Raw genomic sequence first — 52,839 nt, forward strand, 5'->3', positions numbered from 1 at the left:
AAGTTCCGCGTGGCCTCGACCCCGCGGTTCCTGGACCGGCAGAGCGGTGAGTGGAAGGACGGCGAAGCCCTCTTCCTCACCTGCAACGTCTGGCGGCAGATGGCGGAGAACGTCGCCGAATCCCTCACCAAGGGGATGCGGGTGCTCATCCAGGGCCGGCTGCGGCAGCGGTCCTACGAGACCCAGCAGGGCGAGAAGCGCACGGTCTACGAGATCGAGGTCGACGAAGTCGGCCCCTCGCTGCGCAGCGCGACCGCGAAGGTGACGAAGGCGCAGCGGTCCGGTGGCCAGCAGGGCGGCTACCAGCAGGCTCAGCGCAGCCCCTCCGGCGATGACGCGTGGGCGAGCGACCAGCCCCCGTTCTGATCCATCTGGTGGTCCGCCCCGGGGTAAGCGGGGCGGACCACCTCAACCTTAGGAGAGCTGATGCTTGAGGTGAGGGTGGAGCCCACCCGCTACACCGTGTCCTGCCTACCCGAGGACTTCGAAGGCCGTGATTCGTGGGACCTCACTGTCGAGTTGCGAAGCCCCGGCCAGTGGGCGGTGTGCTGGCGCGGCGAGTGCCTTTCGAAGTCGGGTCGGTGGAGTCGCGAGCGGCAGCCGTCGGCGCGCACTGACCACTGGAAGCGCGTGTACCGCCATGATCTGGACACTGCGCTTGCCCTCGCCCGGAAGTACGCGCCCCGGGTCACCATCAACGGTTACACCCCGGCCGCTGCGCTGGCGCTCGAAGAAGCAGAAGCGGACCAGGAGGTATTCCGTGGTTGAGCGCTGGGACCTCGACAAGCCCCACCGCTGCCCCCGCTGCTGGGCATGCGCGGTCGTCGGCCGACCCAGGTTCCGGTCGCTGCGGGTGTACACCTGCTGCCGCTGCGGTACCCGGTTCGCCCGCTGGCCCCGGCTGGCCCGGGTGCTGATCTGGTCGCCGCTGCTGTGCGGTGAGCACACCGAGGTGGAGACCCCGATGGGGCACCGTCACGCAGCGATCCGGGACATGCTCGCTGGGCGGGTCACCGTCTCAGAACTCGCCGCAGCACAGGGCATCAGGGCGCCGCAGGACGTTGCGGACCTGCAAACGAAGGACCCGCTCACACCCGCCGAGACGGCGGCGTTCTTCACCGAGATTCGACGGGAGCCTGACCATGGACCTACGTGACCGGATCGCGGCGGCGCTGGCCGAGCACTACACCAGCACCCACCGCTACGTCCCCGACCCCCAACGGCCGGGCCGGTCGATCGCGGTCGAGGCCGACATCGAGTACCGCGTCCAGCAGGACGTGATGAAGGTCTACGACGACCCCGACGGCGGCCGGAGCATCGCCGCGCCTACCTGCCTGGAGGTCGCCGACGTTGTGATGGGGGTCCTGGGGGATTTCACGGAGGAGCACAGGGCTCTCCGTGGGCGTGCCGTGGGCTCGGTCGCCGCCCTGTGGGCTCGTATCCGTGAACTGGAGGCCCAGGTGCGGGCCCGTGACGAGCACATTGCCGCGAAGAGCCTGGAACTGTCGTCGTCGGTGTGGGTGTCCCCGGACCGGCTCGCCGGCCAGCCGTGTGTGGGCGGTACCCGAGTCCCGACCGGGACCGTGTCGGGGCTCGTCCCGGATGTGGGGGAGGAGGGTGTCGCGGAGTTCTACCCGTCGGTGACCCCGGCGGGTGCTCGCGCCGCCGTTTGGTTCGAGGAGACCTTCACCGCTCGGGTGGTGATGCCCGATCCGGACCGTGAGCCGATCCCGATCGCGGAGATCGCTGGGATTGCGTCGTGGTGGACCGATGGTGAGGACCCCACCGAGTGGGTGCGCAAGCAGCGCACCCGAGGCGCCGAGGGAGGCTCAGATGTGTGACCAGGCTCGTTGTCCGGACTGTTTCAAGGTCATCAAGCTCAAGAACAGTGAGATCGGACGTCATGGCCCACGCCCACGGGGCTGCCCAGGGACCGGGTTTCAGGTTTCGGCATGGACTGTTGTGCTCGTTAACGACGTCCCGACCTACATTGATCCGCTTCCGTGGGAGAGGTCCCTGTTGGATATGGCTCGTCAGCTCGGCAGTACCGGTCCGATCCACGACTTGTCAGATCTGCGTGATCGCCACAACCAGGTTGCCGGGTGGTGACGATGACTCCGCAGCGTGTGCAGCGCAAGCGCGTCAAGGGGTGGCGGCTGCCAGCAGGCGCGGTGATCGTGGACCGCACCTCGAAGTGGGGCAACCCCTTCACCGTCGCCGACGCCATCAAGGCCGGCCACACCGACCCGCAGCGTGCCTGCGTCAGCAACTTCGAGGCATGGATCGACGGCGACCCCACCTACCCGGACACCTACACAGTCGGCGCGCGGGTCTTCGATCGGCGATGGATGCGCGCCCATCTCCATGAGTTGCGAGGCAAGGACCTCTGCTGCCCCTGCGGTATCGGGGAGCCTTGCCATGGTGATTCTCTTATCCGGCGCGTTACCTTGCTGATCGCCGCCGGGGGTGCGTCTTGATCGCCATCAGCGCGGCGTTGCTGGGCGCGGTGGTGGTCGGCTACCTCGCCGGCCGCCACCGGCCCGTGCACCGCGCCCGGGAGTGGGTGCGCTTACTGCTTGCCCTGGGGCCGCGTGACGGCCGGTGGACGCACCTGCGCGTGCTGGCGGCGTTCGCGGTCCTGCCCGAGGTGGCGTGGCTGGCGTGGCGGATCCATCGGCGACGGCATCCGACAGGGCGCCGGGTCTCCGCCGAGCCGATTCAGGTCGTGTCGCCGAGGCGACCGGCACCGAAACTCAACCCCGAATGGGTGGAGAAGACCAAGGAGACCGACGATGCCTAACCCCCGCACCACAACCACGATCAGTGTCTACGCCGAAGCCGATGTCGAGCCGAACCGGATGAACCTCATCGGCACTTTCACCCTGAACCTCATCGATAATCCTGACGAGTTCGAGCAGCGGTTCCAGGACGGTCTACGAAGTGTGGTCGAGGGGTATGCGGAGCGATCCAATGGCTGACCAGGACACGGAGCCGTACACCGCGCTCACCTACGCCGATCTGCTGGCCGACCGCGACCACTGGCGGGACCGCGCCCAGACCGCAGAAAAGCGGGTCGCCGACATCTGGCGCGGCATCCAGAGCGAGATCGATGACCTCGACTACGACGGGCGGATGCGGCGCATTCAGGACGACCCCGACGCACAAGGCGACCCCGGGATCGCGGGCAATGCCTATTGGCGGGCGTACTGCAGGCTGAGCGCTTTCCGGATCGCCATGCAGTACATCACCGGGAAGGACGACTGACATGGGCCAGCGGCTCACCGAAGAACAGCGGGACGACCTCATCGACCAGCTCCCCGACGGCATGACCCTCTGGGGGGACGACAGCGAGATCGCCGCTGACTGGTTCACACCCTACGACTACGAGAAGTGGCTGGAAATCCTGGGGCATCCCCGTGCACATCCGGGCTGCTGCAAGACCTGCGGCTGCGCTACCACCTGCGTCCTCGGCACGTTCTATGACGCGGTGGTGTCGTCGGTGGTTCGGGAGTTGGACAAGCTCGGAGCGATCCAGGTGCCGACCGGGAAGGACGACTGAACGAACAACCCAACCCTTCGGGACGCACAACGGCATTGAGGAGCGGCGGCCACACCGGTCGCTGCTCCTTCGCATGTCAGGCGAACAAATTGACGCCACGGACGCAAGACCACTTTGCCGCCACATCATCACCTAGGAGGCTCCACATGTCCCACGTCCACGTGCACCGTCCCATCACCGGCCGCATCCACCTCGACATGCCCTATCACCCAAGGAACCGGGACTGGCTCAAGTCCGTCCTCGGAGCCCACAGCCGACCCGCATGGAACAGGCCAGCGCGTCGGTGGGAGATCGCCCGCCCACACCTCCGCACCCTCGTCGAAGCCCTCGCCCACAAGTTCGGGTCTGTCGACGTCATCGTCGATGTCCGAGCCACCCGCCACTGCGACACCCGCTGCCAGGAAGCGACCGGCGATGAATGCACCTGCCGGTGCCTGGGCGACAACCACGGCGGGGCGGCCTACCGAAAGGCGTGGCTGCTGGTCGGAGACACCACACTGGTCGCGGCCGATGGAAGTGTGCGCCGGCGTTTCCGCGTCGAATCCACCTGACCCGCTGACCGCTGTCACAGGGAGCCTGTAGAACCGGGGGAGGACCCCGTCTTCCCCCGGGAGGCCCTGTGTGTGACCCGCATGCCGAAGAAATCGGCGCGCGCATCTCAGAACTCCTAGACGAGGGCTGGGACCTCAACCTCGAAACCCTCAACGGGCGCCTGACCGTCCACCTCAGGCAGCACCCGCACACGTACACCGTCACCACCGGGCGCCATGACACCCTTCTCACGCAGCTCCGGAACCTTCGTGCATGGGTGAGTGAGCACGAGCGCCAACGCCTCCAGGAGGCGAAAGAGGCGTACCTGAAGGTTCTTGAACGATGGGGCCCGTTCTGATGGCCGCCATCGACAGCCTGATCACCACCGTCTTGATTCCCGCCGCTGTCGCGGTCTGCACCACACTTCTAGTGGAGTACTTCGCGAAGCCCTGGTTGGAGGCACGCAAGGAGCGCATCTTGGAGGCGCACCGCGCCCGGCGGGAAGCCGCCGCCGTAGGCCGCCGCATCTACTTCGACCTCGGCAGGTTGGAGGACCCTGTCCCCGAGGACATGCCAGAGCCGAACCGGACCACGCTCGTAAACGAGGTCAAAGCCAAACGCGAATCGATCCTGGCTGACAGCCGAGAACTCGAACGCATGCTGCCCCGCATCGGCGGCGTCAACGCGCTCACGCTGCTCATCGCGGCGAGAGTGATCGGGACAGTGCAAGGCACAGCGCTTTCCGATGCCTCAGACGCAAAGGTCGCCGAAGTGCGGGGGGCGGTGGGACCCCTGTTCGACTTGCTGGAGTTGGGGTGGTGGCGCCCAGGGTGGTGGCGCGCGTATTTCCGAGTGTGTGAAGCGCTGGGCATCGAGCCGCGGCTTGGTGCGCGCTTGGTCGAATTCCAGCAGGCGTCGAAGCCGCCAAAGCGGTAACGCGGCAACTAGGCGATGCGTTCGACAGCCCAGGGTCCCCTGTGGGGTTCGCCAGCCGTTGGTGCACCTCGGACTGACCGCTTGCGCGCCCCAAGCCGACCTCCAGGGTAGCCTTCGGGGCCACACTTCGAGTAAGGCTGCATGTAGCAACGTCTGCCCAGGTAGAAGACCTGGGCCAGTGAATCACTGGCCCAGATCTACAGACCGACGTTGCGCATGGCATTCTCCCGCCACCGGTCCACCGCCCGGATGTACCCCAACACCACAGGAGACTTCGGGTCCCACCTACCGTGTCGCGCGATCACCGACACCGGGACACCCGCCGCGTAGGCCACCGTGGCGCCACCCGCCCGCAGGCTGTGCGCGGTGTACCGGTCGGCCGACGGCACACCCGCCGCGACAGCGAGGCGCCGCACGGTCCGATTCACCGCCTCACCACCAAGACCGTCACCGATCCGCCCATGCCGGTCCACACTCCGCAGCAACCGCCCCGACGTGATGCCGGCCGCGGCGAGCAGGTTGATCCAGTCCCGCCACGCCTGCACGGGGTCAGTGAGCGGGTGGCTGCCGCGGGGGATGGCGGCGGTCTCGCCCTTGGAGTCCTTGTCCGTCTTCGACGTGCGGATGTGGACATCGAGCCCTTCCGCGGCGAGCGTCACGTCATCGAAGGTGAGCGCGACCAGCTCCGAGCGGCGCCCCATGAGGGCGAGGCCGAGGACGAGTAGGAGCCGGTCGCGGACGCCGATGGTGGTGGTCTGGTCGCAGGCGCCGACCATGGCGCGGAGGGCGTCGATGGTGACGGGCGCGGACTGCTTCTGGTTGCGTTGGCCGTTCTCGGCGCGGGTCCGGCGGTAGCCGCGCAGGACCCTCAATGCGGGTGCGCTGTCGGGGTGGCCTTTGAGTCCGGCGGTGGTGTGGGCGCTGCGGATGGTGGCGATGGCCTGTTCGATGGTGGCAGGGGAGCGGTTGAGGTCGCACAGGTGGCTGGTGTACTCGGCGAGGGTCTGCGCGGTGGCGGGTAGGTCGACGCGTCCCTGCTCGGCGCACCACTTCCCGAAGGCTTCCCACTGGCGGCTGTACGCCTTGCGGGTGTTGTCGCGGACGCCGTCGAAGAGGCGGGCGCGGGTGGACTCGGAGACGACGAAGTCGACTTCGGTGTGCTCGGGGAGCGCGGGGGGTTCGGTCGGGCTGGGTTCGAGGGCGGCTTCGTCGTTCACTGGTCCTCCCACCAGCCACGCCGCTGCCACGCCGCGTCGAGCCGTTCCTGGTCGTCCATCACGCACCCGTGGATGCCGCCCGCACGGAGGGCTTCGAACCGGCCGGCCACCCACACCTGGTCGGGTGCGTGCAAGGCAAGGTCTGCCCACGCTTCGGGGCCCAGACGCATCGGGTCGCGGCGGTCGCCGCAGTCGCACGGGCAGTCGGGGATGGGGTCGCGGAGGATGTCGACGCCGTGGCATCGGTGGTGCCAGTGGCGGGCGCACGCTTCGCAGGCGTCTCGGGGGATGACGAACTTCGTCACCCAGGCGGGGGCCGAGCGGGTGACCGATACGGGTTCGGGGGCCGGTCGTATGGCGGGGGCGCGCTTCGGCCGGGGATTCGCGCTCCGGTGGATGCGGCGTCGGGCCGACAGTTCGTCTTCGGTCATGATCGAACCCCCCGATTCTGGAGTGACATAAGTCAGCTTATCCGACTCCAGGCTTGGTGGGTGACCATAGACGGTCAATAGACAAAACCGCCTCGCCTTGAAGACCGGTGCGGCGTAGCCTGCGAGATCCACAAACGGAGAGACGGAGAGGACGCCCATGCCGAAGCCCGCAACGACCTCCTACGCCGAGGCACTGCTCGCCGAACTAACCACGATTGAGGCGACATACCAGGACATCATCGAAGCTCAAAATTCTCAACATCGATCCCAACCGCGGTCAAGACTTCGCCTTGGTCATCGGCTTCCCGGAGTGGGGTTGGGCGCCAAGCGACGACAAGCTAGAAGCCGACCGGATGAGGCTTCTCGCCCGAGTCCGAGACTGGGAAACCCGGTTCCGACTGCTGTTCCCGCTTGCGACGCCGGCGGTGAGCAAGCGCCTTGACGAACGACTGGACCGCCTGAACAGATGGCTCTTCCGGGAAGGCGGGGACATGAGCATCCCTCCGACCATCGTCGCAGCGGCCTCAGAGATTCGGAAGGACATGGAGGATCTCCGTAGTCTGGTGGGCCTTCTCCCCGACGACGAGTACAGCGTTCGGCTCCTCGTCGACACCAACACCCTGATCGACAAGCCGGACGTGGGCGTCTACACGGGCGAGATCGGCAAGAAGTACATGGTTCACTTCCTGCCTGTGGTGCTGCGTGAGATCGACGACCTCAAGCGTGGTGGCAGGAACCAGGATCTTCGCGATGCGGCCCGGAAGGCTGACCGCTATCTGAAGGGTCTACGAACCAACGGAGACATTCGGGCCGGGGTGAGGGTCGCTGGCGACGTGTATGCGCTGTTCGAGCACATCGAGCCGAAGAGTGATCTGCTGCCGACGTGGCTGGACCTCACGGTGCCAGATGACCGGTTCGTGGCGTCGAGCCTGCTCTTGCAGTCTGGCCACCCGGGGTCGACTGTGTATGTGGCGACGAGCGACATCAATTTGCAGACCAAGTTGGCCGCAGTCGGTCTGCCGTTCGTCGAGCCGTAGGCACATGACGAAGGGCACCCGATCGGGGTGTCCTTCTGTCTGCGAGTGATCCCATATGGCCATCCTCGATTTCGCAAAGTCAACCGACACTGAGCACAGTGGCGTTACGGTGCTCGCCATGAGCCCTGAAGTAGGCCCGCCTGTGCGTCGCACTCGCGAGGAGGTCGTCGCCGCTTTAGCGGCGACCTTGCGAGCAGGTCGTATCCGACGCGACTCGCTGCCACCTGAAGAAGCGGCCCGTGAGGCATGGAGGCCGGGTGGTCCGTCGATTGAGGAGATCACGGCGGTAATCATTCGGCATCGCGAGGAAGCGCGCGCTGAACTTAACCGAGACGGCCAAGACGGTTGACTGTTGGGGCTGGGTTCTCCGCCCCGGGCCGGCTGCGGGGGACCGGCCCGAGACGCAACCTCAGCGAGGACGTGTGGGCGTCAAGGGCGGATCGGGGTGATTCCCATCGCCAACTCGGCGCAGTACAGGGCGTACTTCTTGGTGTAGTCAACATGGCCCGCAGCCATCGACTCCAGCCGCATTACATCCCGGACACTCGCCAGCGGTAGCCCGCGCTCGGTGCGCTCGTTGTTGAGCAGTCGCAGCATGGTCTCCGCTTCGAACCACACCCACCCTGGCTCGGTGCGGCCGTGGCGAGTTTCGAGATCAGGTCGTTCATCGCGGCGCGTCGCGACTTCTGTAAGGGAGCCCTCGAATCCATTGAGAAGGTCCATGAGACGCTGCTGTTGTATACCGGTGATTGTCATCAACTTCTCCTATTCGGTCCTGGTGCGTGCCTGTGAGTAGGCGCCGTGCGGGTATGGCACGGACCTTGAAGTTGTGCGGGACCCGGCCCGAGACGCAACCTCAGCCCTTTCGGGAAAGCACCTCGAAGCCGAGCAGAGCGGTCCGCCAAGGGCGAACCTCGTATCGCTCCCGGAGCACCGCCTCCAGCCGTTCCCGCTTGAACTCGGGGACGCGAGGGCCTACGCGCACCACCACCACGTCGCCGCCCTGCTCAACGCGGAAGTGGTAGAGGAGGTCGCGGTCGTTCTGGGGGCGCCTGAACCCGTTCTCCCGCAGGTATCGGCTGACGGCGGCGGCGGTCGGCTTGCGGGACATGGCGGGTCTCCTGTTCATGTGTCCTGGATGAGGCTGTAGCCGCTGCGGCGAGGCTTCCCATCCGTGTGCAGCTGGGAGAGCGCGACCATGCGGGTGCGCTTCGCTCCGTTGACGTTCTCCACCTCGGCGGACGGCCCACGGGCCGATCCCGGGTACACGGCGAGCACGCGGATCTGGGGTCCGCCGCCCGGGTGGCTGGACTTGTAGGTCTGGCCGGGCTCAATGGTCATCGGTCCTGCCCCTCCCGATCTGCCTTCTCGGCGAGGCGCACCAACATGGCAGCTTCGCCGCCGCCGCAAGGAACCCAGCCGCCCCGGGGGCCGTAGGCGAGAGGGGTGCCCGCTCCCGGCTCGGGATACAGGATCGAACCGAGGAAGCCACCGTCGGACGGTTCGTCGCCCCGGTACAGGAAGGTGCGAAGATTGCCGTGCGGGTCCAGTCCGGTGGCGATGATGCACCCGTCTGGGGTGTTGGAGTCGCGGCCGGACCAGCGGATGTCGATGTCGACGAGTCGGAACATCATTCCTCCACAACCTCCGGCGAGGTCCCGGGCACGTAGGCGTCAGCCCGTCGTCGGAGTTCGGCTGCGCGCTCCAGCATGAGCCGCTCGTGTTCTGTTCGCGGACCAGCTGCAAGAGGGGGCACCCGATCCTCCAGCTCCGTGGCCGCTGCCAGCAGAAGTTCCCGTTCCTGGCTGCTCACAAGGTCACCTCCACATAGTCGTCGGCCTCCACCTCGACACTGATATTGGTCGGGACAGTCAGGTAGACGTGGTACGTCGCCATCTCTACTCCTTGATCGGTGCCTGGTGTTCCGCCCCGCCCCGGGGAGCCCCGAGACGAGACGCAGCATCAGGCCACGTCGAACAACGGCAACTGGGCATGGTGCACCTCGTGGACCTTCCCTGGAGTCGCCTCTCCTGGCACTGACCAGTCGATGACCGAAGGCGGGGCGAGCGGCCACGGCGCGGGCGCCTCGGCGGCGCACCACGCCTCATACACCGCCGCGTACTCCGACGACGCCAGCTGGGCGCGCAGCGCGGTATCCATGCGGGCGATCAGCGTGGCGTTGTCGGTGGCGAACCCCCATACATGGGAGAGCCCGCAGAAATTGCCGTGGTACCGGACCTGCTGGTCTGCGACGAACCGCAGGGTCCCGTAGTGCACGAACCGCGGCTCGATGGTCAGATCCGTAGGGGCGACCTGCTCCATCCACGACGGCGCGGAGGACGGTAGGCGCCGGTCTAAGAGAACGAGCAGGTCGTCAAGATCGCCCCACCCGATCCAGTGGATCGTGGTTCCCACGGTTTCACGCCTCCCGCAACTCGGCGACCGCCACCACGTCCCGGAAGCCGTTGTAGGCGTGGATCTCGGCGTACTGACCGTCATCCAGCACCTCGATCACTCGCGCGTCGAAGTAGATGCCCTGGCGGTTGTTGTGCGGCGTCCAGATGACCTGCTGGCCGGGCTTGATGTCGATCATGTTCGTCTCCTTGCGTCGGTATGGTGTTCCGTTCCGGTCCGGTCTCGCACCGGGCCGGAACGCAGCATCAGGCCGACCCGCGGACGGTGCGCTCAGTGCGGAGAAGCGCCTGCGCCACCTTGTTGTTGCCGATCTCGTGCGCTGCCATGTCTTCGGTGACCTTGATCATCAGCGGTTCTCCTGTTCGGGATGCGGGGTTCTGGTGTTCCGTCCTGGGCCGGTACGAGACCGGCACAGGCGCAACATCAGGACCTAGGGCTGCTCACCGCGCGCAATCCGCGCACCGGCCAGCATCGTCTCCCGGATCGCGAAGTTCTCCACCCGGCTCCGCTTCACATGAGCCTCGATCTCCTGGGCCACCTGCTCACGAACGCGCTGCTCGAAGTCGCCCAGCACCTCCATGACCCTGTCGGCGTCCCGCAACGCACCCTCGGGCAGATCGCCCGACCGGTCACGCGTCGGGGGCAGCGCCTCAGCGATCCGCTTCCGCAAGTCCTTGTCCATATCTCGGTGTCTCCTCTGGCTAGGCCGCGAGCGGCTGGCTGATCATGCTGGTGGGTTCCTGTCCTAGATAGGGTGGGGACAGGAACCCCGCCGAATAGCCCTCGGCGGGGTTCCGCTGTGGGCTCAGTCAAGCGGAAGGCGCATGTCCCAAGCGCGACCCGGAAGCCTGCGGAGCCAGACGGACAGCTGCTGCGCGGCCGCGTCGGAATCAACGTCGCGCAACACTTTTTCCTCCTCGATCGTTTCGGCCCAGAATTCGATCAGGTCGCCTGCCTTGGCAAGCAGCGCTTGCGCCAAGGCGGCCTTCTGTTCGCGGGTGAGGTTCTGCATTTCGTGGCTCCTGGTCCGTGCTGGTGGGGTTCCGTTGTGTGTCAGATGTAGGTGATGCTGTCGGCCAGGTTCATGCGGCGATGGTTTGAGCGGTGACGCTCGGAACGGCGATCGGGGGGCGGACCAGAGTCAGGACTGGACGCGCCCCAGCGGAGGCGACGATCCGCACCGCCGCGATGTGCCAACAACGAACACCGCGCAGACCCGCCGGGCACGAGCAGTGCTCCACAGTCGCGAGGTGGACGTGCGCCCCGTCCGAGGACACGACCTGGTGGACACGGCCCCGCAGAAGCAGCACCGCGCCATCTGCGACCGCCTCACGAGCACTGTCGACCTGGCTGGACTTGAAGCCGTCCAGATCGGCCACCACAGCGGCCCGGCGGATCAGCGAAGCGCACCCCTTGCCGTAGCCCCGGGCGATGCTGGCGGCGCTGGTCAGCGGCCGGCCACAGCGAAGGCACCGGGGGGTGCTTGCCGGGGTGGTTGTCATCGGGGGTCCTCTCGCGGGTTCGGTTCACCAGCCGGTACAACTTGCTGGTGCATATGCACCACTGTAGCATGGTGCATATGCACCGCAACCCTGCGAGCCAAGAAAATGCATATGCACCGCGTACCATGAAGCGTGTGCCCAACAAGCCCAAGACACCCAACCGAGTGATCCGTGTGGACGACGACCTGTGGGAGGACTACGGCCGCGCCTGCGACGACGACGGCGTCATCCGGTCAGACGACCTCCGCGCACACATGCGCCGGAAGGTCCGAGCATGGAAGCGTAAGAACGAGCAGCGGACAGGGCAGGAGTCCAGCGATGGGGCGTGAAGTGCGGCGCGTGCCGCTCGACTTCGACTGGCCGCTCGGCAAGGTATGGGAAGGCTTCCTTCTGCCCGAGCGTCTGCGCGAGGAGCCCTGCCCTGACTGCGAGTCCGGGTACTCTCCGCACGCCGAGCACCTGTTCAACCTCTGGTGGGGCCACCTCCCGTTCACCCCGGAGAGCAACGGGTCCACATCCCTGCGATCCGACACCCCAGCAGTACGAGCGGTCGCCGAACGCAACGTCGCCCACGCACCGGCCTACTACGGCGCTGGCGAGGACGCCATCGCCCGTGAGGCCCAACGGCTGGCGAACCTATGGAATGGCATGTGGTGCTACCACCTGAACCAGGACGACGTCGACGCGCTGGTCGCCGCCGACCGACTGTGGGACCTCACCCGAACCTGCCGCCCAGGTGAGGGCTGGAAGAAGACCGACCCTCCGGTGGTACCGACCGCCGAGCAGGTCAACGAATGGTCCCTGCGCGGCTTCGGTCACGACGCCATCAACTCGGGTGTCGTGATCAGCGCCCGTTGCGAGCGTGAGGGCGTCGACGCCACCTGCGCCACATGTAAGGGGCACGCGACGATCCAGTCCTACCCCGGGCAGCGCGCCGACGCTGAGGCGTGGGAACCTACCGAGCCGCCAAAGGGGGCAGGCTGGCAGCTCTGGGAGACCGTGTCCGAAGGGTCCCCGGTCAGCCCCGTCGCCGCTTCGGCTGATGCGCTCGCCGAGTGGATGTCGAATCCGGAGCGCGGCCGGGACTGGGTGCCTGCCGAAACCGCCCGCCAGTTCGTAGAACGAGGCTGGGCGCCGTCCGGGGTGTTCTCGGCGCAGACCGGGCTCGTCTCCGGCGTCGAATACGTCGGATGGGCCGAGAGCGAGCGACGTGACCGATCCTGATCAACACGTACCAGGGTCCTGTTGGCCAGGGCGTGTCCATTCAACCAAGGAGAGAAGCAGCATGTCTGACAACGAACAGATCAAGACGACGGCTCAGCAGCGTGCCTATGAAGAATCGCTCACCTGCCCTGAGTGTTCGACGTCGAGCCCTCGCGTCGAATGGGTGTCTGTCGATGCGTTCAGGGTCGGCCGCTCCTACGTCCCCGGGTTCGCTAACTGCACCAACCCTGATTGTGGGTACCGGTGGCCCGGCCGGAAGAGTTGATCACTGCCGAGTCGTAACAGAATGAATATGCCCCACCTCGCATAGTGCGAGGTGGGGATTTTTTTGAATCCACTGTCCGTAACTCCCGGTTTCCGCGATTCCGCGACATACCCTGCGATCGAACACACGTTCACACCCGCCCCACCAGGGCGAACGCAGGGGGAACCCGTGACCCAACCACCAGAACAGCGGCCCGACCTCCTGGCCGGCGCCGACGAACTCCCAGACGAACCCAACCCGGACGACGTCGACGAGTTCGACCCCGACCCCATCGACGCAGAGCGGTGGCGCGAGGTCACCGAGGGCGAACTCGACCCCGACGACGACTACGTCGAGGGGGTGGACCGGCGATGAGGCTCGAACGCCGCTCTTCCTTCGGTTGGGGGCCGTCCGGCGGCGGCTACGCCAACCCCCGCAACGGACTCGTAGTCCACTACGACGGCTCGAACCAGGGGCTCGCGGGGCGCAGCCACAGCGCGTGCCGCGCGTACTGGATCAACACTCGGAAGTTTCACGTCAACACCCGCGACTGGTCTGACATCGGGTATTCGTGGGGAGTCTGCCCGCACAACTACGTGCTCGAAGGGCGGGGGCTGAACCGGGCGCAGGCCGCACAGCCCGGCGGCAACACCACCTGGTACAGCGTCACGTTCATGTGCGGCCCCAACGAGCGCCCCACCGATGGCCAGATCACCGCGTTCCGGCAGCTGCGTGCCTACCTGATGGGCCGCGGCGTGGCTGGAGCGGTCTCCTACCACGGCCGGTTCATCCCCACCTCGTGCCCCGGAGCGATCCTCCGCGGCATGGTGACCAGCGGCGACCTCATCAACGGGTCGGCCGGCGGCTCCACTCCCGCGCGCCCGCGTCCCCTCGGCCGGCAGCACGCCTCCGGCACCCTCGTCGGCGGCCCCGCGAACGCCGCGGTCGTGCCCTACGGCAGCCCGGTCCTGAAGCGTGGCGCGGTGGCGGCGAACGTCGCCGCCGCCCAGGACGCCATCGTCCGCGCCTACGGCGCCGAGTCCGCTGACTGCCGCATCGAGGTCGACGGACACTTCGGCACAGCCACCGAACGGGCCGTCACCTACGCCAACCGCAAGCTCAAGACCAAGCATGGCGGGGTGTGGAACCGCGGCACCCACCAGGGGCTCCGGGCAGTCCTCGGTGGACCGATGGTCGCGTGGCACGTCGACGAGGACGTTCCGGTGCCCAGTCTCGTCAAGGGCGATACCGGCGAGCGGGTGCGGAACCTCCAGCGGCTGCTGATGCGCGCCGGGTACGACCTGCCTCGCTACGGCGCCGACGGCGACTTCGGGGAGGAGACCCGCGCGGCGGTCCTCGCCCTGAACCGGGCCTCCGGCACGACCCATGGCGGTGTGTACGGGCTCGGCACCGCCTACGCGTTGCTGCTCGCCCTGAGGTAGGCCGCGATGGAACCCGAACCAACCTGCCCTCACTGTTCCCGGCCGACCCGTTTATGCAGGTGCTGGTCATGATCCGGGCCCGTGGTCGTCACCACTCTGATCATCTCTACGACGAGGAGAACCCCATGAACGTCAAGCCGATCTTCGGTCGCTACCCCGTGTTCTGGGTCGAGTTCGTCGGCGCGCTGCTCGCCGTCGTCACCGTCTACGGCCTCGACATCTCCGGCAACCAGAATGAGGCGATCCTCGCCGCTGTGTCCGCGATCCTCACCGCTGTCGCGTCGGTCGGTGTGGCCCGGGACCGGTTCCTTGTGCTGCTTTCGGCGGCGTTCAAGGCGCTGTTCGCGGTGGCGATCGCGTTCGGTGTGGATCTGTCGGCGGAGCAGGTCGCGAACACGCTGGTGTTCCTGAACGCGGTGTTGGCGCTGTTCTTGCCGCCGCAGGTGACGGCGAAGTACGGCCCTGACGGTGAGCGTCGGCCGACCGCGCATCTGACCACGTCCACGCCGTCGTCGACGCACGGCTGACCCCTTGGGTGGTGTGCCCGCACCACACCACCCACCCCCGGAACCGCACCGCCGCACAGGAGGCATGAGACATGTGCAAGTCGCCCACCGATTCCGAGCGGGAGCAGGCGCGTCACATCCGCGCGCTGCTCGAAGCAAGCACGCCCGTCGAACTCGCGGCGCGCCTCATCCAGGCCGAGGCGCGGTTGGACCGCATGAAGCGGGCACAACGCGATGAGGGAGAGCAGCAGAAGAGCACAGCGACCGAGTACCTGAAGTCCCGAATCCGGGACCTGGAGGCCAAGCTCAAGCACGCCGAAGACCTCTCCCACCAGCGACGCGGCGTGGACCATCAGAGCGCTCGCCACCTGCTCAGTGCTCAGGCCGCCACCGAAGGTGATCGCCCCAAGGCGCAGGCGCCTGCTCCGCAGAGCACGACCGTGCGCCAGCAGCGCTGGACCATCCCCGACTTCGCCGCACGCGGCACCACCCTGTGGACCCTGGCCACGGTGACGGCCGAAGCCCGCCGGGTGTACCAGGAATCCCAGGCCCAGGTGGGGGCCGCCCCGGCAGACGACGCGATCACGCTCACCCTCGACGGCTCGGACCTCGTGGTGAGCTTCGAGTCCCACAGCCATGCCCCGGCGGTGGCCCATGGCTGAACGGATTCCGATCGACCACATCCATGACTCGGCCGTCCTCACAGTCGACCTGAGCGACGCGACGGTCCGCGGCATGGAGGTGCGTCTCACCGACGCCACCCGAGCCTTCCTCGTCCGGCTCGGATGGACACCGCCGAGCGGCGTCGCCCTGGTTGTATCCGACTCACCGAAGATGATCCGGGAGACCCTGTGCGTCGCTCAGACCCGGATTGGCAACAGCCCACTGGACCCTGACCGGCGGCGGGAGCACGTGGAGCGCCTCGGTCGGCTGATCGCCGAGTGCGATCGACACCGGCCGCTCGGCGCGGACGGCGCACACGGTGACCTGCACACGCCCACCTGCGGATGCCAGGAGACCGACCATGTTCGCCCGCGCTGACTGCGTGTTCTGCGCAATCGAGGCTGGCGACGCCCCCGCCAAGATCGTGGCCCGCTGGCTCGACGCCATCGCGTTCACACCCCTCAACCCCGTCACCCCCGGCCACACCCTCGTCATCCCGCGCGTCCACGTGCCCGACGCCGTCACCGACCCCGCCGTCACGGCAGCGACCATGCATCGGGCCGCTGGGTTCGCGCACGAGGCGTTCGACCACTGCAACCTGATCACTAGCGTTGGTGAACCAGCCACCCAGACGGTGTTCCATCTGCACATTCATGTTGTTCCGCGAACGGCGGGCGATGGGTTGCTGCTGCCGTGGACGCCGCAGCACGCTGCTCGCTACCTCACCCAGGACTGACCGTGGCGACCAGGGATGATCTGCGGTGCCTACGGTGGCCCCTCGGCGTCGTCTGCCACCTCGACATGCGCCTCCGCTGCCGCAACCGGGCGGTGTGCTGGCTCCACGACACCCTCCAGCGGCTAGCCGCACACGTGGGGATGTGGCGGATGTGACCGGTACGCTGCGCATCCTCGTGACCGGGTCCCGCACCTGGGGCACCCGCCCCAGCCCGAACGGCCCCGTACCCGACCAGCGGCAGCACGACCGACTCGTGGAAGCGCTCCGCTGCGCCGCGAAAGGCGCCCAACGCCCGGTGTTGGTGGTGGGGGACTGCCCGACCGGGGCCGACGCCATCGCCACCCGATACGCGCGCCGCTGGGGGTGGCGGGTGGAGGTGCACACCGCCCTGTGGGGTGTCTACGGCTCCCATGCTGGGCCGCGCCGCAACGCGGAGATGGTGCGCGCGGGCGCCGACATCTGCCTCGTGTTCCTCAACGAGCTGAACGGCAAGCCGTCGCGCGGAACCCGGAACTGCATGAGGCTCGCCCGCGAAGCCGGGATCAAGACCAAGGCGTGGGAGGCGACGTGACAGCGACGAAAAAGGCGATTGGGATGTCATCAGTTGCGGACCGGATCCGCGCTCGTTTGGGGGTCCGACGTGACCTCCCCGACCCGGCGCAGCGCCGGGCGATCCGCCAAGCGGCCGGACTGTCACAGCAGGAACTTGCTGATGCCATCGGCGTTACCCGCCAGGCCGTCAGCAACTGGGAGTCAGGGATTCGAACGCCTCGTGGGGCTGCCCTGGACCGGTACGTCGATGCCATCCGGACACTCCGAGAACTGGGAAGCGAAGACCTGTGATCATCACAGTTCGCATCCTCGGCACCGAGGTCATGGCCCTGGACCTCACCACCCACCAGGACGACTCGGCGGCACGGGAGCACGCCGAGTTCGGGTTCAGCGGCGGGTCCGGCGGCCAGTACGACATCGACTATCGGGACACCAGCGAAGACGTCCACGCACGGGGGAGGACACAGTGATCCCGCAACCCAAGTACACCCTCCGCGAAGCCCGCCAGGAACTCGCGCGCCGCGAATGCAACGCCAACGGCCACGACTTCACCCCCATCACCCCTGCGTACAGCCCCGACCCGGTGCGGTTCGTCTGCGGAAACTGTGGACGAAGCTGGCAGGTCACGGAGGCTCAGACCACCGGGGGAGGACACAGTGAGTGACGCAGCGGCCGACGCCGCATACCAGCACCTCCAGCAGTTGAGGGAGCGCATCCCACAGCTCCGCGCCTCCACCACCGCCGGCACCGTGCAGCGCCGCCGCAGCGACCTCACACCCACCCAACTCGCACGGCAGGGTGAGGCGCACCTAGACGAGCGGTGGGAGCGGGCCGCGAACGCCGCCCGCGGCGTCAGCGCCCTCGGCGCGTCCCCGGCCCCGGTGGACCTGACGGTGCTGGACACGATCCGGGAGATCGCCCGCAGCCTCAGCCAGATGGTGCAGACGGTCCACGACCGGTTTGGGCTCGGCCACTGGACTCCCGGACGGCCCGAGGGACACGGCGATGAGCGCACCGGGGGCATGTCGGGGGAGATCCCACGCCTGCTCCACCTGCTGAGCAAGGTCGCGTCCGACCCGGATCTCGCTCACTACGTCGCGGACGAGACGAGGCGCCTTAACCGACTCGCAGCCATCGCCCTCGGGGAGGGCGAGCAGGTGAAGCGACTCGACGGCCGCTGCCCCTACTGCGGCGCGAAGAGCTTGAAGGTCTTTGTGGACCGCGAACTCGTGATGTGCGTGAACACCGGATGCCGCTGCACCCGCACAACCTGCCGCTGCCAAGACGAAGATCGGCCCCGGCGCCACACCTGGTCCCGCGCCGAGTGGGATGCGCTCGCCGACACACTCAACGCCACCAACACCGCCGCCTGAACAGGAGCACCCGCATGGACCGTCGCCCGCACACGAACCCGCCGACCTGCCCCATCTGCAACGCCCCAGTTGACGCCAGCACGGAGCGCCCCGGCTACTTCGTCGTTTCGCTCCAGGGAACCCAGGGAACCCACGTCGGCACCCTCGACCAGATCCCCCTTGGCCCGAACGACAAGGTCACCCCGGCCCCTGACCTCACGAGGTACGAACTCGAACCGTGCGGCAACGTCCTCGAAGGACTCAACGCAAGGCGGTTCAGGGAGGCGCTGGCGGTCCACCGCACAGAAAGCCCGCAGCACTAGCACCACCTGAACAGGAGAGGACCGATGAGCGAGACACCCGTGTGGGCTGGAGACGCTGAAAGCGACAACTGGCGGGCCCTCGTCAAGGAAGAAGTCGACGCGTGCCTGAAGTGGGCGCGCAGCGTCGGCATCACCGAACCATCCATAGTCCGTGTCCTCATCACCCAGGACGAGACTGGAGCCCTCACCGCTCTGGTTGAGTCCTACGCCACTGGCGACAACGGAACGTGGTTTCCCGCCGCAAGCTCTACAGGCTCCCAACGTGTCACCCGGAGCCTGCCGGTGAATTCGCTGCCGCCGATCCCGACCGTTGAAGGGCTCGCCCAGTACGCCGACATCCTCCCGGAGCTGTGCACATGACCATCACCGACTTCCTGTATGCGCGGCTGGCCGAGGACGAAGACACGGCCCTCACCGCCGCTGGCGGCTCCATGTACCAGCACGGCCGGTGGTCACTGCGGCCCACCTCGGACGGCGCCGATGTGCTGACCAGGGGCTTCTACGTGATTCTGTCCGACGAGCTGCCGGAGGTGGCCGCCCACGTCGTCCGTCACCACCCCGACCGTGTGCTCGCCGAGGTCAAGGTCAAGCGGCAGATTCTCGCCGAGTACGAAGCGGCCATTCGAGATGACCGAGACATCGTGAACGACGAGTGGGTCAGCGGCCAGAACCAAGGCGCTGTCAACGCCCTCAAACCGGTCATTCACCTTCTCGCCGCCGTCTACCGCGACCACCCCGACTACCAGAAGGACTGGACGCCATGAGCGGCGGCAGCCACAACTACCTGTGCTGGACCTCCGACCTCGAAGAACTCACCCAGAAGCAGACCGCCCTCCGCGAAATGGCCGACGACCTCGCCGCCCTTGGCTACGCAGACGACGCCGCCCGAGAAACCGAAGAACTACTCGTCATGCTCCGCCAATGGCAGAACCGGGCAGAGGTCCGCATCCGGCGACTGTCCGAGGTGTGGCGGGCCCTGGAGTGGTGGCACAGCGACGACATCAACGAAGACGCCTTCCGCGAAGCCCTCACCAAGTACCGAGGCGATGCCCAACGGAGCCCGTCATGACCGTGCACGCCCGCACCATGCTCACCTGGTCCGTACTCATCGCAGCCGCAGCCATCCTGGGGACGGTCATGTCCCGCCTCCCCGAATGGGTGCACACCAGCCTGCTCTGGGCCGTAGTCGCTGGCATCACCCTCGCCATCGCCCTCCGCCTCCCCGGACTCCTGACCGTGCTCAACCTGACCACCGTCATACCGCCACTCGCAGGCTTCGCCATCCTCGCCATGGGGGCGATCAGAGGCGGATACGGCCCCGAACTGGTGCCATTCGCCGGAGTGGCGGCCTACACCGCACTCCTCGCGGCGTACTGGAAAACCAAGGCAACGCAATCGTCCACCCAAACGGACACCGACGCACGAAAAGCTCAAGTCTCCACCGGCAGCGACAAACCGAACGCAGAATCCACTGACAAATCCACGGAGCAACGGTGAGACTCCCACCCCGGCCCGGATGCCGCCTCCACGGACCCACCTGCACCACACCATGGGGCTACGACCCCGCCCACACCGACAGCCGCCGCCCCTACACCATCCACGAACTCGCCAACCGCGAAGCCATGCCCCACCGCTACGCCTACCCGACCGTGGACGACTACCTCGCTGGCTGGAAGCTCTGGCTCGCCCTCCGCCGCGACTGGCAGCTCAACCCCGGCGAAGCGCGGATCCGCTTCGAAGGTGTCGCCGCGCGGCTCGGGTTCACCGGCCGCACCCTGGATGAGATCGCCGAAGAAGCCATCGCGAGGCACACATGACCGAATTGGCCGAGCAGTATCGCATCGTCCTCAACGGCGGCCCACTCGACCAGGCCACCCACACCACCAACCAACTACCCGACGTCCTATACGCCCTGGAATGGCCCGCAAGCCACATGACCAAATTCCGCGCCGACTACAACGAGAACCCAGACTGTGGCATCCAGGGGTGGGGTATCCACCAATACGTTCGGCAGCAGACAGACCAACCAGTCGGTCCAACGACCTACACCTACCGCCGACACGGGGTCAGCAGCCGCTGGATACCGTTCCGCGCGATCCTCGGCGTAGGGCTGTAGATGGCCGACGACTGGGCGCTGACCGCCGCCGAAATCGCCACCGAACTCGACATCAAACGATCCACCGTCGACTCATGGGTTCACCGGGGCCACATCACCGCTATCCCCGGCACCTGGCCGAAGAAGTATCGGATGAGCGAGGTGTACGAGGCCGAGAAGCAGCGCCGCGACAACGAAGCACGGACCCGCCGCAACATCACACGTCGGAATGACATGACAAACGCCACGACATGCTAATATCGGCTGCAAGATCTTGAACAGCAGCGAAGCCATGCCCGGAGAGCCCAACGGCCCCGGGCATTTTTCGTGCCCGCCCCACCTCCACGCGTGCCTCCAGGGGCGGGCACCCAGACCCTCACTGTGGCGGTGAGGCGGGGGAGAAGGCCGCCCGGGAACGCTCACACCCGGGCGGCCACACCCCTACTCTCCCTTGGACGTCGGCGGCTGCTTCCCGCTCGACATCCAACCCCGGCCGCGCCCCTCATCCAGGCTGTAGAACGCGCCCACAACCAGCATCACCCCGACGGCGATAGCCGCCACCGCGTGCTGCAACACACCAGCCCCAGGCCCCGAACACGCGCTCAACAGCGACGTGCTCGGCGCGAACGCCGACCCGCACCCCTCACTCGGCTCACTCGGCACCAACCCCATCACCAACCCGCCGATGATGAGCGCAACCCCCACCACGATCACAACACGACCAGCCAGCGTCACAACGCCCTCCCACACAGCGAACCCGCGCCGCGCCCCCGCCGCGAACCCAACGCACATGAGACGCGCAACCCACCGGACCGGACGACACCCAGGAGGTGAGCCGGTTGTGCCCGCACCACTCCCCGCCCAGAAACGCGCCGCGATCCTCGCAGACATCCAAGCCGGCGAACTCTCCCGCAACGCCATAGCCCGCAAACACAAAGTCAGCGTCGGCACCGTCACCAACATCGCCAACAAGGCCGGTTTGACCACCGCCTTTGACCGATCAGGCGTCGAAAAGGCCACGCGTGCGCGCGTCGCCGACGCTGCTGCGGTGCGGGCTGAGGTGTCGCGGAAGTTCCTGGACCGCGCCAACGAGATGCTTGATCAGATGCACGAGCCGCACCTGGTCTTCAACTTCGGCGGCAAGGACAACGACTACAACGAGCGCATCCTGAGCCGGCCGCCAACGACGGATCTGCGGAACCTGATGACGTCGGCGGCGGTCGCCATCGACAAGCACCTGAAGATCGAGTCGTCTGGTAAGGACCCGAACGCGGACGCCGCAGCTTCGATGCTCGGGACCCTCCGCACGGCTTTGGAGGGTGCGGCGGATCGGCTGCGCGACGACACTGCGACCGAAGATGGATCTTGACCGTGTCACTCGGATCATGTCCCCGGCGCAGATCCGGTCGATCGTGGATTCGCTGTCGACTCCGCAGATCGCATTGTGGTGCGGGGCGGTCAGCTCCGGGAAGACCATCGCTTCGCTGCTGGCATTCCTGATCGCGATTACCCAGGCCCCAGACCGGGGCCTGATCGTCATCGTCGGCCGGACGCTCCAAACGATCGAGCGGAACATTCTTGACCCGCTCCAGAGCGTGGAACTGTTCGGTGTCGTGGCGTTGCAGGTGCACCACACCACCGGGTCCACCACGGCGGTAATCCTTGGCCGGACTGTGCACCTGGTGGGCGCCAGCGACGCCCGTGCGGAGTCCCGCATCCGGGGCGCGACCATCGCGCTCGCCTACTGCGACGAGGCGACCCTCGTCCCGCAGAGCTTCTGGATGATGCTGCTCAGCCGGCTCCGGGTGCCGGGCGCGAAACTGCTGGCGACCACGAACCCGGACAGCCGGTCGCACTGGCTCCGCAAGGAATTCATCCTCCGCGCGGGTGAGGTCGGGCTACGACACTTCCATTTCACCATCGACGACAACCCGAGCCTCGACCCGACCTATGTGGAACTGCTGAATGCCCAGTACACAGGACTCTGGTACAGGCGGTTCATCCTTGGCGAATGGTCCTTGGCGGCCGGCGCGGTCTTCGACATGTGGGACGAACAGCGCCATGTGGTCGATGACTTGCCGGGGATGACGCGGTGGTTGGCGTTGGGTGTCGACTATGGCACCACGAACCCGTTCGCGGCGTTGCTGCTCGGGTTGGGGTCGGATGGGTGCCTGTACCTGGCATCGGAGTGGCGGTGGGACTCCAAGGCCGAGAGCCGTCAGCTCACCGATATGGAGTACTCGCAGCGGGTCCGGGCGTGGCTCCAAACGGTTCCGATCCCGGGGGCGCCGGGGGTGGTTGGGCCAGTACCGGAGTGGTGGGTTGTTGACCCGTCCGCCGCCTCGTTCCGGGTGCAGTTGCACCGGGATGGGATCTCGGCGCGGTTGGGCGACAACGAGGTGATCCCTGGGCTTCGGGTGTTCGCGTCGCTGCTCGCGTCCGGCCAGTTGAAGGTGCACCGGTCGTGTGCAGGGCTGATCGATGAGGTGGCTGGCTACTCGTGGGATACCGCGAAGGCCGAGCGGGGTGAGGATGCCCCGGTGAAGGTTGATGACCATTCGCTGGATGCGGCCCGGTACGCGATCTACACCACTCGGAGTCTTTGGCTTCGTCAACTCCGTGACCCGAAGCTCGCCGCTGCCTGACCGGATGGGGGTGGACTGGTGCCCCTGCCGACCGGGAATCCCGCGTGGCCACCGCCCGCGAGTAGGGCTGCGGAGAGGCACTACCGGGTGTGGAACGCCTGGTTCTCGGGTGATCCGGCGAAGCTGCGTGAGGTGTACGAGGCGACGAACGGCCTTGGCGGACCCGCTGGCGCCGGGCGGGATGACGGCGGCTTCGGGCTGCTGAACCGGGTGTTCCGCTTCTTCTGGGCTGCCCCAACCCCCAAGGGGCAGCAGTCGGACACGAAGCTCCACATCCCGCTCGCCGGGGACATCGCGTCCACCTCGGCGGATCTGCTGTTCGGTGAGCAGCTGTCGATCCACGTCCCCGACCCGACCGTCAACCGGGTAACCCAGGAACGCCTGGAGACCATCATCGGAGACGGTCTGTATCCGACCCTGCTGGAGGGTGCGGAGACCTGTTCGGCCCTCGGCGGCGCCTACCTCCGGATCACCTGGGACCCCGCCGTCGCGGATCATGTGCTGTGGGACGCGATCCCCCCGGACTGCGCGGCACCGGAGTTCCGATCTGGGCGACTGGTTGCGGTGACGTTCTGGCGTGATCTGGCCCGCGAGGACGGCCGGGTGTGGCGGCACCTGGAGCGGCACGAGCCGGGTCGGGTGTACCACGGCCTGTACTACGGCACCTCCGACCAGCTCGGCATGGTGCGCGCCCTCCAGGATCGTCCGGAGACGGAGCCGTTCGCCGCGCTGGTGGACGACCAGAGCGGCATCACCACCGGGGCGCGGGGCCTCGCAGCCGAGTATGTGCCGAACATGCGGCCGAACCGGCTCATGCGCGGCAGCCCGCTCGGCCGCAGCGACTACGCCGGGATCGAGCCGGTGATGGACGCCCTCGACGAGGTATGGACGTCGCTGATGCGTGACGTCCGCCTCGGTAAGGGGCGGCTCGTCATCCCGCAGGAGTACCTGAACTCGCTAGGCCCTGGGAAGGCGGCGTTCTTCGACCTCGACCAGGAACTGTTCACGCCGCTGGGTCAGGTCATTCCTGAGAACGACGGGTTCACCATGGAGCAGGTCCAGTTCCAGATTCGGGTGGCTGAGCACCTGGAGTCCGCTCGTGCCCTCGCCGCCCAAGCTCTGCGGGGGGCCGGCTACTCGGTGCAGTCCTTCGGTGAGGCCCAAGACGCCGCCGCGGTCACCGCGACCGAGGTGAAGACCCGGGAACGCCGCTCGTACACGACCCGTGACCGGAAGATCGGCTACTGGGACCCGGTGTTGCGGCGGCTGTTGACAACCTCGTTGGAGATCGACGTCGCACAGTTCCGGCCCGAGGGTGTGACGCCGATGGTGCCGGAGATCGAGTGGCCTGACGGTGTCGCGATCGACCCCGAAAACCAGGCCCGCACCATCCAACTCCTCGACCAGGCGCGTGCGGTGTCCACCCGCACCAAGGTCACCATGCTGCATCCGCAGTGGGACGAAGAGCAGGTCACCGAAGAGGTCGACCTCATCGACGGCGAGGCCGACGGCGGCTGGTCCGCGTTGGCCGGCGCCGCAGCACAGGCATCCTCCCAGCCGGTTGAGGAGCCCGAGGACGTGGACGACGCCCCGGCGGCCGTCGTCTGACCCACCCGCACACCAAGGCCCGGCCGGGAGTCGGGCCTTTCTCATGTCCGGCGCCCGGCGCGCCGCAGAGAGGACCACCCGTGACCGAGACCACCACCGAGACGACCGAAGCAGTCGAGCCGACCACCGACCCGGCTCCCGAACCCGCCGACACCCAGCCGACCACCGAATCCCCGGAGCCGGCCGAGAAGCCCGCGCCGAAGCCGAAGCCGCCGACGGACGGTGTGCAGGTCAGCGGCCGCGCCAACGAACCCAAGCCCGACACCGACCCCGCGAAGCCCAAGGCGGAGCCGACCAGCATCGACGACTTCCCGCCCGCCGCTCGGAAGATGATCGAGGACCTGCGCAAGGAAAACGCGTCCTCCCGGGTCAACGCCAAGGAAGCCGCCGCGAAGGAAGCCGCTGAGCAGGTCCGTAAGGAACTCGCCCAGTCCCTCGGCAAGGCCCTTGGCTTGGTGGACGACAAGACCGAAGAACCAAAGCCTGTCGACCCGGCCGAACTCGCGCGACTCGTCCAGGAGAAGGACGACAAGATCCGCGACTTCGAGGTCAAGGAAGCGATCCGAGACGTCGCCGGAGACCTATCCGCTGACAGCAAGGCGCTGACCGACTCGATGTCCTTCATGCGAAGCATCAAGGGCATCGACCCCAGCGACACCAAGAAGCTTGCCGCTGCCATCAAGGCGGCGGTGGAGAAGAACCCGAAGCTGAAGGCCGCCCAGGCGGCGGCCCCGGCGCCGAGTGGAGGCGAGTTTGCCGGCGGGCCCGGCGAGAGCCCCGATGCCGAGTCCATGAGCGTCGACGACTTCCGCGCAGCGCGCAGGAAGCGGTAGGCGCATCCCCACCAGGAGATTCCTGTGGCGAACACCTTCCTCACCCCCTCCGTCATCGCCCGCGCGGCGCTGGCGAACCTCTACGAAACCACCGTCATGGCCGCCCTGGTGCACCGGGACTACGAGAACGAGTTCCAGCAGGGCCGCGGCGCGACCATCAACATCCGTCGACCCGCGACGTTCGTCGCCGAAGAGTTCGACCGCTCCCAGGGCATCCACATCCAGAACGCCGAAGAAACCGGCATCCCGATGACCCTGAACCACTTCGCGGACGTGTCCTTCGCTGTGACCAGCGAAGACCTTACGCTCAACATCACGGACTTCAGCGAGCAGCTGCTGAACCCCGCGATGGAAGCCATCGCCCAGAAGATCGACCGTGACCTGCTGGCGCTGCGCAACGACATCGTGCAGGAGGTCGGCGTCGTCGGCTCCACCGTGACCGGGCTGCCGGGCACGAACGAGTGGGCATGGGACAACCCGCGGGTCGCGATCGACGCCCAGCGGGTGCTCAACCAGCGCAACCTGCCGACCTCGCAGCGGCGGATCGCCGTCGGCCCGGACACCCAGTCCAAGTGGCTCGGCGACGACCTGTTCAACCGGGCCGACGCGCGGGGCGACACCGAGGGCCTGCGTGAGGCCAACCTGGGTCGGCGGGTGTTCGGGTTCGACCCGTACATGACGCAGAACATCACCATCCCCGAACAGACCACGGGCAACTCCACCACTGAGGTGGGGGTGGCGTTCCACGAGACCGCGTTCGCCCTCGCGTTCCGCCCGCTGGCGCTGCCGCGGGGCGCGCAGAACGCGGCGATCGCGAACTACCGCGGGTTCGGGCTGCGGGTGGTCTACGACTACGACACCAACCTCAAGCAGGACGTCGTGTCCATCGACTGCCTGTACGGCACCAAGACCCTCGACCCGAACCGGGCCGTCCTCATCAAGGGCGCCGACGTCGCCTAGGAGGCGGAGATGGCTTACCGACAGATCATCACCAAGGAACTCCGCCTCACCGGGTCCCCGGTCGCCTCTGCCGCCCATCTGGTGTGGCGGGCGCCGGCGGACTGCCGGGTGGTCGCGCTGCACGGCCACCGGTCCGGAGGTGCGGCCGCTGCCGTCAACGCCCAGATCGGTAGCACCGACGTGCTCGCCTCGAACCTCACGTGCGGCACCGGCGCGGGCACCTACTCCACCGGCACGCCGTCCGGCGACGCGGGTCGCATGGAGGCGGGGGACGCGCTGTCGCTGGAGGTCGCCTCGGGGGACGCCACCACGGTGATCATCCAGGTGGACATCGCGGTTGACGCCGACGAGATCAACTACGGTGTGGTGAGCTGACCATGTACCGGTACACGAACCGCAACACCAACCAGGTGGTGGAGTTCCCTCAGGCCAACGCCCGCCTGGACCGCCTGTCGAACTGGGAGCGGACCGGATCGGCGGAACCGAAGCGCGCCGCCAAGCAGGAAGAGCCCAGCCGGGACACCGCCCAGGACTCTGGTCCGAAGCGGCCGAGCACGGGCGACCCCAAGGACGCCTGGGTCGAGTACGCGATCACCACCGGGATGCCTGAGGCCGAGGCCCGCGACAAGGACACGACCAAGGCCCAGCTGATCGAGCGGACCGCCCAGGTCAACGCCGACCCTGAGAAGTAGAGGCGGTGGCGTATGCGCGTCTACGCCACCGTCGAAGAGTTCACCGCGTGGCTCGCCCCGGACCCGGCGCCTGCCAACGCCGCACGACTGCTGCGGCAGGCGTCGGGTCGAGTCGATGAGCTGCTGATCGGCGCCTGCTACGACACGGACACTGCCGGGATGCCGACCGCTGCCCCGATTGTCGAGGCGCTGCGAGACGCCACCTGCGCCCAGGCGGAGTTCACCGCTGCGTGGGTGGCGAGCGGTGGCGACTCCACCGGGGCGCGGCGCCGTCCGACGGCGGTGACCGTCGGGCAGGTGTCCTACACCTACGGGGGCCGCAGCAGTAGCGGCTCGACTGGGAGCGGGGCGGCGGCCGCAGACCGGGTGCCCGACGCGCCGGAGGCGGTCACGATCCTGCGGCTCGCTGGCCTGCTGCCAGTCACACCGATCACGTACTGACCGGGGGTGCGGGGTGCTGCCGTTCTACACCCACACGATCCAGTTCGTGCGCGCCCCGATCGTCGCTGACGCCCACGGTAACCGGTCCGCTGACACACGGGACTGGGCGAACGCCGAACCAGTTGGTGGCCCGGTGCGGGGGTGTGTCCAGTTCAATGCCCGCCTCACCGGGCTGGGCACCCGCGAAGACACCACCAACGGGCGGGAGATGGTCGAGGACAGCGTATGGGCGTGGGTAGACCCCGGCCCCACCATCCTGTCCACGGACGGCTTCCAGGTGGATGACACCCTGTACAAGATCGCTGGTGAACCGCGTGAAATGGCGGACCCGTTCGGGGGCGCGGCCCACATGATGCTCGTCGGCACCCGAGTGCGGGGGTGACCTTGTGGCGCGGGTGCGTATCGACCAGGCGGCGATCAACCGGTTCGGCAGCCTCCCGCAGGTCGAGCGGGACATGGACCGGCGGGCGCAGCGGGTCGCGACCACAGCCCGCAGCGACGCCCCGGTCCGCACGGGCGAGTACCGGGCATCGATCCGGGTGGAGGATCTGGGCGGCGGTGCGCGGCGGATCATCGCCGAAGCCGACCACGCGATCTTCGTGGAAGAAGACACCCGCCCCCACACGATTCGGCCCCGATTCCGCCGCGCCCTGTACTGGGCGGGCGCCGACCACCCTGTCGCGGTGGTCCACCACCCCGGCACCCGGGGGCAGCACGTCATGGCGCGGGCCCTGAACGCCGCCTACGGCCTCACACACGCATAGGAGCCATTCATGCCGCACATCGAGGTGTCGTTCCCCCACAGGGGCAGCGACGGGACGAAACGCCAGCCTGGGGACGTGGTGTATGTGTCTAGCGCTGAGGCGCGGCGTCTCACCAGCGACAGCGTCGCGCAGGTCGTCCCCACCCCTAAGCCCGAGAAGGCGCCCACCGCTGAGTCTGAGGGCGCGGAGAAGCCGAAGTCGGCCGCGCGGACCCGCAAGGCCGACCCGGAGCCCACCATATGAGGCGGGACAGTAAACCAGGGGAGCCCGCCCAGGCGATCCGGGTGGAGCGCGCCGGCCCCGAAGTGAGGGTGTTCTTCAACGGTGCGGAGTTCCCGCACGCGATCGACCAGAGCGCTGTGTTCCTGCACGTGTCCGCCGATGAGCGGCCCTCGGTGACCATCACCGTGTTCGCGGAGCGAGTGGACCTCGTTGACTCGGTGGCTCGGCGGGTCGATGAGGACCGGAAGGCGGCGGCCCGCGCCTATCTCGCGTCGAAGGCGCCCGGCGCCCGAGCAGCCAGCTAGAGGGGGCGTTGTGGCTCCGTGGGTGATGTTCGGGGACGCTGAGCTGGTGGCCATCACCTACCTGCGTGACGTCCTCGGCGACGCTGTCGCGCACGTCTGCTCGGAACTGCCGGGCCCCGACGAGATGGCCGCGTTGCTCCCGCTGGTGCAGGTGGAGCGGCTCCCCTCACCCCCCATGGCCAACCGGTACGCCCTGGACGTAGCTCGAATGGACATCAGTGCCCGAGTCGCTACTGGTCGCCCCGACGCGATCACCCTCGCGACCCTCGCTGGCGCCCATATTCGCGCGATGCCCGGCCGCACTATCGCTGGGGTGACGGTGTCCACGGTGCGCCGGCAGACCGGCCCCGAGGAACGCGCCGACGAGAACACCAACCTGCGGGTGGCTGGGTTCACCTGCGAGCTGTATCTGCGGTCGATACCGCAGACCTGACCTGAACCGTCTGTCTCACCCCGCCTCCGCGCGGGGTTTTTTCATGCCCGGACGTGGGCGCAAAGGAGTTGATCATGGCTGACAACCCGGACGCCCTACGGGTAGCAGTCGACGGCGGCAAATGCTACATCGCGAACCTCGGATCCGCGGTCCCCACAGGGATGGACCCGTTCTCGTCTGCGTGGCGAGACCTCGGACTGATCTCCGAAGAAGGCGTCAACGAAGCCTACGAGGAGGACCGGACCGAGCGGCGCCCGTGGGGCTACAAGTCCCCGGTGCGTACCGACATCACTGGTGTGACCAAGACGTTCACCATGACCGCGTGGGAAACGAACGCCTACACTCGGGCGCTCTACGACAACGTCGGCTTCGCCGACTTCAGTGCCGATGTGGACGGGGTCGTGTCCTACACGGTGCGCCGGCCGACGGGGCAGAGCCTGTACATGCTCGCCATCGACTCCTTCGACGGCACCAACCACCTCCGCACGATCGTGCCCCGGGCCGAGGTGACGGCCCGCGGCGAGATGGTGAACTCCGCTGAGGAGGTCATCGGCTACAACTTCACCTGGACCGCCTACGAACTGTCGGACCGCACGATGTTCCAGCGGTTCTTCCTGTCCAACGGCATGTGGCTGCCCGTGGACACCCTCACGGTCACCGGTACCGCCACCGTTGCTGTGGCGGCCACCACCCAGCTCACCGCGACCGCCGCGTATTTCAACGACGACGCAGATGCCGATGTGTCAGCGGACGCGGACTGGGACACCTCCGACCCCGCTATCGCGACGGTCGACGACACGGGTGAGGTGACGGGTGTGTCGGCGGGGGCGGTGACGATCACTGCCACCTACCGGGGTGTGTCGGGGGCGCTGCCCATGACGGTCACCAGCCCCTAACTCATGACTGGCTGCTGGTGGGCGCGTGCGGGTCGCCCATCAGCAGCCTTCCAACCCGCACACCCGCGAAGGAGTCACGCATGACCGCCAAGAGGACCACCACGTCGATCGTGGACGATGGCAACGTGATCGACGTATCTGGGCTGCCGGTCCTGCGGGCGCAGGAACTCGAAGCCCGGCAGGAACCGCAGGCGTTCAAAGTCGGCGACACGGTGTTCGCGATCAAGCCGATGGACGAGTGGTCCTATCGGGCCGAACTGGCTTTCTGGCGCGGCAACATCGAAACGTGGGCCCGCTCAGCCCTCACTGACCCGAGCCAGCTCGACGCTCTACTGGACTGCACCTCCCCGAACATCAGCCGCATCATCCGCTGGTACATGGATCGGGTCGGCGTGACCCTGGGGGAAGACGACAGCTCCTCCGACTCCTAGAGGAGCACCCCGAAGAGATCGAACTGGATCTACTTGACCGAGGCCACGACATCCTTGACTTCCACCGCCGGAAGATCTCGCTGCGGCGAATGCATCTGCTCGTGGTCAAGGACATGGCGCGGATGCCTAGGCTCCGTGCGGCCCTGCTCGGCGAGGACACCCAGCGGCCGTTCGACGAAGCCAACTATCAACTGGCGCTGATCAGTAACCGACTTCAGATGCTGGAGCAGGTCCTTCATGTGGGGCTGAGGCTGAAGGGGAAGCCCCGTCCGTTCAAGGCGTACCCCGTCCCTGGGGTGAGCGTGAGGGGCGGCAAGAAGCAGCGCGCCGTGAAGCCGAAGGTGAACCCGAAGCACATGGCGTACTTGGATCGGTTCTCACCCGGCAAAGCGCCACCCATCGGGGCGCCGCCCCCGCCGTCCTCGGAGCGGCGCCGGCCGTCCCGCGTGAAAACCGCCTGATACCCAGGGGAGGGTAGATGCCCTCCGCTGGCAGCGTGCACGTCGATGTCTTTCCTGACCTGCGCAGGTTCGGGCCGCAGCTCCGGCGTGACCTCCAGCGTGAGGTGCGGGCGCTGCGGGTCGACGTGCCCGTGCACGCCAACACCCGGCAGGCGTCGCAGGCCCTCGCCGGGCTGCGGCGCCGCGCCGAGGGCTTGAACGCGGTGCGTCCCCGCATCCAGGTGCGGGCCGAAACCGTCGGGGCGGTCGCGTCGCTGCGGGCGGTGGACCGGATCGTATCCCGGCTGGACGGGCGCCGGATCCGCATCCATATGACCACCACCGGGGCGGCGCCGACCCTCCCCACGGTCACCCCACCCCGAACCCCCAGAACCCAGACGGCGCCGTCGGGCAGCCGTGGGTCGCAGTACCAGCAGCCGTTCACCGACTCCTCACCCGCGCAGCAGGCCGCTGTCGCGACTCTCGTCCCGCCGGCCATCCCTGCTGTGGGGGCGCTGGCCGGCGGCCTGGGTGCTGTCGCGTCGGGTGGCGCGGCGGCGGCTGCGGGTGTAGGCGCGTTCGCGCTCGCCCTGATCCCCGCAATCGCCAACGCCCGTGAGGCCGCTGCGACCGGCGGCCAGTTGACGGGGCAGCAGGCCCAGTTCACGGCTGCCACAGACCGGATGACGGCCGCATGGCAGGGGTTCCGGGCCCGCACGGACGGCGCGGTGCTGGTCGCTGCGTCCCGGAGTGTGGATGTCGCCACCGAGGGCCTTGATCTGCTGGAGCCGGTCGCGAATTCCACCGCCGGGGCGGTCGCGACCCTCGGTGTTGAGGCGCGGGCCGCCCTCGGAACCCCGGAGTGGCAGCGGTTCTTCGCCTTCGTGCAGCGGCAGGCATACCCGAGCACGCTGATCTTCGGCCGGAGCCTGGGGAACCTCGGTACCGGCGTCGCGGGGCTGGTCACGAACTTCGAACCCCTGTGGAATGTGGTCGGACCGGGTCTTGAGGGCATGTCGGCGACCTTCGCCCGCTGGGGACAGGACTCGTCGAACTTCACCGAGTTCATCCAGTGGACCATCGACAACGGACCCGTCTTCGTCGGCACCCTCGGGGACCTCGCCGGGGCAGCGGTCGACATCGGTGTAGCGGTCGCTCCCCTCGGCACCGTCTACGCCCAAGGGCTCGGGCTGCTCGCCTCCTCCATCAGCGCGGTCGCCGAGCAGGCGCCCTGGCTCATCCAGTTCGCCGTTGCGGTCGGAACCGCCCGCGTCGCCCTCGGCCTCCTCGGCCGCGTCAACTCTGGGCTGATCCAGCCGCTGCGCGAGCTGCCGGGGCGAGTACGGGACTTCGCCAGCGGCCTTGGGCAGGCCAGCATGCAGGCGAGCAGCGCTGCGGGCGGTGTGGGCCGGTTCCGGGGCGCTGTGTCCGGGGTCGTCGGAGCCCTCGGCGGCCCCTGGGGGCTCGCCATCACCGGAGCCGTCGCCGCGCTCGGTCTGTTCATCAGCACCAAGGCTGCCGCGACGGCCGAAGTGGACCGGTTCGTTGAGGCGATCCGGCAGGACAACGGCGCTATTGGCACGCACTCCCGCGAAGTGATCGCCGCGACGATCGCCGCAGAAGGGCTCGTCGCCGAAAGCGCCCGTCTCGGCCTCGAACTCGACCTGGTCACCGACGCTCTGCTGGGGAACACCGCTGCGCAACGCGAGGTCAACCAGGCGATCCAGGACGGTATCGCCGCTGATGCCGCGTACCTGCAGCAGCACGGCCGGTCGCGGGATGGCGCAGCTGAACGCCAGTTGGCCGCGCACAACCTGACTGCGGCGATCGAGGGGCAGAACGCCACGATCGCTGAGGCGGTACAGCGCTACCAGGACGAGCAGGCCGCGTCTGCGGCGCTTGGCCTGCAGGCCGACACCACAGGTACGAGCATCACCGGGCTGGCCCTCAGCCAGGGCGGTCTGAACACCGCATTGCAGATGGGGACCGGTTCGGCGCAGTCGTTGCGGACGGCACTGGACCTGCTCACCCAGACCAACCTGACAGTCGCCCAGTCGGAGTTGGCGTGGCACCAGGCTCTGACCGGGGCCACGGAGGCGATCGACGCCAACGGCGCGTCCACCGACCTCAACACCGCCGCCGGGCAGGCAAACAGGGCGTCCCTGCTGCAGCTGGCGCAGGCCGCGACGGGCCACATCAACGCGATGCGGGAGCAGGACTCCTCCGCTGAGGACCTGATCGCCACCAGCCGGCGGCAGCGGGAGGCGTTCATCCGGGTCGCCCAGGAGATGGGCTATACCGAGGATGCGGCGAACGACCTCGCGGACGAATACCTCGGGATTCCCAGCGAGGTGGAGACCGCGATCCGGGTCAACGCCCGCGGCGTGTGGACCCTCGGCCCCAGCTCCGACGGCTATGACCCGTGGGCGAACAATCCCGTCTTCGGGGACGCGGTCCGCCGCGCCGAGGGCGGCCCCATCTTCGGGCCTGGCACCACCACATCGGACTCGGTGCCGGTCCTGGCGTCGCAGGGTGAACACATGCTCACCGCCGCCGAGGTTGAGGCGGCGGGCGGCCATCAGGGCGTTTACGCCCTCCGCGCAGCGATCCGGTCAGGGCAGTTCGGCCAGCCGATCCGCCGAGCCCGGGGCGGTCCAATCGAACGCGACGCCTTGGACCTGCAGGCCGTCGATGAACTCAACGACCATCGGGTGGACGTCCGCCTCCAATACCAGCGACTCATCGCCGGGGCGCTCGGGCATATCGCGCACGCCACCGCACAGCAGATCCGCCGCTACATGTCCGAGGGCGGCCTCGGTGCGCTGGCTCGGGCGGTCTCCCAGCAGGGCGTGCCCTACTCCTGGGGTGGCGGCGGCCCGGGGGGTCCGAGTTTCGGGTTCGGCCGCGGAGCGAACATCCGCGGTTTCGACTGCTCGTCGCTGATGCAGTACGCGTGGTGGCCGTGGGTCCAGCTTCCCCGTGTCACCTACTCCCAGATCGAGTCCGGCATGCCGGTCCCGGTTGGGGCGCAGCAGCCGGGAGACCTGGTGTTCCCGAACCGGGGCCACGTGGCCATGTACGCGGGCGGCGGCCGGCTGTTCCACACGTTCCGCACCGGGGAGGTGGCCGGATACCGGTCCATGTATCCCAACCCGCTGGCGATCCGCCGGCCGATGCGGGGGATGGCGATCGGGGGGCGAGCCTCAGCGGGCGAGATGGCGCTCGTCGGCGAGGAAGGCCCCGAACTGGTCCGGTTCACGTCGGCCGCGGAGGTCTACTCCAACGAGCAGACCCGTGAGCTGATGCGTGCGAGCGCCGCCTACTCGGCCATGGGCGGTGGGCGGCACGGTGATGCGCCGCTGGTGGGGACGCTCGACATCGACGTCCACGACTCCAGCGCGGGGGCGCGCGAGATCGCAGAGGAAATCACCCACGCGATCCGGAAGGTCCGCCACGGCGGCCGCTACGCGGTCGCCGACTGAGGGGGTGGCAGATGCCCCTGGAGCCTCGGCAGTTCGAACTCGACGGTTTCGTGTTCGGCGATTTCACGCCGATGCAGGTCGACGCCTTCGATCCGGGCGGGAAACCGGCCACCACGGCCGGGGATGTTGCCAACCCGGTCGGGGACGGCGTCGTGTTCGGCTACGACCGGGTGGGCGGGATGCTGCTCACCTGGGACCTGTGGACGGACTGCGCGGACGAGGCGGAGGCGCGCGCCCAGTGGTCGGCGATGGCGTCCCGCTGGGATGCGCGGTCGGCGCGGCGCACTCCGCGGGATGTTGTGCCGCTGCGGCTGCGCACCCCGGGCGGCGCGGATCGGGTGGTGTACGGCCGGCCTCGCCGGTTGGAGCCGGCGAGTGTGGCGCTGATCGCGGACGGTCTGGTTGATCTGGTCGCGGACTTCCAGTGCTCGGACTATGCCTTCTACGACGATGTGGCGTCGTCGGTGGTGTTGTCGCTGGTCCCGGACATGAGCGGCGGCCTGTCGATCCCGTTCACTCCTCCGGTGCAGTTGGCTCCGATCCAGGACAGCGACTCGGATCAGCTCCGCAACGCTGGCGATCTGCCGACGTGGCCGGTGATCACGATCCAGGGGCCGATCGTCAACCCGTCGATCACCTTCGTTGGTGGCTCGTCGATCCAGTTGGTGACGACGCTGGCGTTCGACCACGTGGTGACGATCGATCCGCGCCCGTGGGTCCGCAGCATCACCCGGCAGGACGGCGCGTCCCTGGCCGGCTACGCGCGGGGGGCGCGGCTCGCCGAACTGGAACTCCCGCCGGGGTCCACGGTGGTGCAGTTCCGCGGCCAGGACCTCACTGGCACATCCAGTTGCACGATCACCGTCCGCTCCGCTTACAGCGTTCCCTAGGAGGTCTTCGTGGCGTTTCAGGGCGTGTGGGCGGTCGACGGCTCCACGATCGCCGGGCCGCTGATGCGGCTCATGCACGGGTCGGCGACCCGCTCCGGTGAGGGCGTCGTGGACATCGGAGACCTGGCGGTGCGGGAGCTTGCGGTGCCTGGCACCTCGGTGCGGGTGGGCAGCGGCGCTACCACGGTGCTGGGGCGGGAGATCCAGTGGCAGGGCTCCTACTACTCCTACAACACGGGTGACATCGAGGTGCCGATCACCCCGACGGGTTCGGGGTCGGGCCGCTCGGATCTGATCATCGCAAGAGTGGAGGACCCGACGTTCGCGGGGTCGCCGTGGACCCACAACGCATCTGACACCCTCGTGTACGCCCGGGTGATCGAGGACGTCGACCCTGGGGAGACCGGAATCCCGGCCGGGGAGACGATTTCGGCGATCCCGCTGGCGCGGCTCGATATCCCTGCCTCCACCGGCACCATCACCCAGGACATGATCGTTGACCTGCGGCAGATGATGGACCCCCGCAGCACCCAGGTCGTGCGGATCCAGCGGGGGATGGACCCGATCGACTACGCGGGTGATGTGACCGACGCGTATGAGAACTGGCCGAACAACCCGTGGAACCTCGCGGGAGCCCGTGTGCCGATCCCGGCGTGGGCGACGCAGGCGCAGATCCGCGCCACCTGGGCGCAGACCCTCCTGGAGGCCACGGGCGGGACGGGCGGCAACAACGACGCCCGCGGCCAGGTCCGGATCCGGTTCTACAACGGGTCCGACGAGCTGGTGACGACCCCGACCGCCTACAACGTCAACCAGACCAGCCCGACGAACGGATACAGGACCACGATCAGTTGGGCTGACACCGTGTCGATCCCCTCCTACCTGCGTGGTGTCGATGCGGCGCTGGCGATGCAGGTGCGGGGCACCTCGGGGTTCAACGGACGGCTCGCGTTCGATCAGTACGCCGTCGGCAGCGTCGAGATCACGTTCAACGAGGTGCCTGTCCTGGATCTGGCGTAGGGGGTCGCGTGACTGTCCTCGTCCGCTGGTCCGGCAACGGCCTCACGCCGCAGACCTTCACGACCTCTTCCATCGGTGCGGGTGACTCAGCGCCGACCAGCATCGGCGGAACCGCCCCCCAGGTCGTCGCGTCGGGGGTGCGGCCGCCGCGGGTGGAGTGGCCAGCGGCGGACGCTTCCTACATCGTGTGGGAGCATCCGGCGGTCGCCCAGGTGGCGGCGCGCTGGTACGTGGAGCTGACGGCGCTGACCGGGGACACCAGGTTGGGGTCGCTGGTGGTGTCCGGGGCGACCTCGGCTGCGAATGTGCAGGTGTCGGCTGCGGGCGCGTTGCAGATTCAGGCGTCCGGGTCGGTGCAGGCCACCTCAGCGGATGGGGTGATTCCGACCGGGGTGCCAGTGCGGATCGAGATCCTGCTGGACACCTCCGGGACGCGGCGGCTGTACGCCTTCGCTGGGGACACGACCACGCTGCTCGCCGAGGCGGCATGGGCGGGACCCGCGACGACCATCAGCGCATTCTGGTGGGGCCACACCTTCGTGTCCACCCACAGCCTCCGCTATGGGGACGACCTGATCGTCCGGGACCTCGCGGCCCTGATCGGCCCCGCGCAGACCCCGAGCACGCTGATCCCGGTGGCGCCGTCCGGGGGATGGCAGTACCACGCCATGCGGATCCTGGGTCGGACGTGGATTGACCGGGATCTGCCCCTGTCGGATGTGCAGCTCACCTACACGATGAGCGGCCCCAGCGGCATCACCGCGACGATCAACCCCGAATACGCCACGCTGAAGGGCGCCGACGGCGCCCCGGTGCTCGACGAGTGGTCCACCCTGATCGTGGTCGAGAAGGACGGCCAAGTCAGGGCGGCTGGCATCCTCGTGAACTCAGACTTCGTCGGGTCGGACTGGGGCCTGGAGTGCTCCGGTATCGCGGCGTACCCGCAGGACATGCAGCTCACCGCGACCACCACATGGGGCGGCTCCGTCAACGGCACCACGGGGCACGGCGTGGACCCGCTCGACGTGGTCCGGGGGTTGTGGGCGCACCTCCAGGGCCAGCCGGACGGGGATCTCGGCGTCGTCCTGGACGGCACCACCACGCCGTATCGGCTGGGGGAGTGGCACAACGCGCGGCGCCTCCCCACCGAGGCCGAACCCGAACCGGACCCCAAAGAGGTCCAGGACCCGCCGATCCCGATCGACCGGGTGTGGACCAGCGCCGACCAGCGGCCTCAGGCGGCGCAGGGCCGCACCCTGTTCTGGCGGTACCAACTGCCGTGGTACGACAACATCGACATCGGCCAACGCATCGACCAGCTGTCGAAGCAGACGCCGTTCGACTTCCTGGAAACCGCCGAATGGGCCGACTCGGCGAAGTCCGACGTGCGGCTGGGCATCCGCTTCGGCTACCCGCGACTCGGCACCCGCCGCCAGAACCTCCGCTTCGTGGAGGGCGAGAACATCACCGCCGTGGTCGCCGTCCGCCGCGACGGCGACGGCTACGCGAACGAGGTCCGCGCCTACGGCTCCGGTGAGGGCACCAAGCAGCTCCGGCAGACCTACTCGCAGCGGGACGGCCGGCTGCGGCGGGTGCAGGTCGTGGACCACCCCGAGGTCGGCTCGAAAGCGGCGCTCAGGGCCGAGGCGAAGGCGGAGCTTCTGCGGGTCCACAACTTGGTCGATGTCCGCGCCTTCACGGTCCGCGACCACCCCAACGCGAGTATCGGCAGCTTCGCGGTGGGCGACGACGTACTTGTGCAGGCCAGTTACGGGTGGCTGCCGGTGACGCTGTGGGTGCGGATCACCCAGATGACCATCACACCGGAGTCGGGTGACATCCGCATCACCTGCGCACGCAGCGACTCCTTCAACTACAGCGGCTCACGGGGGTGACGTGGTGGATCAGCGGACTCAGCAGGCGATCCAGCGGCTTGGCGCGGAGATCGCGCGGCTGCAGCAGCAGGTGACTTCGCTGTCCCGTGGCTCCCGGACGCCGCAGCTCCGCCAGTCCTCGATTGATGATGGCGCGTTGGAGGTGCGGGACTCAGACGGCACACGGCGAATGATCATCGGTCGGCTCCCGGACGGCAACTACGGCGAACTAGCCGAGGGGGGTGCCCCGGTCGGCGCCCCGACCGCGCCAACGGTGACGCCATCCCTCGGCGGCCTCCGCATCACCTGGGACGGTGCGCTCGCGGATGCCGACGCGGCGGTGCCGGGGGATTTCGACCACATGGCCGTCCACATCAGCACGAGCAGCGGGTTCGTGCCGTCTGCGGCGACCTACGTGGGGACGATCCGCCGGGCCGGTGAGGGCGGGATGCTGCCCGTGGTGCCGCTCCCGTATGTGCCGCACTACGTGGCGCTGGTGCCGGTCAACACCAGCGGCATCCCCGGAACCCCCAGCGCCGAGGTGGCCGCCACACCCCTCCAGGTGACCGCGCCGGACATCACCGCAGGGAGCATCCACGCCGTCCACATCGCCGCTGGCGCCGTCGAGGCGGACAAACTCGAAGCGGTCCTTGCCCTGGTGACGACCATCATTGCGGGCATTCCTGGCGAGGCTCGGGTCGAACTCGACCAGGACGGCCTGCGCGGCTACAACGAGGCGAACGAGCTGATCTTCGCTGTCGACTCGTCCGGCAACGCGATCTTCAGCGGGAACATCACCGGATCGGTGATCAGCGGCTCCAGCATGCAGGTCGGGCAGGCGCCCGGCGCGACCGGCATCACCGAGGCGTCCGGCGACGCCGTGTACAACATGGTCACCGCCGCAAACAACTCCCGCGCCCAAATCCGCGCCGACTCCTCGCAGGCGGAGTTCTCCGCGTTCTCCGACGCCGCCAACCCCAACGCGCCCAGCACCGGGTTCATCGCCGCCCCCACCCATGTCAGTTTCGTACTGAATTCCGACAACGCGGGCGGTTCGACCCCCGCAGTGGCGGGAAGCGCTAGCCCGACCCAGGCGTTCCTGGCGGTCCGCTCGGAGGCGGACGACCTGACCGCGCCCCGCTGCGACACCGTCGCTACCGCAGGCAGCGTGACCACCGTCTACCAGGCGGCGTCCGGTGCGGGTATGCGGCTGCGCGCCGATGGCACCTACTCGGTGGTGGAGATGACCACCCCGCCGAGCGGGGCGGGGAACCCTCCGGCCGGGTTCGGCAGCCTGTACGCGCTGCGCCGGTCCACTGACGTGCCCGCCCTACAGTTGCAGTCTCCGGCGTCCACCTCGGGGGCTGGCCAGGGGCTGCGGTCGGCGGCGTTCATCGAAGGCGCCACCACCACGCGACCCTACGCCCGGATCCAGACCTACGCTCGGGATTACGACCTGTCCGGGCAGATCCTGGACGATGGGACCCAGGACACGGCCAACCACGGCCGTGTCGCGCTGGCCAGCAATCTTTCCATCAGTGCGCCGCGCCACGAGCCGGTCAGCACCGCGCTGCTGGCGCAACCCACCACCGCATCCCCGTCGAATGGGGCGTGGGTGGACTTCACCGAAGCGCAGTTCCCGGCGCTGGCGTTCACCACGGCCGCCTCCGGCCTGGTCGAGATCAAGATTCTGTTCTGTGGGATCAACAAGTACACGGATACGTCGTCGCTCGCGCTCGGCTTCCGGTTGAGCGGCGGCTCCACCGTGGCGGCCTCCCTGAAACGGTGCGCGCTGATCCGCTCCACCGGCACCGGGACCGGGTCCAGCATCCAGGCCAGCGCGACCCTGCCGCCCTTGGCGCTGGCGGCCAACACCGCCTACACCCTCACGCCCCAGTGGCGCACCAGCGGCTCAGCGGTGTCCTCACCCGTCCAGAACTGGACCACGACCAGCGGCGATCTGTGGATTGACACTGCCCTGGAGAACAGCATCACCGTCGAACCCCTCATGTAGGAGACACCGTGACCGAGCAGCCCGGCACCCCACCCGAACTGAACGACGACATCCCGCCGCCGCCCCCGGAGCCGCCCACCCAGCCGCCCGTGGACCCGCCCGAGATCCCCGAGGAGCCGGTGGTGGTGCCCGAGTACCCGCCAGACCCGCCCTACGACGGGTGACGGTTCGGAACAGTTCGGTCCATCTGAGGTGGGGTGATGGCTCGTGGCGCTCATCGACGAGCTGGTCGATCCCGCCGTGCACGCCGAACTCGAAGCCGTCGAAGAACAAGCAGAGGCCGAGGTCGAAGCGGCGGTCGATGAGCAGGCGGCCGCGCTCGGGCTGACCGCGGCGGCGCTGGTGGCGGCTGCTCCGGCTGTGGTGGCGGCGGTCTCGGCCGCTGTCCTGGCCGCTGTGCCGCTCGGCGCCCGCATCGCCCTCGGTGCGGCCCGGCCGCAGCGTCCTCGCCGGGGCGGGCGTCTTCCTGCGCCGGGGGCGGTGGATGTGCGGGGTGCGGTCCGTGACGCGGTGCGCGGCGGGGTGGAGGCGCTGCGGGACGCCCCGGAGGAGCAGCGCCCCGTTGTGTTCGGTCGGGCGCGGGACTGGTTCGGTGTCACGGCGCGGGATGTGACGCAACGCGGCGCCTCGGCCGGCGCTCAGGCGGCTGCTCGCCGCGCGGGCGCGGCGGGACTGCTGTGGGTGGCGGAGCGGGACGCGTGCTTGCAGTGCGCCCGCTACAGCGGCGAAACCAGCCCCACCGGAGCATTCCGCGCGGGCCTGAGTTTCGACCGGGCCTACGTCTGGACGAGTTTCTCCGGTCAGCCGCCGCTGCACCCGAACTGCCGGTGCGTCCTCGTCCTGTACTGGCCCGGCTCCACCCTCCCGGGCGCCCTTCGCCGTGAGGCGCGCGCCGCTGTCCTCGCCCACGCCAGCACATCAGCCAGCCACGCCGCCGCCACCCGGGCCGCGGCCCGACTCGGGAGGACAGCAGCATGAGACACCCCTGGGCCTCCCGTGCTTGACGATCTCACCCCCGGGGAGATGGCGCGGGGCCTCAACCGGCAGGAACACGCGTTGAACGCGTTCCGCTCCGAGGTGGCCGCACGCTTCGACCGAACCCCCTCCATGGAGCTGTACACAGTGCAGCACCAACGCATGCTGGAGAAGATCGCCGAGCTTGAAGCTGACCTCGCGGCCGAGCGGCAGGCCCGCGCAGTAGAGGTCGCCGCTGTCCGCAAAGCCCACGAGGACTACGTCAAAGCCGAAGCGGAAACGCGGAAGGAAGACGTCAAAGAGCGGCTGAACAACAAGCGATTGATGTTCACGGCACTTATCGCCCCAATCGCGTTGATCCTCCTCCAGCTCTACTTCGCAGCGCAGGGGTGGGTTCGGTGAGGGCACACATGCGGCGCTTCGGCAGCCGATTCCAGTTGGGTGCGGTCGGGTTCGCTGTCGCGGTCACGGTGGCGCTGTGCGGCGTTGTGATTGTGGTGCAGACCAACGCGCAGGCATTGAGTCAGGCGCGGGCGGACATGACGGAACTCGCCGACCAAGTGCGGGAACTGGGCGGGGTTCCTGTGGTGACGCCGCCCCCCGATCCGCCGTTGATGGGTGAGCCGCCAGCGGCCGATCATCCCGAACCGGTGGGACCGTCCGATGCTCAGGTGTACGCGGCTGTGGCGGCGTACCTGGAGGGGAATCCGCCTCCGCCGGGTGACGACGGCGCGGATGGTGAGGACGGGGAGCGGGGCCCGGGGCCGACCGAGGATCAGATCGCGGAGGCGGTCGGCAGGTACTTCACGGAGAACCCGGTTTCGCCGGGACCCGTTGGTCCTGCTGGCCCTGCGGGGGCTGATGGGGCGCCGGGCCAGGACGGCTCTGATGGTGTGGATGGTGAACCGGGGCGTCCGCCTACGGCGGAGGAGATCTACGCTGCGGTGGAGCGGTATTGCCAGACGAACGGGTGTCCGCCGGAGGAGACGGCGGAGCCGAGCCCGGGACCGTCATAGAACTGTGCGGCTAGTGATTGGCCCCGCATCTCTTCGGAGGTGCGGGGCCGTTTTCGTATGCCCACCTTGGGTTGCTCGTGACTCTGTCAAGCCCGCACGCCGGGCAGCAGCGGTCCATGGCCCGGATCGAGCCGATGCTGGCGAAGCTCGTCGAGAAGATTCCCGAGCCGGGCGCCTGCCGGGGCGGCTGCCGCTACGAACCCAAGCTCGACGGCTTCCGGGCGCTCGGAACGGTCGCAGAGCGGGGCGCCGGCCTGACCTCCCGCACCGGCAAATCCCTGAGCGCGGTCTTTCCTGAGGTGCGCGATGCGCTGTTCGACCGGTTGCCGGAGTGCACGGTGGACGGGGAGATCGTTCACTGGACCGGGCAGCGATTCGACTTCAACGCCCTGCTCAGGAGGAACGCGACCAGGGGCGGGTGGCGGGCACTGGAACTCGCCGCGCAGGAACCCGCCTACCTCATCGTGTTCGATCTTCTCGAAATCCAAGGTGAGTCGCTGCTGCGCCGACCCCTGACCGAGCGCCGTGGTCGCCTGGAGGAGGTCTTCGCCGACGTGCCGCGCCCGTCGCTGATCCAGCTCGGGATGCAGACCGCCGACGTGGAGGTGGCGCGGGAGTGGGTGGAGGCGCTGGGACCCCTCGGTGTGGAAGGTCTGGTGATCAAAGCCGCCGACGGGGCGTACACGCCCGCGAAGCGGGGCTGGTCGAAATGGCGGATCCGCGACACGATCGACGTGATCGTCGGCGGCGTCACCGGGAAGGCGACGTCCCCCCGCGAGCTGGTGCTCGGACGCTACGACACCGCAGGCAGGCTGGTGATCGTGGGCCGCTCCACACCGCTGCGCACCGCCGAGGCCGCCGACCTCGCCGGGCGACTCCACCCGGCCGGCCCACACCACCCCTGGCCGGAGACCCTGCCGCCCCGGTGGGGGAGCCGCACCCGCACCCGGTATGTGCGGGTGCGCCCCGAGCTGGTGGTGGAGGTGTCAGCGGACGTCGCCCAGGACCAGGGGCGGATGAGGCATCCGGCCAGGTACGTCCGCCCCCGCAACGACGTGGGGCCGGAGGACGTGCCAGTCGTCCCCGAACGGTGACGTTCGAACGCGTGTTCGTATCCTGGGGTGATGGCTCTCCCTGCCGGCTACCCGCGCCCCCAGCCGCCCCTGGACCCGCCCGCAGACGCGCCGCCGGACGCCGTGCGGGTCGAGGAGTTCGTGCCTGAGGACGTGGCGCCGTGGTATCCGCCTGGTGGGGACACGGCGGTGTGGGTGCGGACCGGCGGCGTCTGGCGGTATGGGTGGGTGCACGGCTGGAAGCGCCACCCGGGCGGGAGGTGGGGGGCGTGGATCGGGCTCGCGCACGTCGACGGGGAGCATCCGGCGGGGCTGTGGGCGTGGTGGTGGTGGGACGGGGTCAGCGTGCGGCGGCGGCAGTCGTCCGGCGCTGCGAGCACTCCGCGATGATCATCCGCCCTTGATCCACGCTCAAGGGCGGGGTTCATCCTGGGGAGCTGGGCGGGTCAGTGCTCCACGAGTTCGGGGCGGTGGTGCTGGACGATCCCCTCCTCACCGGGGCGCTCACAGGGTGTCGTCCCAGCAGTCTTGGCACACGTCATCCCCGGTGATCGTGGACTCCATCCGCTCGGAGGCGGCCCTGTCCGGCCGGGTCACGCCGGGGCGGGTTCGGCGATCTCGGCGATCTCGTTGCAGAGCCTGCGCGAGGACCACAGGACCAGGCCGACCAGGTCCACGACGTGGCTGTTGCTGGTTTCGTGGGCGGCGACCTTCATCGCCTGCTCCGCGGCGTCGGTCACGAAGGCGGTGAACAGGTCGACGGCCTGGCGCTCGGCGTCGTCGCCGCCGCGCAGCAGCCGCCGCAGGTCGTTCTCCCACTGCGGGCGGGCGGCGTCGACGGCGGCCCGCGCCGCTCCCGCCGCGACGGGTTCGCGGTCCCGCTGGTAGGCCTTCGCGGTGACCTCCCCGATGCCGTCCTCGGCCGTCTTCAGCATCGCGACCAGCCGCCCCAGGCGGGCGTGGGCGGCCGTCTCGGGCACCAGCGCGGAGGCGGGCAGCGCGATCTCGCGGCGGGTGGTGTCTTCCACCGTCGCCCCGTGGAGGTTGGTGATCATCTCGGTGGTCTCCACCCCGATCAGTCCGTCCACGTGGTGGTGGCGCGCGGCCAGCCACCCCGCCACCGCCGGCGCGGCGTCGGCGTCTTCGTACAGGCCGGGGACGGTGAACTGCAGACCCCGGGCGCAGACCTCGCGGTGGCTCGCGCTGGCGGACTGGCCGCGCCCGATCAGCGGGTCGGGGTGGGACTTGAGGTCATCCCCGGCGCACACCACCACGGTGCGCACCATCCCGTCGTCGTCGCGAACCAGGCGGATGCGGCGGCTGGGCCAGCACAGGTAGTCCACCATCCCGGCCGGGGAGCGGTCCTTGCGGCGCTCGGTGACGGGCTCGGTGCGCTCCCACCAGCCCTCGCCGCGCGGCGCCTCGGCGCCGGGGGCGAGGTTGAGCAGCAGGGTGCGGCCCAGGTCGGGGCCCAGCAGCCGGGTGTGGGTGCGGCGCCCCACCGACCCCAGCGGCACCCCGGCCTCACGCCCGCCGCCGTGCTTGCCGCGGATGCCGCCGGTGTCATAGGCGTGGCACCACACCAGCCACCGGGCCGCCTCGGCCGGACTCAGGGCGGTGGGGCGCGCCCAGGTCATCCCGCCGCCGCCGGCCCGCCCGTAGGCGGTGATCTTCTCCACCGGGTTGAGGGTGCCCTCCACCGGGTCCTGGGCGAAGGGGCGGTCGGGGTCCAACAGCCGCCAGCGGCCGGCCCCGATGCGCTCCAGGGCGTCCAGGGGCAGCCCGCCCCGGTACAGGTCGCCCCACCGCCCATCGTCCACGGGCCCGCACAGGCGGTGGGCCACCGCCAGCAGCAACCGGAACAGCGCCACGGTCAGCGTGGGGTCCTCGGCGCATACGTCGCGGATCGCCCCGGCATCCTCCAGCGCCTGGCGCACCCCCACCTCCCCCACCCGCCCGTCGGCGTAGACCACCGGAATCCACGGGTCGGTGAACAGATCCAGGTCACGCATGGTCGGCCGCCCGCAGGACCGTGACGCCCTCGGCCTCGCCCTGGCGCACCCAGCCGCCCGCGGCGGCGTACCCGGCGGCTTTCAGCGCGGCGTCACGGCCGCGCCCGTCCAGCGCGATCACCTCCACCGACGCGGGGTCGTGCACACCGAACCCGTCGACGTCCATGATGTGCAGCTCCTCGCCGAAGTCGTAGGCGACCCGCGTGACCTCGATGTCCTTCTTCATCTGCTGGTAGTCCCTCCAGATCTGGCTCAGCCGGGACTCCTTGAGGCCCAGCTCCTGCGCGGCGCGCCGCTGGGCGGCGGCCTTGCGGATGCCGAGCTGGCGCTCGACCTCCGCGCCGACGATGCGGGCCCGCTCGGCGCCGACGGCGTGGCTGACCTCGGCGGCGACCTCGGCGAGGACCCGCAGCCGCTCGGGCGCCTCCAGGGCGCCGATCGCCTCCCAGTCGATCGTGTAGTAGCTGCTCACGCGTAGACCTCCTCCAACTCGTCCTCGGCGGCGTCGGCGTCTTCGCTGTCGCCGCCGACGGATGCCGCCCATGCGTCGCCCTCGGGGGTGCGGTGGGCGGGGCGGGCGTGCAGCACGGTGCCCAGGCGGGTCAGGGCGGCCTGGTAGAGGCGGGTGGCGATGCCCTCGCCCCGGTAGGGGGAGGCGGTCTCGACGTTGGCGATCACCAGCGTGTCCATGGCCACGTACAGTTCCGAGGCGATCTGGCCGGTGTCGGTGCGGGCCTGGAATCGGTGGTAGTCGGTGGCCTCGCCGGGGTAGGGCGCGACTGCGTAGGTGATCTCGTAGGCGGTGCCGTGTGCGGTGATGATCATCTGGCGCTCCCTGGTCCGTGCCGACACCCATAAATATAGTCCCGCTAAAGATTTTTGTCTAGGGGGGCTACACGCGGGGTTGGACCAGGATGGTCAGCCGTCCGCCATGGGCGTCCGATCCGTCACCACACGCCCACTCCGTGCACCTATGCCGGATCTTTACCCGAGGTGATCTACCTCGGCGCAGCGCCGTCTGCCTATGCTCCAGATCCCCTCGCAGGGCGGCCCCCGGTGGGACGTGCAGGGCAGCCGCGCCAGGGAGCGCGTTCGGCCCCTTCTCCGGACGCGCAACCGCCCCGGCCCACCTCTCCAGGGCCGGGGCGGACTTCACCATCTACTCGTAGGGGTCTCGGTCATAGCCGGGGCGGAAGGTCACACCACGCTCCTGGATCATCTGACACACCTTCACCAGTGCCGCCCTCGCGTCGGGGGACGCGTCCCGGGTCATCGCGCGCACCTCGTCACGCAGGAAACGCCGCTCAGCCCGCTCGATGGACTCACTGTCTCGTAGGACCAGGGTGAGGATGTCAGCCAGCAGCGGATCCTGCTGCTCTTCGGTCTGGCCGCATGCGATGGCGTAGTGGTGCAGGACCGAATCCACCAGCGTCTCGACCGCTGCCTGGCGGTCCCCTCTGGGGATGGGCCGCCCTGAGGGGCGGGGCCGGTCGGCCACCGCTCGTGCTCCGGGGTTAGCTTGCCGTTCCGTTGGGGTGATGGGGCGGGGCGGCAGGCCGCAGGCGGCCCGGATATGGTCTTCGCCGTCGCGGCACCACCAGCATTCCGAGGTGCAGCGCACCACCAGGTCGGGCGGGCCGGCCTCTGGTTCGTGGATGGCGCCGACCCAGTACCCGTGTACGGTCCACCCGCCCAGCGGCGCCAGGTCATCCACCTGGGTGGGGACCGATTCGCCGTCACGGTGCAGGGAGTGCACCCACATCGGCTCGCGCCCCGGCCAGCGGAGCCACGTCCGGCCCTCGCGGTCGACCCGCGTGGCGACTGGGGCCAGAGTGGGGGTGTGCCAGAGGGCCACCGGGTGCCCAGTCATAATGTGTGCTCCCATTCTCGTTCTCGCCCGCGCCGCATTTCGATCTTCACCCACTTGCCGGTGGACCTCCGCATGGACTGAACGTAGGCATACCCGTCTCGGAATTCGGTGCCGTTGGGTAGCACCAGCCTGAGGTTGACGGATCGGCCGATGTGGGTGGAGTCCCCACGAACCTTCCATCCCTGGACAAGGATGCGGTTGCGGCCGAGATCCACGGGCGGGTCGAACAGGTAGATGACTGTGCTGGTGCCATCGCGCCAGTACGCGGTGACCTCGCCGTAATGCTCCCGCTTGGGCTTGTCTGGTTGGTCGGTCACGGGACCCTCCTCAGTGTGGCGCCACCGCAGCTCAGCAGATTCTCAGCGTCGTGGGACCCAGTTCGCTCCACCACGGGCTCGGCGATGTCTCGGTGGGTGATGGTGGTACGCCACGCCCCGAGTCGGGCCTGGAGTAGCAGCGCGACGCTGGGTGCCCGATGGCGTCCTCCAGCGCATCCGACCGCGACCCTCACATGACCTCCAGAAGGGCCGGACTGCATGGCGGCCACGGTCCGGGCCGTAGCGCGGATGAGGTGCGGGATGCCCGGGGTGTTGCGGACAGCATCGCGCACGGCTTTGTCGTGGGCGGTCATGTAGCGGAGTTCAGGGGCTACATGCGGGTCCCGAAAGTGGTGGCGCAGGTCCACGGTGATGTGGGCGTCGTCGGGTGGTGGCCCGTGTAGGTAACCGAAGCTGATGATTTCAATCATGGCGACGCCTCCAGGGTGAGCTCGGGCGCCCCGCCGAGGGGCGCATAGAGGGTGATGGTTCCGCACCCGGTCGGACACGACGCACGGAGGGTTATGTCACCGCAGGCCGCGGTGCGGGACTGGAGTGTCCATCCGGACAGGCACCCCTCCAGGTGGGTGTGGGTGGCCCACTGGGGTTCGGGTGGGGTGGCGGGGGTGCCGAGGGTCTGGTCGGCCAGCTCGGCGGCCCTGTCCGCGGCGCTCATGCTGGCACCGGCACAGCCGCGGCCCGCTGCGCGATCCGCTTCAGGTCCGCCTTGGGGAGGGTGATGGTCCCGAGGTGGGTCAGCCAGTGGCACCACACCGGCTCCAGCCCCGGGTTCCGCTGCCACTCGTCCTCGGACACATCGCTGCGGGTGTAGGCGGCGGTCCGCTCGGCGAGCGTCTGGAGGGTGGCGGCGGTGACCCAGCGGGCGTCCCGCGTCTCCCCCTTCTGTGGGCGGAGTGGGTACCCCTCGAACACGGTGGCTTCGTAGATCCACCAGTAGTGCCCCGCCTCACCGGAGTGACCGTCCGGCAGGTACTGGGACGGGCCGCACCGGTTGGGACGCCACCCCTCGGCGACGAGGCGGTAGTCACTGACCGTCTGCCCGACCTCCTCGCTGACTTCGAAGGTGAGCGCTTCCTCGGGGCCGTCGAACTCGTCGAAGACGTGGCCGGCGACGGGCGCGACCCCGCTGGGTCCGTCGCCGTCGCGGGTGATGACGACGTACTCGGGGCCGTCGTCGCCGGGGCGGGTGATCAGGATTCCGACGCTGTGCTGGTCGCAGCGCCACGGGTCCTTGGGCACAGGATCCTCCTCACGGCGGCTGCCGTCGATGATGACGGCGCCCACCGACATGTGGGTGGGGGTGGACCGTCCGGTCCCCCCGTCCGCCCCACACACGTTGGGGCGGCGGAGGCACTGGCACGGTCAGTTGGTGCTGTCGGCGGACGTGGCCTCGGGCTCCGGTGAGGACTCCAGCCACTCCTTCACGTACCGGTCGACGGTCGACTTCGGCACTTCGGTGAGTCGGCTGATCTCTCCGAGCGTCATCTTGATTCCAGCCCGGCGAGCTTCCTCGAAGCGGGCAACGACGCGCTGCTTGCGCTCGTCCCAGTCGTCAGGGACGTAGTCCGGGATCTCGATTTCGGGGGTGTCCGACGTCTTGGTGGGACGCTTCGCCGACGCGGTCTTGGGACGGCTCGACGGCTTCCCGGCGGCCGGCTTGGGACGGTTGGTGGGACGGGGGGCACGGGCCGCGGTGGGACGCTCGGCCGGCGTCTCATCGGGCTCGGTGGGACGCGGCTGCGGCACCTCCGTGGGACGGTCCGCCAGCGTCTCGTGGGACGGTCCGGTGAGACGCCCCACGGGAATGGTTGGGACGGTCCCGTGGGACGTCCCATTCGGGGTGTGTGGGACGGGGGTGGGACGGTCGAATGGGACGGTCTCGGGCGCCGTCTCACGGGGCTCGTGGGACGCCTCTGTGGGACGGTCCGCCGCGTCGGCTGGGACGGTGCTGTGGGACGCCTTACCCGCCCGCCGTGGGACGGCCATGGTGTCTCGCTTCTCGGCAAGGTGCAGCAGCACGCTCGCCAACCCGAGCACCAGAACCGGCAGCACCGACACGAAGATCACCACCGGGGTGGGGGCGCTCGTCGGCTGGGATTCCAACGACAGCAAGTGGTAGGCGGCCTGCCCGACGGCGCCGATCACGAGGGACCCGATTGCGGAGCACCACGCGAAAAACCGGGCGCCACCAGTGACGATGCCGGACACGGCCACGTAGAGGGCGATCCCGGCGTAAGCCTCGATGCCGAGCGGGAGGGTGATCGACAGGTCCACGACGAGTCCGCCGCCGATGCCGGGCAGCAGGTTGACGGGGCCGAATCCGGCGAGGCGGCCGAGGCCGACCCAGCCGCCCCAGATGGCGACGAACGCGGATGCGGCGACGAGTCCGACGACGCCTCGGAGGGTGTAGAGGGTGCGCTTGCTGGGGCCGTGGGACGACCAAGCACCCGTCCCACGGGGCGTCTCGTTGCGGGCGGTGGGACGCGTCCCATCCGCTGTCCCATTCTGCGTCTCATCGGCCTGCGTGGGACGAGTCTCAGTGGCCGTCCCAGTGGGGGTGTGGGACGGCGTGTTGGGACGGTGTGGGGCGGTGCCGTTCGGCGGGTCGTGGGACGCCCCGTGGGACGGCTGAGCGGTGTCGGTGGGACGCCCCTGTGGGACGGCCGTGGGACGGCTGTCGGGGTGTCCCATGGGACGGTCGGCGGGACGCGCGAGCGCCGTCTGCGGGACGGTCCCGGGCGGCGTTTCGGCGGTCATTTGGATCTCCAATCTGGGACGGTGCGGCGGTATCCCACAGGGGTCGGGTGGGACGGACGGTGGGACGGTCAGAAGGTGATGACGCCAAGGCCGACGAGCACGGCGAAGGCGAGGGCTGCGATCGAGCCGACGATGCCGATCAGGCCGAGAGTGGCTTCGAAGTCCATGACGCTTCTCCTTAGCGGGAGCCGATGACGGTGATGGCGGCCGCAGCAGTCAGCGCGACCCGATGAAATGCCTGGTCAAGGTGCATTCGTCCACCTCGATCCCAGAACGGGCGCTTCCCGGCGGCGTCGACCAGGGCGAGGGAGTCCTGCTGCCGGTCCATGTAGTAGTGCGTCGCAGCGGACAGGGCCTGACCTGCGACGATGCTGGTTGGGTGCAGGCCCAGCTTGAAGACCTGGTTGGCGAGCAGGACAGCTGCGGTCGTGGTCGCGGTGTAGCTCGCGACGTGGCGGGCGCACGCGGCCGCTCCGTCGGCGCCGGGCTTGCCCTTGACCTGGGCGTCCTCGTCGCGCTGCACCCAGAAGTCGCCCGCCTCGTGGGCGACGTTGAGGGCGGCGAGGGTCGCGGCGAAGGCGGCGACTCGGGCGGGGTTCACTTCATCCTCCTGGTTGCTGTGTGTAAACCTGAACTATGGTTTGTCTCTTGTCTCACCCGGTCGCGGGAGAGGGGGTCTAGCGGCCTCTGAGGCGGCTATCTGACGGCTAAAATGCGGACGAATCGTGACAAATGGGGCGCGCGTGCTGAGACAACGGCAGGGTTTGTCTCAGCCCTTTGTCTCACTACGGAGAGTCACATGTCAGGCGGCACGGCGCTCCCACAGGCCACGCTGACCCGCCACCAACCGCACCGTCCCCGCCTCCGCCAGCTCGTCCAGCGCCCGGTTCACGGTGGCCCGAGAGCAGCCGAGTTCGGCCCGAACCGCAGCCTCGATGTCGCCGCGACGCTGTGGACCGGCTGCGAGCACAGCGAGGATCGCGTCGCGGGCACGGTCCCGATCCGACTGGTCAACCTCGACGAAATCGGCGACGTTCGGGAACGCCACCACCACACCCGCCGACGGACGAGGGGCGACCGACGACCCTTCGCCGAACAGCAGCTCGCGGACCCCGAGCTTGCCGCCGAGGAACGCCGTCACCGCGTGCGCATCCTCAGCAGCCCGCTGCTCAGCGGACCGGTCGTGGCGCCGCGAGTACACCCCACCCAACGCGAGGTCCACCGCGCGGGCGGCCTCAGGCTCCAGGGTCAGCGACGGCCCGACCGCCTGGATAAGGGCGCCGAGGTCTTCGTGGTAGCCGGCACGCCACATCGCGCGCCGCGCCTCCACGCTCCCCTCGTTGGTGGTCTCGTTCGCGGCGATGCCGTACCCGCCACCCCGAGGAAGCTCAGTCACGCTCATCGGCGCCTTGGGGGCGATGGCGCCCCCGATCGCGTCCTGGGAGTACATGAGCGCCACGTTCGCGCTGAACAGGTTTCCCCTGATCACGCGCCCGGGGTTGCCGTCGCCGCCGAACGCGCCCATCCCCGTGTCCTGCGACGCCGCGATGACCGCGACACCGCACTTGCGGCCGATGCGGGTGAGTTCGTTGACGAGTTCGGCGTTGGTCCAGGTGCCGAGTCCGGCCGGGTCGGCATCCTCGTCGAGGTGCTGTGCCTGCGGGTCGATCCGCCGGTAGTCCGACAGGATCGTCATGTGCGACTCATCCAGGATCAGCACCAGGCCCGGCCTGGACGGTGTGGGGGTGAAGCCCTTGCGGCGCATGGCGCGGTTGGTGCGCATCCGAACCCGCAGCACGATCACCGCCGCCTCCAGGGCGATGCGGCGCAGTTCAGCGGTGGCGGAGGCATCCCAGTCGGCGGTGTCCTGGAGTGCGGGCTGGGTACCCTCCTGCCCGTCGACGTACCAGTAGATCGTGCACCCCGACATCCGCATGCCGAGCGCGAGCAGGTTCAGCAACTCGCTCTTGCCGGACTTCTGGGCGCCGAACAGATACCCACCGAGCAGGCTGTTGGGACGGTACAGGCCCCAGGTGTGCATGCCGACCCCATCGGAGTGGGGGCCGACGGTGATGTCCCCGGT

General features: G+C 68.7%; 81 protein-coding genes and 1 pseudogene (1 of these 82 only partly in view). 59 read left to right on the forward strand and 23 right to left on the reverse strand.

Features of this window, described 5'->3' with window-relative positions; translation table 11 throughout:
• From ssb to CLV72_RS29715, 11 genes are all read left to right on the forward strand, one after another.
• A partial coding sequence (gene ssb, locus CLV72_RS29660; RefSeq protein ID WP_106253238.1) for a single-stranded DNA-binding protein occupies positions 1-366 on the forward strand: 366 nt, incomplete at its 5' end.
• A gap of 60 nt (positions 367-426) precedes the next feature.
• Positions 427-768 carry a hypothetical protein gene (locus CLV72_RS29665; RefSeq protein WP_106253240.1) on the forward strand — a complete coding sequence of 114 codons (342 nt, stop codon included), beginning with the start codon at positions 427-429 and terminating at the stop codon, positions 766-768.
• Positions 761-1,156 carry a hypothetical protein gene (locus tag CLV72_RS29670; protein WP_106253242.1) on the forward strand — a complete coding sequence of 132 codons (396 nt, stop codon included), beginning with the start codon at positions 761-763 and terminating at the stop codon, positions 1,154-1,156. Before CLV72_RS29665 ends, CLV72_RS29670 begins: the two co-directional genes overlap by 8 nt.
• Positions 1,143-1,841 carry a DUF433 domain-containing protein gene (locus CLV72_RS29675; protein ID WP_106253245.1) on the forward strand — a complete coding sequence of 233 codons (699 nt, stop codon included), beginning with the start codon at positions 1,143-1,145 and terminating at the stop codon, positions 1,839-1,841. The genes CLV72_RS29670 and CLV72_RS29675 overlap by 14 nt, the downstream gene beginning before the upstream one ends.
• Positions 1,842-2,111: 270 nt before the next feature.
• On the forward strand, positions 2,112-2,477 hold the full coding sequence (locus CLV72_RS29680; RefSeq protein WP_106253477.1) for a DUF4326 domain-containing protein: 366 nt from the start codon (positions 2,112-2,114) through the stop codon (positions 2,475-2,477).
• A complete protein-coding gene (locus tag CLV72_RS29685; protein WP_106253247.1) occupies positions 2,474-2,800 on the forward strand; it encodes a hypothetical protein in 327 nt (108 codons plus the stop codon). The genes CLV72_RS29680 and CLV72_RS29685 overlap by 4 nt, the downstream gene beginning before the upstream one ends.
• Positions 2,793-2,978: a hypothetical protein gene (locus CLV72_RS29690; protein WP_106253250.1), complete on the forward strand. Its 186-nt coding sequence runs from the start codon at positions 2,793-2,795 to the stop codon at positions 2,976-2,978. The genes CLV72_RS29685 and CLV72_RS29690 overlap by 8 nt, the downstream gene beginning before the upstream one ends.
• Positions 2,971-3,264 carry a hypothetical protein gene (locus CLV72_RS29695; RefSeq protein ID WP_106253253.1) on the forward strand — a complete coding sequence of 98 codons (294 nt, stop codon included), beginning with the start codon at positions 2,971-2,973 and terminating at the stop codon, positions 3,262-3,264. The genes CLV72_RS29690 and CLV72_RS29695 overlap by 8 nt, the downstream gene beginning before the upstream one ends.
• A 1-nt stretch (position 3,265) precedes the next feature.
• On the forward strand, positions 3,266-3,559 hold the full coding sequence (locus CLV72_RS29700; protein ID WP_106253255.1) for a hypothetical protein: 294 nt from the start codon (positions 3,266-3,268) through the stop codon (positions 3,557-3,559).
• A gap of 146 nt (positions 3,560-3,705) precedes the next feature.
• On the forward strand, positions 3,706-4,110 hold the full coding sequence (locus tag CLV72_RS29705) for a hypothetical protein (protein ID WP_211303171.1): 405 nt from the start codon (positions 3,706-3,708) through the stop codon (positions 4,108-4,110).
• Positions 4,111-4,447: 337 nt separating this feature from the next.
• Positions 4,448-5,026 (forward strand): hypothetical protein, encoded by a 579-nt coding sequence (locus CLV72_RS29715; RefSeq protein ID WP_146159621.1) that lies wholly within the window; start codon positions 4,448-4,450, stop codon positions 5,024-5,026.
• 197 nt (positions 5,027-5,223) lie between these two features.
• Here CLV72_RS29715 and CLV72_RS32975 read toward each other — a convergent pair whose 3' ends face one another.
• A complete protein-coding gene (locus CLV72_RS32975) occupies positions 5,224-6,243 on the reverse strand; it encodes a tyrosine-type recombinase/integrase (RefSeq protein ID WP_211303172.1) in 1,020 nt (339 codons plus the stop codon).
• Entirely contained in the window at positions 6,240-6,674 is a 435-nt protein-coding gene (locus CLV72_RS29725) for a hypothetical protein (protein WP_146159622.1), read from the reverse strand. Before CLV72_RS29725 ends, CLV72_RS32975 begins: the two co-directional genes overlap by 4 nt.
• Before the next feature lie 290 nt (positions 6,675-6,964).
• Here CLV72_RS29725 and CLV72_RS29730 point away from each other — a divergent pair, with 290 nt between their 5' ends.
• Positions 6,965-7,711: a PIN domain-containing protein gene (locus CLV72_RS29730; protein ID WP_211303173.1), complete on the forward strand. Its 747-nt coding sequence runs from the start codon at positions 6,965-6,967 to the stop codon at positions 7,709-7,711.
• A gap of 429 nt (positions 7,712-8,140) precedes the next feature.
• Here the strand turns inward: CLV72_RS29730 and CLV72_RS29735 are convergent, their stop codons facing one another.
• The 9 genes from CLV72_RS29735 to CLV72_RS29770 form a co-directional block, all read right to left on the reverse strand.
• On the reverse strand, positions 8,141-8,467 hold the full coding sequence (locus tag CLV72_RS29735) for a hypothetical protein (protein ID WP_106253264.1): 327 nt from the start codon (positions 8,465-8,467) through the stop codon (positions 8,141-8,143).
• A gap of 100 nt (positions 8,468-8,567) precedes the next feature.
• Positions 8,568-8,840, reverse strand: a complete 273-nt coding sequence (locus tag CLV72_RS29740; RefSeq protein WP_146159623.1) for a hypothetical protein — start codon at positions 8,838-8,840, stop codon at positions 8,568-8,570.
• Entirely contained in the window at positions 8,837-9,052 is a 216-nt protein-coding gene (locus CLV72_RS29745) for a hypothetical protein (protein WP_106253268.1), read from the reverse strand. Before CLV72_RS29745 ends, CLV72_RS29740 begins: the two co-directional genes overlap by 4 nt.
• Complete coding sequence (locus CLV72_RS29750; protein WP_146159624.1) at positions 9,049-9,342, reverse strand: hypothetical protein; 294 nt, start codon at positions 9,340-9,342, stop codon at positions 9,049-9,051. The genes CLV72_RS29745 and CLV72_RS29750 overlap by 4 nt, the downstream gene beginning before the upstream one ends.
• A 331-nt stretch (positions 9,343-9,673) precedes the next feature.
• Positions 9,674-10,126 carry a hypothetical protein gene (locus CLV72_RS29755; protein ID WP_106253273.1) on the reverse strand — a complete coding sequence of 151 codons (453 nt, stop codon included), beginning with the start codon at positions 10,124-10,126 and terminating at the stop codon, positions 9,674-9,676.
• Between the two features lie 4 nt (positions 10,127-10,130).
• Positions 10,131-10,304, reverse strand: a complete 174-nt coding sequence (locus CLV72_RS32505; protein ID WP_170141170.1) for a hypothetical protein — start codon at positions 10,302-10,304, stop codon at positions 10,131-10,133.
• A 252-nt stretch (positions 10,305-10,556) separates the two neighbouring features.
• Positions 10,557-10,808, reverse strand: coding sequence for a hypothetical protein (locus CLV72_RS29760; RefSeq protein ID WP_106253275.1), 252 nt, complete (start codon positions 10,806-10,808; stop codon positions 10,557-10,559).
• Between the two features lie 123 nt (positions 10,809-10,931).
• Positions 10,932-11,138, reverse strand: a complete 207-nt coding sequence (locus CLV72_RS29765; RefSeq protein WP_106253278.1) for a hypothetical protein — start codon at positions 11,136-11,138, stop codon at positions 10,932-10,934.
• 70 nt (positions 11,139-11,208) lie between these two features.
• On the reverse strand, positions 11,209-11,628 hold the full coding sequence (locus CLV72_RS29770; RefSeq protein ID WP_106253280.1) for a DUF6011 domain-containing protein: 420 nt from the start codon (positions 11,626-11,628) through the stop codon (positions 11,209-11,211).
• A 134-nt stretch (positions 11,629-11,762) separates the two neighbouring features.
• Here CLV72_RS29770 and CLV72_RS31940 point away from each other — a divergent pair, with 134 nt between their 5' ends.
• The 20 genes and pseudogenes from CLV72_RS31940 to CLV72_RS29865 all read left to right on the forward strand — a co-directional run bounded on the left by CLV72_RS31940 (position 11,763) and on the right by CLV72_RS29865 (position 21,023).
• Positions 11,763-11,957 (forward strand): hypothetical protein, encoded by a 195-nt coding sequence (locus CLV72_RS31940; RefSeq protein ID WP_146159625.1) that lies wholly within the window; start codon positions 11,763-11,765, stop codon positions 11,955-11,957.
• 852 nt (positions 11,958-12,809) lie between these two features.
• Positions 12,810-12,842 (forward strand): annotated as a pseudogene (locus tag CLV72_RS34035) (hypothetical protein).
• Positions 12,843-13,285: 443 nt separating this feature from the next.
• Positions 13,286-13,471, forward strand: coding sequence for a hypothetical protein (locus tag CLV72_RS29780; protein ID WP_106253285.1), 186 nt, complete (start codon positions 13,286-13,288; stop codon positions 13,469-13,471).
• Positions 13,468-14,538: a peptidoglycan recognition protein family protein gene (locus CLV72_RS32980; protein WP_245930527.1), complete on the forward strand. Its 1,071-nt coding sequence runs from the start codon at positions 13,468-13,470 to the stop codon at positions 14,536-14,538. The genes CLV72_RS29780 and CLV72_RS32980 overlap by 4 nt, the downstream gene beginning before the upstream one ends.
• Positions 14,539-14,663: 125 nt before the next feature.
• On the forward strand, positions 14,664-15,065 hold the full coding sequence (locus tag CLV72_RS29790; protein ID WP_146159626.1) for a hypothetical protein: 402 nt from the start codon (positions 14,664-14,666) through the stop codon (positions 15,063-15,065).
• Between the two features lie 71 nt (positions 15,066-15,136).
• Positions 15,137-15,706: a hypothetical protein gene (locus CLV72_RS29795; RefSeq protein WP_106253290.1), complete on the forward strand. Its 570-nt coding sequence runs from the start codon at positions 15,137-15,139 to the stop codon at positions 15,704-15,706.
• On the forward strand, positions 15,699-16,085 hold the full coding sequence (locus CLV72_RS32985; protein WP_211303174.1) for a hypothetical protein: 387 nt from the start codon (positions 15,699-15,701) through the stop codon (positions 16,083-16,085). Before CLV72_RS29795 ends, CLV72_RS32985 begins: the two co-directional genes overlap by 8 nt.
• Complete coding sequence (locus CLV72_RS29805) at positions 16,069-16,443, forward strand: HIT family protein (RefSeq protein WP_106253291.1); 375 nt, start codon at positions 16,069-16,071, stop codon at positions 16,441-16,443. The genes CLV72_RS32985 and CLV72_RS29805 overlap by 17 nt, the downstream gene beginning before the upstream one ends.
• A gap of 151 nt (positions 16,444-16,594) precedes the next feature.
• Positions 16,595-17,014 carry an SLOG family protein gene (locus tag CLV72_RS29810; RefSeq protein WP_106253293.1) on the forward strand — a complete coding sequence of 140 codons (420 nt, stop codon included), beginning with the start codon at positions 16,595-16,597 and terminating at the stop codon, positions 17,012-17,014.
• A gap of 23 nt (positions 17,015-17,037) precedes the next feature.
• Entirely contained in the window at positions 17,038-17,286 is a 249-nt protein-coding gene (locus CLV72_RS34040; RefSeq protein WP_106253295.1) for a helix-turn-helix domain-containing protein, read from the forward strand.
• Positions 17,283-17,465: a hypothetical protein gene (locus CLV72_RS29820; RefSeq protein ID WP_106253296.1), complete on the forward strand. Its 183-nt coding sequence runs from the start codon at positions 17,283-17,285 to the stop codon at positions 17,463-17,465. Before CLV72_RS34040 ends, CLV72_RS29820 begins: the two co-directional genes overlap by 4 nt.
• A 186-nt stretch (positions 17,466-17,651) precedes the next feature.
• Entirely contained in the window at positions 17,652-18,368 is a 717-nt protein-coding gene (locus tag CLV72_RS29825; protein WP_106253298.1) for a hypothetical protein, read from the forward strand.
• Between the two features lie 14 nt (positions 18,369-18,382).
• On the forward strand, positions 18,383-18,670 hold the full coding sequence (locus tag CLV72_RS29830; RefSeq protein ID WP_106253300.1) for a hypothetical protein: 288 nt from the start codon (positions 18,383-18,385) through the stop codon (positions 18,668-18,670).
• A 24-nt stretch (positions 18,671-18,694) separates the two neighbouring features.
• A complete protein-coding gene (locus CLV72_RS29835; protein ID WP_106253303.1) occupies positions 18,695-19,030 on the forward strand; it encodes a hypothetical protein in 336 nt (111 codons plus the stop codon).
• Complete coding sequence (locus CLV72_RS29840) at positions 19,027-19,434, forward strand: DUF6221 family protein (protein WP_106253306.1); 408 nt, start codon at positions 19,027-19,029, stop codon at positions 19,432-19,434. The genes CLV72_RS29835 and CLV72_RS29840 overlap by 4 nt, the downstream gene beginning before the upstream one ends.
• Complete coding sequence (locus CLV72_RS29845) at positions 19,431-19,739, forward strand: hypothetical protein (RefSeq protein WP_106253308.1); 309 nt, start codon at positions 19,431-19,433, stop codon at positions 19,737-19,739. Before CLV72_RS29840 ends, CLV72_RS29845 begins: the two co-directional genes overlap by 4 nt.
• On the forward strand, positions 19,736-20,167 hold the full coding sequence (locus tag CLV72_RS29850; RefSeq protein ID WP_106253310.1) for a hypothetical protein: 432 nt from the start codon (positions 19,736-19,738) through the stop codon (positions 20,165-20,167). Before CLV72_RS29845 ends, CLV72_RS29850 begins: the two co-directional genes overlap by 4 nt.
• The gene (locus tag CLV72_RS29855; RefSeq protein WP_106253312.1) at positions 20,164-20,487 is read left to right on the forward strand and encodes a hypothetical protein; all 324 of its coding nucleotides are present in this window, start codon (positions 20,164-20,166) and stop codon (positions 20,485-20,487) included. Before CLV72_RS29850 ends, CLV72_RS29855 begins: the two co-directional genes overlap by 4 nt.
• The gene (locus CLV72_RS29860) at positions 20,484-20,786 is read left to right on the forward strand and encodes a hypothetical protein (RefSeq protein ID WP_106253314.1); all 303 of its coding nucleotides are present in this window, start codon (positions 20,484-20,486) and stop codon (positions 20,784-20,786) included. The genes CLV72_RS29855 and CLV72_RS29860 overlap by 4 nt, the downstream gene beginning before the upstream one ends.
• Positions 20,787-21,023 (forward strand): terminase gpP N-terminus-related DNA-binding protein, encoded by a 237-nt coding sequence (locus CLV72_RS29865; protein ID WP_106253317.1) that lies wholly within the window; start codon positions 20,787-20,789, stop codon positions 21,021-21,023.
• 183 nt (positions 21,024-21,206) lie between these two features.
• Here CLV72_RS29865 and CLV72_RS29870 read toward each other — a convergent pair whose 3' ends face one another.
• Positions 21,207-21,500 carry a hypothetical protein gene (locus CLV72_RS29870; protein WP_146159627.1) on the reverse strand — a complete coding sequence of 98 codons (294 nt, stop codon included), beginning with the start codon at positions 21,498-21,500 and terminating at the stop codon, positions 21,207-21,209.
• 106 nt (positions 21,501-21,606) lie between these two features.
• Here CLV72_RS29870 and CLV72_RS29875 point away from each other — a divergent pair, with 106 nt between their 5' ends.
• The 27 genes from CLV72_RS29875 (at position 21,607) to CLV72_RS30005 (ending at position 44,169) form a co-directional block, all read left to right on the forward strand.
• Positions 21,607-22,134, forward strand: coding sequence for a hypothetical protein (locus CLV72_RS29875; RefSeq protein ID WP_106253321.1), 528 nt, complete (start codon positions 21,607-21,609; stop codon positions 22,132-22,134).
• On the forward strand, positions 22,124-23,410 hold the full coding sequence (locus CLV72_RS29880) for a PBSX family phage terminase large subunit (RefSeq protein WP_106253324.1): 1,287 nt from the start codon (positions 22,124-22,126) through the stop codon (positions 23,408-23,410). The genes CLV72_RS29875 and CLV72_RS29880 overlap by 11 nt, the downstream gene beginning before the upstream one ends.
• An 87-nt stretch (positions 23,411-23,497) precedes the next feature.
• A complete protein-coding gene (locus tag CLV72_RS29885) occupies positions 23,498-25,018 on the forward strand; it encodes a phage portal protein (RefSeq protein ID WP_170141171.1) in 1,521 nt (506 codons plus the stop codon).
• 80 nt (positions 25,019-25,098) lie between these two features.
• Positions 25,099-25,851, forward strand: a complete 753-nt coding sequence (locus CLV72_RS29890) for a hypothetical protein (protein ID WP_106253329.1) — start codon at positions 25,099-25,101, stop codon at positions 25,849-25,851.
• 24 nt (positions 25,852-25,875) lie between these two features.
• Entirely contained in the window at positions 25,876-26,811 is a 936-nt protein-coding gene (locus tag CLV72_RS29895; protein WP_106253331.1) for a P22 phage major capsid protein family protein, read from the forward strand.
• A 9-nt stretch (positions 26,812-26,820) separates the two neighbouring features.
• On the forward strand, positions 26,821-27,186 hold the full coding sequence (locus tag CLV72_RS29900; RefSeq protein ID WP_106253333.1) for a hypothetical protein: 366 nt from the start codon (positions 26,821-26,823) through the stop codon (positions 27,184-27,186).
• Positions 27,187-27,188: 2 nt separating this feature from the next.
• Positions 27,189-27,503, forward strand: coding sequence for a hypothetical protein (locus CLV72_RS29905; RefSeq protein ID WP_106253335.1), 315 nt, complete (start codon positions 27,189-27,191; stop codon positions 27,501-27,503).
• A gap of 12 nt (positions 27,504-27,515) precedes the next feature.
• Complete coding sequence (locus CLV72_RS29910) at positions 27,516-27,944, forward strand: head-tail connector protein (RefSeq protein ID WP_106253337.1); 429 nt, start codon at positions 27,516-27,518, stop codon at positions 27,942-27,944.
• Between the two features lie 13 nt (positions 27,945-27,957).
• Complete coding sequence (locus tag CLV72_RS29915; protein ID WP_106253339.1) at positions 27,958-28,326, forward strand: hypothetical protein; 369 nt, start codon at positions 27,958-27,960, stop codon at positions 28,324-28,326.
• A gap of 4 nt (positions 28,327-28,330) precedes the next feature.
• On the forward strand, positions 28,331-28,708 hold the full coding sequence (locus tag CLV72_RS29920; RefSeq protein ID WP_106253341.1) for an HK97 gp10 family phage protein: 378 nt from the start codon (positions 28,331-28,333) through the stop codon (positions 28,706-28,708).
• Positions 28,709-28,717: 9 nt separating this feature from the next.
• Positions 28,718-28,951 carry a hypothetical protein gene (locus CLV72_RS29925; protein ID WP_106253343.1) on the forward strand — a complete coding sequence of 78 codons (234 nt, stop codon included), beginning with the start codon at positions 28,718-28,720 and terminating at the stop codon, positions 28,949-28,951.
• A gap of 41 nt (positions 28,952-28,992) precedes the next feature.
• Positions 28,993-29,235 carry a hypothetical protein gene (locus CLV72_RS29930; RefSeq protein ID WP_146159628.1) on the forward strand — a complete coding sequence of 81 codons (243 nt, stop codon included), beginning with the start codon at positions 28,993-28,995 and terminating at the stop codon, positions 29,233-29,235.
• A gap of 46 nt (positions 29,236-29,281) precedes the next feature.
• Complete coding sequence (locus tag CLV72_RS29935) at positions 29,282-29,668, forward strand: hypothetical protein (RefSeq protein ID WP_146159629.1); 387 nt, start codon at positions 29,282-29,284, stop codon at positions 29,666-29,668.
• Positions 29,669-29,742: 74 nt separating this feature from the next.
• Entirely contained in the window at positions 29,743-30,564 is an 822-nt protein-coding gene (locus CLV72_RS29940; protein WP_106253350.1) for a phage tail tube protein, read from the forward strand.
• 80 nt (positions 30,565-30,644) lie between these two features.
• Positions 30,645-30,995, forward strand: coding sequence for a hypothetical protein (locus CLV72_RS29945; protein WP_106253353.1), 351 nt, complete (start codon positions 30,645-30,647; stop codon positions 30,993-30,995).
• Positions 30,996-31,084: 89 nt separating this feature from the next.
• Positions 31,085-31,456 carry a hypothetical protein gene (locus tag CLV72_RS29950; protein ID WP_106253356.1) on the forward strand — a complete coding sequence of 124 codons (372 nt, stop codon included), beginning with the start codon at positions 31,085-31,087 and terminating at the stop codon, positions 31,454-31,456.
• A 17-nt stretch (positions 31,457-31,473) separates the two neighbouring features.
• The gene (locus CLV72_RS29955) at positions 31,474-34,917 is read left to right on the forward strand and encodes an NlpC/P60 family protein (protein WP_106253358.1); all 3,444 of its coding nucleotides are present in this window, start codon (positions 31,474-31,476) and stop codon (positions 34,915-34,917) included.
• Between the two features lie 11 nt (positions 34,918-34,928).
• On the forward strand, positions 34,929-35,807 hold the full coding sequence (locus CLV72_RS29960; RefSeq protein WP_106253361.1) for a hypothetical protein: 879 nt from the start codon (positions 34,929-34,931) through the stop codon (positions 35,805-35,807).
• Positions 35,808-35,816: 9 nt separating this feature from the next.
• On the forward strand, positions 35,817-36,827 hold the full coding sequence (locus CLV72_RS29965) for a hypothetical protein (protein ID WP_106253364.1): 1,011 nt from the start codon (positions 35,817-35,819) through the stop codon (positions 36,825-36,827).
• An 8-nt stretch (positions 36,828-36,835) separates the two neighbouring features.
• On the forward strand, positions 36,836-38,722 hold the full coding sequence (locus CLV72_RS29970; protein WP_106253366.1) for a hypothetical protein: 1,887 nt from the start codon (positions 36,836-36,838) through the stop codon (positions 38,720-38,722).
• 1 nt (position 38,723) lies between these two features.
• Complete coding sequence (locus tag CLV72_RS29975) at positions 38,724-40,715, forward strand: phage tail protein (protein WP_106253368.1); 1,992 nt, start codon at positions 38,724-38,726, stop codon at positions 40,713-40,715.
• A gap of 8 nt (positions 40,716-40,723) precedes the next feature.
• Positions 40,724-40,879, forward strand: a complete 156-nt coding sequence (locus tag CLV72_RS32515) for a hypothetical protein (RefSeq protein WP_170141172.1) — start codon at positions 40,724-40,726, stop codon at positions 40,877-40,879.
• A 43-nt stretch (positions 40,880-40,922) separates the two neighbouring features.
• Positions 40,923-41,693 carry a hypothetical protein gene (locus CLV72_RS32520; protein ID WP_170141173.1) on the forward strand — a complete coding sequence of 257 codons (771 nt, stop codon included), beginning with the start codon at positions 40,923-40,925 and terminating at the stop codon, positions 41,691-41,693.
• Between the two features lie 18 nt (positions 41,694-41,711).
• The gene (locus tag CLV72_RS29990; RefSeq protein ID WP_106253376.1) at positions 41,712-42,092 is read left to right on the forward strand and encodes a hypothetical protein; all 381 of its coding nucleotides are present in this window, start codon (positions 41,712-41,714) and stop codon (positions 42,090-42,092) included.
• A gap of 8 nt (positions 42,093-42,100) precedes the next feature.
• The gene (locus tag CLV72_RS29995) at positions 42,101-42,706 is read left to right on the forward strand and encodes a hypothetical protein (protein ID WP_106253379.1); all 606 of its coding nucleotides are present in this window, start codon (positions 42,101-42,103) and stop codon (positions 42,704-42,706) included.
• A 77-nt stretch (positions 42,707-42,783) separates the two neighbouring features.
• A complete protein-coding gene (locus CLV72_RS30000; RefSeq protein WP_146159632.1) occupies positions 42,784-43,800 on the forward strand; it encodes an ATP-dependent DNA ligase in 1,017 nt (338 codons plus the stop codon).
• A gap of 30 nt (positions 43,801-43,830) precedes the next feature.
• Positions 43,831-44,169 carry a hypothetical protein gene (locus tag CLV72_RS30005; RefSeq protein ID WP_146159633.1) on the forward strand — a complete coding sequence of 113 codons (339 nt, stop codon included), beginning with the start codon at positions 43,831-43,833 and terminating at the stop codon, positions 44,167-44,169.
• Positions 44,170-44,372: 203 nt separating this feature from the next.
• Here CLV72_RS30005 and casA read toward each other — a convergent pair whose 3' ends face one another.
• The 11 genes from casA to CLV72_RS30060 all read right to left on the reverse strand — a co-directional run.
• Positions 44,373-45,791, reverse strand: a complete 1,419-nt coding sequence (casA, locus tag CLV72_RS30010; protein WP_106253387.1) for a type I-E CRISPR-associated protein Cse1/CasA — start codon at positions 45,789-45,791, stop codon at positions 44,373-44,375.
• Positions 45,784-46,263: a hypothetical protein gene (locus CLV72_RS30015; protein ID WP_106253391.1), complete on the reverse strand. Its 480-nt coding sequence runs from the start codon at positions 46,261-46,263 to the stop codon at positions 45,784-45,786. Before CLV72_RS30015 ends, casA begins: the two co-directional genes overlap by 8 nt.
• Positions 46,260-46,616: a hypothetical protein gene (locus tag CLV72_RS30020; protein ID WP_106253394.1), complete on the reverse strand. Its 357-nt coding sequence runs from the start codon at positions 46,614-46,616 to the stop codon at positions 46,260-46,262. Before CLV72_RS30020 ends, CLV72_RS30015 begins: the two co-directional genes overlap by 4 nt.
• Positions 46,617-46,950: 334 nt before the next feature.
• Entirely contained in the window at positions 46,951-47,553 is a 603-nt protein-coding gene (locus tag CLV72_RS30025; protein ID WP_146159634.1) for a hypothetical protein, read from the reverse strand.
• 104 nt (positions 47,554-47,657) lie between these two features.
• On the reverse strand, positions 47,658-47,978 hold the full coding sequence (locus CLV72_RS30030; protein ID WP_106253398.1) for a hypothetical protein: 321 nt from the start codon (positions 47,976-47,978) through the stop codon (positions 47,658-47,660).
• Positions 47,975-48,409, reverse strand: a complete 435-nt coding sequence (locus tag CLV72_RS34045; protein WP_106253401.1) for a RapZ C-terminal domain-containing protein — start codon at positions 48,407-48,409, stop codon at positions 47,975-47,977. The genes CLV72_RS30030 and CLV72_RS34045 overlap by 4 nt, the downstream gene beginning before the upstream one ends.
• Positions 48,406-48,654 carry a hypothetical protein gene (locus CLV72_RS30040; protein ID WP_106253404.1) on the reverse strand — a complete coding sequence of 83 codons (249 nt, stop codon included), beginning with the start codon at positions 48,652-48,654 and terminating at the stop codon, positions 48,406-48,408. Before CLV72_RS30040 ends, CLV72_RS34045 begins: the two co-directional genes overlap by 4 nt.
• Complete coding sequence (locus CLV72_RS30045) at positions 48,651-49,238, reverse strand: NUDIX hydrolase (RefSeq protein ID WP_170141174.1); 588 nt, start codon at positions 49,236-49,238, stop codon at positions 48,651-48,653. The genes CLV72_RS30040 and CLV72_RS30045 overlap by 4 nt, the downstream gene beginning before the upstream one ends.
• A gap of 123 nt (positions 49,239-49,361) precedes the next feature.
• On the reverse strand, positions 49,362-50,273 hold the full coding sequence (locus tag CLV72_RS30050; RefSeq protein WP_146159635.1) for a hypothetical protein: 912 nt from the start codon (positions 50,271-50,273) through the stop codon (positions 49,362-49,364).
• A 661-nt stretch (positions 50,274-50,934) separates the two neighbouring features.
• Positions 50,935-51,357, reverse strand: a complete 423-nt coding sequence (locus CLV72_RS30055; RefSeq protein ID WP_106253413.1) for a DUF3307 domain-containing protein — start codon at positions 51,355-51,357, stop codon at positions 50,935-50,937.
• Positions 51,358-51,558: 201 nt separating this feature from the next.
• A protein-coding gene (locus CLV72_RS30060; protein WP_106253416.1) for a hypothetical protein crosses the window boundary here: on the reverse strand, positions 51,559-52,839 show its 3' portion. The gene runs 936 nt beyond the window's last position; only the last 1,281 of its 2,217 coding nucleotides appear in the window; the start codon falls outside the window, past its right edge; it ends in the stop codon at positions 51,559-51,561.

Source organism: Allonocardiopsis opalescens, from assembly GCF_003002095.1.
Taxonomy (GTDB): domain Bacteria; phylum Actinomycetota; class Actinomycetes; order Streptosporangiales; family Streptosporangiaceae; genus Allonocardiopsis; species Allonocardiopsis opalescens.

Coding starts and splice junctions, on each gene's coding strand:
- CLV72_RS29840 (WP_106253306.1), top strand. CDS start 19,027: ATGACCATCACCGACTTCCTGTATGCGCGGCTGGCCGAGGACGAAGAC.
- CLV72_RS29830 (WP_106253300.1), top strand. CDS start 18,383: ATGGACCGTCGCCCGCACACGAACCCGCCGACCTGCCCCATCTGCAAC.
- CLV72_RS29845 (WP_106253308.1), top strand. CDS start 19,431: ATGAGCGGCGGCAGCCACAACTACCTGTGCTGGACCTCCGACCTCGAA.
- CLV72_RS29725 (WP_146159622.1), bottom strand. CDS start 6,674: ATGACCGAAGACGAACTGTCGGCCCGACGCCGCATCCACCGGAGCGCG.
- CLV72_RS29680 (WP_106253477.1), top strand. CDS start 2,112: ATGACTCCGCAGCGTGTGCAGCGCAAGCGCGTCAAGGGGTGGCGGCTG.
- CLV72_RS29905 (WP_106253335.1), top strand. CDS start 27,189: ATGTACCGGTACACGAACCGCAACACCAACCAGGTGGTGGAGTTCCCT.
- CLV72_RS29900 (WP_106253333.1), top strand. CDS start 26,821: ATGGCTTACCGACAGATCATCACCAAGGAACTCCGCCTCACCGGGTCC.
- CLV72_RS29760 (WP_106253275.1), bottom strand. CDS start 10,808: ATGGACAAGGACTTGCGGAAGCGGATCGCTGAGGCGCTGCCCCCGACG.
- CLV72_RS29835 (WP_106253303.1), top strand. CDS start 18,695: ATGAGCGAGACACCCGTGTGGGCTGGAGACGCTGAAAGCGACAACTGG.
- CLV72_RS29795 (WP_106253290.1), top strand. CDS start 15,137: ATGTGCAAGTCGCCCACCGATTCCGAGCGGGAGCAGGCGCGTCACATC.
- CLV72_RS29860 (WP_106253314.1), top strand. CDS start 20,484: ATGACCGAATTGGCCGAGCAGTATCGCATCGTCCTCAACGGCGGCCCA.
- CLV72_RS29850 (WP_106253310.1), top strand. CDS start 19,736: ATGACCGTGCACGCCCGCACCATGCTCACCTGGTCCGTACTCATCGCA.
- CLV72_RS29950 (WP_106253356.1), top strand. CDS start 31,085: ATGCATCTGCTCGTGGTCAAGGACATGGCGCGGATGCCTAGGCTCCGT.
- CLV72_RS29770 (WP_106253280.1), bottom strand. CDS start 11,628: ATGACAACCACCCCGGCAAGCACCCCCCGGTGCCTTCGCTGTGGCCGG.
- CLV72_RS34040 (WP_106253295.1), top strand. CDS start 17,038: ATGTCATCAGTTGCGGACCGGATCCGCGCTCGTTTGGGGGTCCGACGT.
- CLV72_RS29740 (WP_146159623.1), bottom strand. CDS start 8,840: ATGAACAGGAGACCCGCCATGTCCCGCAAGCCGACCGCCGCCGCCGTC.
- CLV72_RS30025 (WP_146159634.1), bottom strand. CDS start 47,553: ATGTGGGTGCACTCCCTGCACCGTGACGGCGAATCGGTCCCCACCCAG.
- CLV72_RS29865 (WP_106253317.1), top strand. CDS start 20,787: ATGGCCGACGACTGGGCGCTGACCGCCGCCGAAATCGCCACCGAACTC.
- CLV72_RS29945 (WP_106253353.1), top strand. CDS start 30,645: ATGACCGCCAAGAGGACCACCACGTCGATCGTGGACGATGGCAACGTG.
- CLV72_RS29695 (WP_106253253.1), top strand. CDS start 2,971: ATGGCTGACCAGGACACGGAGCCGTACACCGCGCTCACCTACGCCGAT.
- CLV72_RS29750 (WP_146159624.1), bottom strand. CDS start 9,342: ATGTTCCGACTCGTCGACATCGACATCCGCTGGTCCGGCCGCGACTCC.
- CLV72_RS29665 (WP_106253240.1), top strand. CDS start 427: ATGCTTGAGGTGAGGGTGGAGCCCACCCGCTACACCGTGTCCTGCCTA.
- CLV72_RS29805 (WP_106253291.1), top strand. CDS start 16,069: ATGTTCGCCCGCGCTGACTGCGTGTTCTGCGCAATCGAGGCTGGCGAC.
- CLV72_RS29675 (WP_106253245.1), top strand. CDS start 1,143: ATGGACCTACGTGACCGGATCGCGGCGGCGCTGGCCGAGCACTACACC.
- CLV72_RS29960 (WP_106253361.1), top strand. CDS start 34,929: ATGCCCCTGGAGCCTCGGCAGTTCGAACTCGACGGTTTCGTGTTCGGC.
- CLV72_RS29690 (WP_106253250.1), top strand. CDS start 2,793: ATGCCTAACCCCCGCACCACAACCACGATCAGTGTCTACGCCGAAGCC.
- CLV72_RS30040 (WP_106253404.1), bottom strand. CDS start 48,654: ATGAGCGCCGCGGACAGGGCCGCCGAGCTGGCCGACCAGACCCTCGGC.
- CLV72_RS29715 (WP_146159621.1), top strand. CDS start 4,448: ATGGCCGCCATCGACAGCCTGATCACCACCGTCTTGATTCCCGCCGCT.
- CLV72_RS29745 (WP_106253268.1), bottom strand. CDS start 9,052: ATGACCATTGAGCCCGGCCAGACCTACAAGTCCAGCCACCCGGGCGGC.
- CLV72_RS32985 (WP_211303174.1), top strand. CDS start 15,699: ATGGCTGAACGGATTCCGATCGACCACATCCATGACTCGGCCGTCCTC.
- CLV72_RS29765 (WP_106253278.1), bottom strand. CDS start 11,138: ATGCAGAACCTCACCCGCGAACAGAAGGCCGCCTTGGCGCAAGCGCTG.
- CLV72_RS29705 (WP_211303171.1), top strand. CDS start 3,706: ATGTCCCACGTCCACGTGCACCGTCCCATCACCGGCCGCATCCACCTC.
- CLV72_RS30005 (WP_146159633.1), top strand. CDS start 43,831: ATGGCTCTCCCTGCCGGCTACCCGCGCCCCCAGCCGCCCCTGGACCCG.
- CLV72_RS29735 (WP_106253264.1), bottom strand. CDS start 8,467: ATGACAATCACCGGTATACAACAGCAGCGTCTCATGGACCTTCTCAAT.
- CLV72_RS29880 (WP_106253324.1), top strand. CDS start 22,124: ATGGATCTTGACCGTGTCACTCGGATCATGTCCCCGGCGCAGATCCGG.
- CLV72_RS29955 (WP_106253358.1), top strand. CDS start 31,474: ATGCCCTCCGCTGGCAGCGTGCACGTCGATGTCTTTCCTGACCTGCGC.
- CLV72_RS30020 (WP_106253394.1), bottom strand. CDS start 46,616: ATGATCATCACCGCACACGGCACCGCCTACGAGATCACCTACGCAGTC.
- CLV72_RS29995 (WP_106253379.1), top strand. CDS start 42,101: ATGCGGCGCTTCGGCAGCCGATTCCAGTTGGGTGCGGTCGGGTTCGCT.
- CLV72_RS34045 (WP_106253401.1), bottom strand. CDS start 48,409: ATGATTGAAATCATCAGCTTCGGTTACCTACACGGGCCACCACCCGAC.
- CLV72_RS29700 (WP_106253255.1), top strand. CDS start 3,266: ATGGGCCAGCGGCTCACCGAAGAACAGCGGGACGACCTCATCGACCAG.
- CLV72_RS29940 (WP_106253350.1), top strand. CDS start 29,743: ATGGCTGACAACCCGGACGCCCTACGGGTAGCAGTCGACGGCGGCAAA.
- CLV72_RS32980 (WP_245930527.1), top strand. CDS start 13,468: ATGAGGCTCGAACGCCGCTCTTCCTTCGGTTGGGGGCCGTCCGGCGGC.
- CLV72_RS29925 (WP_106253343.1), top strand. CDS start 28,718: ATGCCGCACATCGAGGTGTCGTTCCCCCACAGGGGCAGCGACGGGACG.
- CLV72_RS29910 (WP_106253337.1), top strand. CDS start 27,516: ATGCGCGTCTACGCCACCGTCGAAGAGTTCACCGCGTGGCTCGCCCCG.
- CLV72_RS29790 (WP_146159626.1), top strand. CDS start 14,664: ATGAACGTCAAGCCGATCTTCGGTCGCTACCCCGTGTTCTGGGTCGAG.
- CLV72_RS32505 (WP_170141170.1), bottom strand. CDS start 10,304: ATGATCGACATCAAGCCCGGCCAGCAGGTCATCTGGACGCCGCACAAC.
- casA (WP_106253387.1), bottom strand. CDS start 45,791: ATGCGTGACCTGGATCTGTTCACCGACCCGTGGATTCCGGTGGTCTAC.